48 protein-coding genes and 1 pseudogene (2 of these 49 running past the window's edge) are annotated in these 57,671 nt (G+C 65.0%); 27 read left to right on the top strand and 22 right to left on the bottom strand.

Features of this window, described 5'->3' with window-relative positions:
• Positions 1-754, top strand: the 3' portion of a protein-coding gene (locus AB3L03_RS19010; protein WP_018456595.1) for an efflux RND transporter periplasmic adaptor subunit. It extends 176 nt beyond the left edge of the window; only the last 754 of its 930 coding nucleotides appear in the window; its start codon lies beyond the left edge, outside the window; the stop codon is at positions 752-754.
• A complete protein-coding gene (locus AB3L03_RS19005; protein WP_018456596.1) occupies positions 754-3,903 on the top strand; it encodes an efflux RND transporter permease subunit in 3,150 nt (1,049 codons plus the stop codon). Before AB3L03_RS19010 ends, AB3L03_RS19005 begins: the two co-directional genes overlap by 1 nt.
• Before the next feature lie 201 nt (positions 3,904-4,104).
• Here the strand turns inward: AB3L03_RS19005 and AB3L03_RS19000 are convergent, their stop codons facing one another.
• Positions 4,105-4,779, bottom strand: coding sequence for a Crp/Fnr family transcriptional regulator (locus AB3L03_RS19000; protein WP_018456597.1), 675 nt, complete (start codon positions 4,777-4,779; stop codon positions 4,105-4,107).
• A gap of 235 nt (positions 4,780-5,014) precedes the next feature.
• On the opposite strand from AB3L03_RS19000, the gene AB3L03_RS18995 reads away from it, so the two are divergent.
• The gene (locus AB3L03_RS18995) at positions 5,015-7,084 is read left to right on the top strand and encodes an AsmA family protein (RefSeq protein WP_368506872.1); all 2,070 of its coding nucleotides are present in this window, start codon (positions 5,015-5,017) and stop codon (positions 7,082-7,084) included.
• A 284-nt stretch (positions 7,085-7,368) separates the two neighbouring features.
• The gene (locus AB3L03_RS18990) at positions 7,369-9,816 is read left to right on the top strand and encodes an adenylate/guanylate cyclase domain-containing protein (RefSeq protein WP_085358499.1); all 2,448 of its coding nucleotides are present in this window, start codon (positions 7,369-7,371) and stop codon (positions 9,814-9,816) included.
• Between the two features lie 102 nt (positions 9,817-9,918).
• Here the strand turns inward: AB3L03_RS18990 and AB3L03_RS18985 are convergent, their stop codons facing one another.
• Both AB3L03_RS18985 and AB3L03_RS18980 read right to left on the bottom strand, forming a co-directional pair.
• Complete coding sequence (locus AB3L03_RS18985; RefSeq protein ID WP_051113002.1) at positions 9,919-11,208, bottom strand: Spy/CpxP family protein refolding chaperone; 1,290 nt, start codon at positions 11,206-11,208, stop codon at positions 9,919-9,921.
• Positions 11,209-11,350: 142 nt separating this feature from the next.
• The gene (locus tag AB3L03_RS18980) at positions 11,351-12,379 is read right to left on the bottom strand and encodes a LysM peptidoglycan-binding domain-containing protein (protein WP_018456601.1); all 1,029 of its coding nucleotides are present in this window, start codon (positions 12,377-12,379) and stop codon (positions 11,351-11,353) included.
• 186 nt (positions 12,380-12,565) lie between these two features.
• On the opposite strand from AB3L03_RS18980, the gene AB3L03_RS18975 reads away from it, so the two are divergent.
• The 10 genes from AB3L03_RS18975 (at position 12,566) to AB3L03_RS18930 (ending at position 23,427) form a co-directional block, all read left to right on the top strand.
• Positions 12,566-13,252 carry a hypothetical protein gene (locus AB3L03_RS18975; protein WP_026233205.1) on the top strand — a complete coding sequence of 229 codons (687 nt, stop codon included), beginning with the start codon at positions 12,566-12,568 and terminating at the stop codon, positions 13,250-13,252.
• 137 nt (positions 13,253-13,389) lie between these two features.
• Positions 13,390-16,053: an EAL domain-containing protein gene (locus AB3L03_RS18970; protein ID WP_204512827.1), complete on the top strand. Its 2,664-nt coding sequence runs from the start codon at positions 13,390-13,392 to the stop codon at positions 16,051-16,053.
• Positions 16,054-16,265: 212 nt separating this feature from the next.
• Positions 16,266-17,225, top strand: a complete 960-nt coding sequence (locus AB3L03_RS18965) for a helix-turn-helix domain-containing protein (protein WP_368506871.1) — start codon at positions 16,266-16,268, stop codon at positions 17,223-17,225.
• Positions 17,226-17,323: 98 nt separating this feature from the next.
• Positions 17,324-17,614 (top strand): hypothetical protein, encoded by a 291-nt coding sequence (locus AB3L03_RS18960; RefSeq protein ID WP_085348874.1) that lies wholly within the window; start codon positions 17,324-17,326, stop codon positions 17,612-17,614.
• Positions 17,615-17,717: 103 nt separating this feature from the next.
• Positions 17,718-18,923 carry an NAD(P)/FAD-dependent oxidoreductase gene (locus AB3L03_RS18955; protein WP_368506870.1) on the top strand — a complete coding sequence of 402 codons (1,206 nt, stop codon included), beginning with the start codon at positions 17,718-17,720 and terminating at the stop codon, positions 18,921-18,923.
• Positions 18,924-19,000: 77 nt separating this feature from the next.
• Entirely contained in the window at positions 19,001-19,798 is a 798-nt protein-coding gene (locus tag AB3L03_RS18950; RefSeq protein WP_018456607.1) for an acetoacetate decarboxylase, read from the top strand.
• Positions 19,799-19,830: 32 nt separating this feature from the next.
• Positions 19,831-21,003, top strand: a complete 1,173-nt coding sequence (locus AB3L03_RS18945; RefSeq protein ID WP_204512831.1) for a patatin-like phospholipase family protein — start codon at positions 19,831-19,833, stop codon at positions 21,001-21,003.
• A gap of 34 nt (positions 21,004-21,037) precedes the next feature.
• Positions 21,038-21,820 (top strand): 3-hydroxybutyrate dehydrogenase, encoded by a 783-nt coding sequence (locus AB3L03_RS18940; RefSeq protein WP_368506869.1) that lies wholly within the window; start codon positions 21,038-21,040, stop codon positions 21,818-21,820.
• Between the two features lie 128 nt (positions 21,821-21,948).
• Positions 21,949-22,866 carry an MBL fold metallo-hydrolase gene (locus AB3L03_RS18935; RefSeq protein WP_247820887.1) on the top strand — a complete coding sequence of 306 codons (918 nt, stop codon included), beginning with the start codon at positions 21,949-21,951 and terminating at the stop codon, positions 22,864-22,866.
• A 201-nt stretch (positions 22,867-23,067) separates the two neighbouring features.
• Entirely contained in the window at positions 23,068-23,427 is a 360-nt protein-coding gene (locus AB3L03_RS18930) for a hypothetical protein (protein WP_018456611.1), read from the top strand.
• Positions 23,428-23,494: 67 nt separating this feature from the next.
• On the opposite strand, the gene AB3L03_RS18925 is transcribed toward AB3L03_RS18930, so the two are convergent.
• Together AB3L03_RS18925 and AB3L03_RS18920 are read right to left on the bottom strand one after the other, a co-directional pair.
• The gene (locus AB3L03_RS18925) at positions 23,495-23,617 is read right to left on the bottom strand and encodes a hypothetical protein (RefSeq protein ID WP_018456612.1); all 123 of its coding nucleotides are present in this window, start codon (positions 23,615-23,617) and stop codon (positions 23,495-23,497) included.
• 95 nt (positions 23,618-23,712) lie between these two features.
• Entirely contained in the window at positions 23,713-23,889 is a 177-nt protein-coding gene (locus tag AB3L03_RS18920) for a hypothetical protein (RefSeq protein WP_157642977.1), read from the bottom strand.
• A gap of 118 nt (positions 23,890-24,007) precedes the next feature.
• On the opposite strand from AB3L03_RS18920, the gene AB3L03_RS18915 reads away from it, so the two are divergent.
• The 3 genes from AB3L03_RS18915 (at position 24,008) to AB3L03_RS18905 (ending at position 26,575) form a co-directional block, all read left to right on the top strand.
• Entirely contained in the window at positions 24,008-24,160 is a 153-nt protein-coding gene (locus tag AB3L03_RS18915; RefSeq protein WP_018456614.1) for a hypothetical protein, read from the top strand.
• Between the two features lie 120 nt (positions 24,161-24,280).
• Entirely contained in the window at positions 24,281-25,405 is a 1,125-nt protein-coding gene (locus AB3L03_RS18910) for a lactonase family protein (RefSeq protein WP_368506868.1), read from the top strand.
• A gap of 282 nt (positions 25,406-25,687) precedes the next feature.
• Positions 25,688-26,575, top strand: a complete 888-nt coding sequence (locus AB3L03_RS18905) for an efflux RND transporter periplasmic adaptor subunit (protein ID WP_368506867.1) — start codon at positions 25,688-25,690, stop codon at positions 26,573-26,575.
• 164 nt (positions 26,576-26,739) lie between these two features.
• On the opposite strand, the gene AB3L03_RS18900 is transcribed toward AB3L03_RS18905, so the two are convergent.
• On the bottom strand, positions 26,740-27,588 hold the full coding sequence (locus AB3L03_RS18900) for a caspase family protein (protein ID WP_018456617.1): 849 nt from the start codon (positions 27,586-27,588) through the stop codon (positions 26,740-26,742).
• A 425-nt stretch (positions 27,589-28,013) separates the two neighbouring features.
• Between AB3L03_RS18900 and AB3L03_RS18895 the strand changes: the two genes are divergently transcribed.
• The 3 genes from AB3L03_RS18895 (at position 28,014) to AB3L03_RS18885 (ending at position 31,990) form a co-directional block, all read left to right on the top strand.
• The gene (locus tag AB3L03_RS18895; protein ID WP_204512834.1) at positions 28,014-29,741 is read left to right on the top strand and encodes a hypothetical protein; all 1,728 of its coding nucleotides are present in this window, start codon (positions 28,014-28,016) and stop codon (positions 29,739-29,741) included.
• A gap of 213 nt (positions 29,742-29,954) precedes the next feature.
• Complete coding sequence (locus AB3L03_RS18890) at positions 29,955-30,695, top strand: thermonuclease family protein (protein ID WP_026233211.1); 741 nt, start codon at positions 29,955-29,957, stop codon at positions 30,693-30,695.
• 107 nt (positions 30,696-30,802) lie between these two features.
• Positions 30,803-31,990, top strand: a complete 1,188-nt coding sequence (locus tag AB3L03_RS18885) for an alanine--glyoxylate aminotransferase family protein (protein ID WP_018456620.1) — start codon at positions 30,803-30,805, stop codon at positions 31,988-31,990.
• 104 nt (positions 31,991-32,094) lie between these two features.
• On the opposite strand, the gene AB3L03_RS18880 is transcribed toward AB3L03_RS18885, so the two are convergent.
• Together AB3L03_RS18880 and AB3L03_RS18875 are read right to left on the bottom strand one after the other, a co-directional pair.
• On the bottom strand, positions 32,095-33,207 hold the full coding sequence (locus AB3L03_RS18880) for a hypothetical protein (protein WP_231189630.1): 1,113 nt from the start codon (positions 33,205-33,207) through the stop codon (positions 32,095-32,097).
• On the bottom strand, positions 33,207-34,643 hold the full coding sequence (locus AB3L03_RS18875) for an MBOAT family protein (protein ID WP_231189627.1): 1,437 nt from the start codon (positions 34,641-34,643) through the stop codon (positions 33,207-33,209). The genes AB3L03_RS18880 and AB3L03_RS18875 overlap by 1 nt, the downstream gene beginning before the upstream one ends.
• Positions 34,644-34,791: 148 nt before the next feature.
• Between AB3L03_RS18875 and AB3L03_RS18870 the strand changes: the two genes are divergently transcribed.
• Positions 34,792-36,891, top strand: a complete 2,100-nt coding sequence (locus AB3L03_RS18870; protein ID WP_368506866.1) for a S9 family peptidase — start codon at positions 34,792-34,794, stop codon at positions 36,889-36,891.
• A gap of 110 nt (positions 36,892-37,001) precedes the next feature.
• On the opposite strand, the gene AB3L03_RS18865 is transcribed toward AB3L03_RS18870, so the two are convergent.
• From AB3L03_RS18865 to AB3L03_RS18840, 6 genes are all read right to left on the bottom strand, one after another.
• Positions 37,002-38,093, bottom strand: a complete 1,092-nt coding sequence (locus AB3L03_RS18865; RefSeq protein ID WP_204512838.1) for an SMP-30/gluconolactonase/LRE family protein — start codon at positions 38,091-38,093, stop codon at positions 37,002-37,004.
• A gap of 82 nt (positions 38,094-38,175) precedes the next feature.
• Entirely contained in the window at positions 38,176-38,895 is a 720-nt protein-coding gene (locus AB3L03_RS18860) for a ribonuclease activity regulator RraA (RefSeq protein WP_368506865.1), read from the bottom strand.
• Positions 38,896-38,905: 10 nt separating this feature from the next.
• Complete coding sequence (gene araD, locus AB3L03_RS18855) at positions 38,906-40,645, bottom strand: L-arabinonate dehydratase (protein ID WP_368506864.1); 1,740 nt, start codon at positions 40,643-40,645, stop codon at positions 38,906-38,908.
• Positions 40,642-41,499: an ABC transporter permease gene (locus AB3L03_RS18850; RefSeq protein ID WP_085348860.1), complete on the bottom strand. Its 858-nt coding sequence runs from the start codon at positions 41,497-41,499 to the stop codon at positions 40,642-40,644. Before AB3L03_RS18850 ends, araD begins: the two co-directional genes overlap by 4 nt.
• A gap of 11 nt (positions 41,500-41,510) precedes the next feature.
• Positions 41,511-42,272, bottom strand: a complete 762-nt coding sequence (locus AB3L03_RS18845) for an ABC transporter ATP-binding protein (protein ID WP_018456628.1) — start codon at positions 42,270-42,272, stop codon at positions 41,511-41,513.
• Positions 42,272-43,291, bottom strand: coding sequence for an ABC transporter substrate-binding protein (locus tag AB3L03_RS18840; protein WP_018456629.1), 1,020 nt, complete (start codon positions 43,289-43,291; stop codon positions 42,272-42,274). The genes AB3L03_RS18845 and AB3L03_RS18840 overlap by 1 nt, the downstream gene beginning before the upstream one ends.
• A 94-nt stretch (positions 43,292-43,385) precedes the next feature.
• On the opposite strand from AB3L03_RS18840, the gene AB3L03_RS18835 reads away from it, so the two are divergent.
• The 3 genes from AB3L03_RS18835 to AB3L03_RS18825 all read left to right on the top strand — a co-directional run bounded on the left by AB3L03_RS18835 (position 43,386) and on the right by AB3L03_RS18825 (position 48,306).
• Positions 43,386-44,102: a GntR family transcriptional regulator gene (locus AB3L03_RS18835; protein ID WP_018456630.1), complete on the top strand. Its 717-nt coding sequence runs from the start codon at positions 43,386-43,388 to the stop codon at positions 44,100-44,102.
• Positions 44,103-44,304: 202 nt separating this feature from the next.
• Positions 44,305-44,733, top strand: a complete 429-nt coding sequence (locus AB3L03_RS18830; RefSeq protein WP_018456631.1) for a response regulator — start codon at positions 44,305-44,307, stop codon at positions 44,731-44,733.
• Between the two features lie 66 nt (positions 44,734-44,799).
• Positions 44,800-48,306 carry a PAS domain S-box protein gene (locus AB3L03_RS18825; RefSeq protein ID WP_368506863.1) on the top strand — a complete coding sequence of 1,169 codons (3,507 nt, stop codon included), beginning with the start codon at positions 44,800-44,802 and terminating at the stop codon, positions 48,304-48,306.
• A 117-nt stretch (positions 48,307-48,423) separates the two neighbouring features.
• On the opposite strand, the gene AB3L03_RS18820 is transcribed toward AB3L03_RS18825, so the two are convergent.
• Entirely contained in the window at positions 48,424-49,059 is a 636-nt protein-coding gene (locus AB3L03_RS18820; RefSeq protein WP_007604420.1) for a response regulator transcription factor, read from the bottom strand.
• Positions 49,060-49,243: 184 nt separating this feature from the next.
• Between AB3L03_RS18820 and AB3L03_RS18815 the strand changes: the two genes are divergently transcribed.
• On the top strand, positions 49,244-49,498 hold the full coding sequence (locus AB3L03_RS18815) for a hypothetical protein (protein WP_085348856.1): 255 nt from the start codon (positions 49,244-49,246) through the stop codon (positions 49,496-49,498).
• A 56-nt stretch (positions 49,499-49,554) separates the two neighbouring features.
• Here AB3L03_RS18815 and AB3L03_RS18810 read toward each other — a convergent pair whose 3' ends face one another.
• The 7 genes and pseudogenes from AB3L03_RS18810 to AB3L03_RS18780 form a co-directional block, all read right to left on the bottom strand.
• Complete coding sequence (locus tag AB3L03_RS18810; RefSeq protein WP_368506862.1) at positions 49,555-50,058, bottom strand: response regulator; 504 nt, start codon at positions 50,056-50,058, stop codon at positions 49,555-49,557.
• A gap of 141 nt (positions 50,059-50,199) precedes the next feature.
• Positions 50,200-50,514 (bottom strand): hypothetical protein, encoded by a 315-nt coding sequence (locus AB3L03_RS18805; RefSeq protein ID WP_018456636.1) that lies wholly within the window; start codon positions 50,512-50,514, stop codon positions 50,200-50,202.
• Between the two features lie 2 nt (positions 50,515-50,516).
• Positions 50,517-51,398, bottom strand: a complete 882-nt coding sequence (locus tag AB3L03_RS18800; protein WP_085358468.1) for a protein-glutamate O-methyltransferase CheR — start codon at positions 51,396-51,398, stop codon at positions 50,517-50,519.
• A 59-nt stretch (positions 51,399-51,457) separates the two neighbouring features.
• Positions 51,458-51,844, bottom strand: coding sequence for a PleD family two-component system response regulator (locus tag AB3L03_RS18795; RefSeq protein ID WP_018456638.1), 387 nt, complete (start codon positions 51,842-51,844; stop codon positions 51,458-51,460).
• Positions 51,845-51,875: 31 nt separating this feature from the next.
• Positions 51,876-52,349 carry a chemotaxis protein CheW gene (locus AB3L03_RS18790; RefSeq protein WP_007598954.1) on the bottom strand — a complete coding sequence of 158 codons (474 nt, stop codon included), beginning with the start codon at positions 52,347-52,349 and terminating at the stop codon, positions 51,876-51,878.
• Between the two features lie 31 nt (positions 52,350-52,380).
• A complete protein-coding gene (locus AB3L03_RS18785) occupies positions 52,381-55,170 on the bottom strand; it encodes a chemotaxis protein CheW (RefSeq protein ID WP_368506861.1) in 2,790 nt (929 codons plus the stop codon).
• 424 nt (positions 55,171-55,594) lie between these two features.
• Positions 55,595-56,017: pseudogene (locus AB3L03_RS18780) on the bottom strand (response regulator).
• Positions 56,018-56,468: 451 nt separating this feature from the next.
• On the opposite strand from AB3L03_RS18780, the gene AB3L03_RS18775 reads away from it, so the two are divergent.
• Both AB3L03_RS18775 and AB3L03_RS18770 read left to right on the top strand, forming a co-directional pair.
• Entirely contained in the window at positions 56,469-57,167 is a 699-nt protein-coding gene (locus AB3L03_RS18775; RefSeq protein WP_018459877.1) for a Crp/Fnr family transcriptional regulator, read from the top strand.
• Positions 57,168-57,320: 153 nt separating this feature from the next.
• On the top strand, positions 57,321-57,671 hold the 5' portion of the coding sequence (locus tag AB3L03_RS18770) for an Hpt domain-containing protein (protein ID WP_018459876.1). Its footprint extends 27 nt past the window's final position; 351 of the gene's 378 nt are visible here — the first part of the coding sequence; the start codon lies at positions 57,321-57,323; its stop codon lies beyond the right edge, outside the window.

The raw sequence follows: 57,671 nt of genomic DNA, 5'->3' as shown, positions 1-57,671 counted from the left end.
GACCGGCTTCTTCGTGCCGCGCCGCGAAGCCGTGGTCGTCGCCGACCAGGAGGGATCCAGGGTCACCGACCTCTTCGTCACCGAAGGCACCCTCGTCACCGACAATCAGGAGCTGGCGCGCCTGACCGCACCGCCCCAGATTCCGGGCCAGCCGCCGCGGCCCGGCCCGCAAGGTCCGGTCTCGCTGAAGGCCTCTGCGCCGGGCCTCGTCACCGAGGTCCGCACCATCGTCGGCGCGCCGGCCTCGCCGCAGGCCGGCCCGATGTTCCGTATCGCCGTCAACAACGAGATCGAGCTGGACGCGCAGGTGCCCGCGGTGCACATGGCCAAGCTCAGCTCCGGCGCGACCGTGCGCATCAGCCGCGACGACGCGCCCGATTTGATCGGGCGGGTCAGGCTAGTCGCGCCCGAAATCGATCGCGCCACCCAGCTCGGCCGCGTGCGCATCAGCGTCACCAACAATCCCTCGCTGAAAGTCGGCGTGTTCGCCCGCGCCTCGATCGACGCCAAGCGAAGCTGCGGCGTCGCGGTTCCCAAGACCGCGATCGACCATCTCACCGTGCAGGTCGTCAAGAGCAACATTGTCGAGACGCGCAAGGTACGGGTCGGGCTGTCTTCGGACAGCGCGACGGAAATCCTGGAAGGCCTCAATGTCGGCGAGATCGTCGTCGCCGACGCCGGCTCTTCGCTGCATGACGGCGACCAGATCAAGACCATGTTCGCTGATGAACTCGATCGCACGCGGGTACGCTGATGGCTCTCAATATCTCGGCATGGTCGATCCGCAATCCGCTGCCGTCGGTCGTATTTTCCATCATCCTCCTGATCCTCGGCTGGGTGTCCTTCACCAAGCTCGCGGTGACGCGGCTACCCTCGGCCGACATTCCCGTGATCTCGGTCGCGGTATCGCAGTTCGGCGCGGCACCCGCCGAGCTCGAATCCCAGGTCACCAAGACGGTTGAAGACGCCGTCTCCGGTGTCGAAGGGGTCAGGCACATCACCTCGCAGATCACCGACGGCCTGTCGGTGACGACAATCCAGTTCGCGCTGGAAACCAACACCGACCGCGCGCTCAACGACGTCAAGGACGCGGTGACGCGCGTGCGCTCGAACCTGCCGCAGAACGTCACCGAGCCGCTGATCCAGCGCGTCGATGTCATCGGCCTGCCGATCGTCACCTATGCCGCGATCTCGCCCGGCAAGACGCCGGAGCAGCTCTCCTATTTCGTCGACGACGTGGTCAAGCGCGCGCTGCAAGGCGTGCGCGGCGTCGCCCAGGTCGAGCGCATCGGCGGTGTCGAGCGCGAGATCCTGGTCTCGCTCGATCCCGACCGTCTGCAGTCGATGGGGCTGACGGCCGTCAACGTCAGCCAGAGCCTGCGCGGCACCAATGTCGACGTCGCCGGCGGCCGCGCCGAGATCGGCAAGAACGACCAGGCGATCCGCACCCTCGCCGGCGCCAAGACGCTGAGCGATCTCGCCGGCACCATGATTCCGCTGTTCGGCGGCGGCGAGGTCCGGCTCGACGATCTCGGCACCGTCACCGACACCATCGCAGACCGCCGTACCTTCGCCCGCTTCAACGGCGAGCCGATCGTCGCGCTCGGCATCAAGCGCTCCAAGGGTGCCAGCGACGTGAAGGTCGCCGAGGCCGTGCAGAAGCGCATCGACACGCTCAAGGCCACTTATCCCGACGTCGACCTGAAGGTGATCGACACCTCGGTCGAATATACCAATGGCAATTACCACGCGGCGATCTCGACCCTGTTCGAAGGCGCCATCCTCGCCGTCGTCATCGTGCTGTTGTTCCTGCGCGACCTGCGCGCCACCATCATCGCCGCGATCTCGCTGCCGTTGTCGATCTTCCCGGCATTCTGGGCGATGGACCTGCTCGGCTTCTCGCTCAACCTCGTCAGCTTCCTCGCCATCACGCTGTCGACGGGTATTCTGGTCGACGACGCCATCGTCGAGATCGAGAACATCGTCAGGCACATGAACATGGGCAAGTCGCCCTATCGTGCCGCCCTGGAAGCCGCCGACGAGATCGGCCTCGCGGTGATCGCGATCTCGCTGACGATCATCGCAATCTTCGCGCCCGCGAGCTTCATGTCGGGCATCGCCGGACAGTTCTTCAAGCAGTTCGGCATCACCGTCTCGGTACAGGTGTTCTTCTCGCTGCTCGCGGCGCGCTTCGTCACGCCGGTGCTCGCCGCCTACTTCCTCAAACATAGCAATCACCAAGAGCCGCCGCCCGGCCGCGTGCTGCGGTCCTATCACAGGCTCGTGGCCTGGTCGGTGAAGCACTATTTCATTACGGTGCTGGTCGGCTTCGGCGTCTTCGCCGCCTCGATCTGGAGCATTACGCTGCTGCCGCAGGGTTTCCTGCCGGCGCAGGACAGCTCGCGCTCGTTGGTTGCGCTCGAGCTGCCGCCGGGCACGCAGCTCGCCTACACCGAAAAAGTCACCGAAGACATCGTGGCGCGCCTGCGCAAGCGGCCCGAGGTGAAGAGCATCTTCGTCGACGGCGGCCGCGTTCCACCGGGGACCCAGGAAGTCCGGCGCGCCGCCTTGATCATCAATTACACGCCCAAGGACAGCCGCGACATCACCCAGCGCGAGCTCGAATTCTCGATCAGCCAGGAGCTGGAGAACATTCCAGACATCCGCTTCTGGTTCCTCGACGAGAACGGCCTGCGCGCCATCTCGCTGGTCGTGACCGGCGCAGACGCCAACATCGTCAACAACGTCGCCAGCGAACTCGCGACGCAGATGAAGCGGATTCCCACCATCTCCAACGTGATCTCGGAAACCACGCTGGAGCGGCCCGAGCTGCGCGTCGAACCGCGCGCCGATCTCGCCGCACGGCTCGGCGTCTCGACCGAAAGCCTATCGCAGACCATCCGCGTCGCCACCATCGGCGACGTCGGCCCCGCGCTTGCCAAGTTCGACGTTGGCGACCGTCTGGTGCCGATCCGAGTGCAGCTCGAGGATGCCGCGCGCGGCAATCTGAAGACGCTCGAACAGTTGCGCGTGCCGCTCGGCGAGCACGGCGAGAAGGGCGGCGTGCCGCTGTCCGTCATCGCCGACGTCAAGCTCGACCAGGGTCCGACCAGCATCAACCGTTACGATCGCGAGCGACAGGCGACCGTCGCGGCCGATCTCGTCGGCTCCGCCGCGCTCGGCGACGCCACCAAGAAGATCTACGATCTGCCGGTCATGAAGAGCCGACCGAAGGGCGTGAAGGTCTCCCCCTCCGGCGACGCCGAAAGCCTGAACGAACTGTCCGAAGGCTTTGCCACCGCGATCACGGCGGGCCTGATGATGGTCTACGCCGTTCTGGTGCTGCTGTTCGGCACCTTCCTGCAGCCGATCACCATTCTGTTCTCGCTGCCGCTCTCGATCGGCGGCGCGATCGCGGCCCTGCTGATCACCGGCAAGCAGCTCACGACACCGGTGTGGATCGGCATCCTGATGCTGATGGGTATCGTCACCAAGAACGCGATCATGCTGGTGGAATTCGCCATCGAATCCATTCACGCCGGCACACCGCGCGAAGAAGCCATGATCGACGCAGGCATGAAACGCGCTCGCCCGATCGTGATGACCACGATCGCGATGGCCGCGGGCATGATGCCCAGCGCGCTCGCGGTCGGCGCGGGCGGCGAGTTCCGCTCGCCGATGGCGCTCGCGGTGATCGGTGGCCTGATCTTCTCGACCATCCTGTCGCTGGTGTTCGTGCCCGCGATGTTCATGGTGATGGACGATCTCGGCGCCCTGATCTGGCGCTTCGCCAAGCGGCTGGTCGTGCACAGCGAAGATGCGGAGGGCGCAAGTCATCACGGAGCTGCGCCGGCCGAAGCGAGGCCGCGGCCGAAGAACATCGTGCACCCTGCGGCGGAGTAGATGTGCACCAGCGTCAAGCACACGAGGCAGTTCAGCGAGCGCCATCCGAGAACCCGACATAGCGGAGGATCGTCTTCGCTACCAGGCATTCAGACGTACCGGTCGTGCTGTGCCGATCGAGGTCGTTAAAGCGTGGGTCGCGAGTTGAGACTCTTCTGACGAACTCCTTCGCCCCGATAGCGACCCAGCCTAACGGCCCCCCTACTCGTTGCGCGCGATCGCCGTCAGCTTGGTCATGTTCCGCAGCAGGATGCGGCCGCGCTGGAGATCGAGGATCGCTTCCTTGCGCCAGGCCTGAAGCTGGCGGTTGACGCTCTCGCGGGCGGCGCCGACGAAGACGCCGAGTTGCTCCTGCGAGATGTGCACCTCCGAGCCGAAATCGGCGGCGAGCGCGCAGAGGCGCCGCGCGAGGCGAACCGGCAGCGGCTGGAGCATGGACTCTTCCATGCGCTCGCTCTGCCAGCGGATGCGCTGGCAGAGCAGCGCGATGATCTTGATCCCGACTTTCGGCTCGCGTTCGAGGAAGGCGAGAAAGTCTTCGCGCCGCAGCACGAACAGCTCGCTGGCTTCGCCCGCGGTGGCGTCCGCAGTGCGGCTCTGGCCATCCAGCACCGCAACCTCGCCGAACAGGTCGCCGGGCCCCATGAAGTTCAGCGTCAGGCGGCTGCCGTCGGAGGCGCCGGTCTCGATACGGACCTGGCCTCGGCGCACGCCGAACAGCGCATCGCCTGGGTCGCCCTTCTGGAACAGCACCTCGCCATTCCCCAGATGCTGGGTGTGGCAGAGATTCGCCAGCCGCTGGAGTTCGTCTGCGCCGAGATCGGCGAACATCGCATTCATCTTGAGGATGACCGCAAATTCGGCCTGCTTGCTCATTTCAATATCCTTGTGAATTTCGTTGGCAAATCGCTTGGAACCATCAACATCAAGATCGCGTAAAACCGCGCCCGGGAAGTGTGCCATAAGTCACATAACTTTGCAGCACCCCCAGACTATTTTTACGTGCTTGGAGCCGCTTCCCGTCCCGGGATAAACTCAGGAGCCAAGGACGGGTGCAAATGACGGTCATGTGCCGGATTCGACGCCGATCGTCCGCCGCTGGAAAGTCGATATGAGAGCCGTGAAATTCGCCGGCGCGGCGGTGGCCGCAATCGTCATCGTGATCGCACTCCTGCTGGTGGTCGGGATCCCCTCGGGCTTCCTGAGTTCGACGATTGCCTCGCGTGTCGAGAGCGCGACCGGCTATCGCCTGTCGGTCGACGGCACCACTAGAATCAGTTTGTGGCCGACGCTGAACGTGACGCTGAACGACCTCACGCTTGCCGACCCCAAGGACCGCAGCGGCATCACGCGCCTGTCCATCGACAGCGTGCGGGCCGACATGTCGCTCTCAAGCGTCTGGTCGGGCCGCCCGAAGATCAGCGAGCTCGTCGTCACCCATCCCGTGCTCTACCAGCCGCTGCTGCGTGAGCGCCTGCCGAATGCCGGCGGCACGTCGAAGCCGGTCGCGCTCGATCTCGACGGCGCCGCCATCGATCGCATCAAGGTCACCGATGGCGAGATCGCATTCGCGCGCGTGCGCGATCGCGTCGAGAGCCGCATCAGCGCCGTCAATGCCGATGCGATCGTCGGCCGCGACCGCAAGTTCAACATCACCGGCACCGCACGGGTCGGCGAGCATCCGACCAAATTCGACATCAAGGCGACCACGCCAGCGCCGCCGGCCGACCGACCGACCATTCCGGTGGATTTCGCCATCGACATGCCGGACGTGCTGAAGTCCCGGCTCGCGGGCCATGCCGAGATGCGGCTGAGCGGCGATGTCGTGATGATCAACGGCCTGAATGGCACGCTCGGCGATGGCGCGTTCAATGGCTGGGCCTCGGTCGATATCGCGAGCAAGCCTCTCGTCAAGCTCGATCTCGACTTCCAGCGGCTCGCGATCCCGCTGGCGAAATCGCCGGAAGGCGCGTCCGGGCAGCCCTGGAGCGATGCGCCGATCGACGTCTCCGGGCTCAACTATGTCGATGCGCAGATCAGGATCTCCGCGCATGAGGCGGTGATCGGCGAGGCACGCCTCGCGCCGCTGGCGGTCGATGCAAAACTCGCCGGCGGCGTGCTGAAGGCCGGCACCGCCAATCTCGGCGCCTATGGCGGCCAGGTTACGGGCGAATTGATCCTGGATGCGACCAGCGGCGCGCCGAGCTTTGCCATGCATTCCGACCTCGCCGGCGTGCGCGCGCTGCCGCTGCTGCAGGGCCTCGCCGAATTCGACCGGATCGACGGCAAGCTGCAGGCCAAGCTCGCGCTGCGCAGCGCCGGCAGCAGCCAGCGCGCGCTGATGGCGAACATGCAGGGCACGGCCTTCGTCAATTTCCAGGACGGCGCCATTCGCGGCATCAACGTCGCACAGATGATCCGCTCGCTGACATCGGGCACGCTGTCCGGCTGGCAGGAAAACGGAGACAGCAGTCGGGAGCAGAGCACGGATTTGTCGCAGCTCTCGGCGTCGTTCCGGATCGACAAGGGCCAGGCGGTGACCACCGATCTCAACTTGACCGGACCGCTCGTCCGCGTGACCGGTGCCGGCACGATCGCACTCGACACCAAGATGATGGGCTTTCGCGTCGAGCCGAAACTGGTGATGACGACCGAAGGCCAGGGCCGCGCCGCCGAGCCGGTCGGCTTCGGCATTCCCGTGATGATCCAGGGCACCTGGTCGCAGCCGCGAATCTATCCCGACATGGCCGGCATGCTGGACAATCCGGACGCCGCCTATGCCAAGCTGCGCGAGATGGGCAGGGGGCTGTTCGGCGCTGATGGGGCCGGGCTCGGCAATATTTTGGGCAGCCTTGGTCTCGGGGGAGCCACCGCGCCGGGTGGCGGTAATGCCGCCGGCACTGCCAATCCGCAAAGCCAGCAGCCCGCCGGACAGAACAATTTGCTCAGCGGCCCCCTGGGGGAGGCGCTCGGCAATCTGATCCAGCAGGGACTTTCCGGTGGCGCGGGAAACGGCACCGGGACCGGGACTGCCACCGGCCGCAGCCGCAGCCTGCCTGCAGCGCCATCCGCACTGATGCCGCAAGCCTCGCCGGCGTCCCCCGCCCTGGAGGACCCGCCGGCGGCGCAGCAGGACAGCCAGCCGATGAACGACGTGCTGCGGCAGCTCTTTAATCGATGATTGCAGGACCAAAGCGCTGGACTCCAGCCCTCCCTTGCCAAGGCGATCCCCTTACATCGGCGTCCCCGGCCGCGGCTTCCTCCAAACGGATGAGACTGCGACAATTCACCATGCTTCCGCCTGCCAGCATCCAAGGGAGTAACCGAGGCCGGTAACCACGCCGGGTGCTCGGCCGTCCCTTGACCAGTCCCTTCACAGTCCCCTGGGACCAAATTGTGCTAGAAGGCTCGCAGGGTCCGTGCGGCCCGTAGCGCCGGCGCCGATGGCGGCGCGAGAGGATCGGGATGGCAGGAGCGAACGACAAGACACGGTTTCTGCGCGAGGGTCTGTTCGCCAAATACGTCGTCTCTCTCGTCGGCCTCGTCGTGTTCGTGCTCGCCGTCAACGGCGCGATGGAGAGCTGGATCTCCTACCGCGCCACCAAGACACAGCTGACCGACGGTCTCGAGGACAAGGCGCAGGCTGCCGCGCGGCGGATCGAGCAGTCGATCTCGGAGCTCGAGCGCCAGATCAGCTGGGTAACCCGGGCGAGCCAGGACACACTCGAGAAGCGCCGCGCCGACTACGCCCAACTGCTGCACCAGGTCTCGGTCGTCACTCAGCTGTTCCAGCTCAACGGCGACGGCCGCGAGGTGCTGCGCGTCTCGCGCCAGTCGACCACGACCGGCAGCAATGCCGACCTCTCCCGCGACATGCGCTTCACCGACACCGTCGCCCGCGGCGTCAGCTACGCGCCGGCCTGGTTCTCCGACCGGACGCCGTTCATGTCGATCTCGGTGGCGCATTCCGGTTTCAACGCCGGCGTCACCGTGGCCGAGCTCGACCTCAGCTTTCTCTCCGAGTACCTCACCGACGCCCAGGTCGGCAAAGCCGCCTTCGCCTATGTGGTTGATCCGCGCGGCCGCGTGCTGGCGACGTCCTCGAAAGGCCCCGAGATCGGTAAGGATTTGTCGAAGCTGCCGCAGGTTGCGGCCGCGGTCGCACCGGGCCACGAGCCCGACAATTCGGGCACCGACTTCAACGGCCATGCGGTGATGAGCGCCGCGAGCACCGTGCCGAAGCTCGGCTGGAGCGTGATGTTCGAGCAGCCGGCCACGCAGGCCTTGATGCCGATCCGCGACCAGCTGGTGCGCATTGCGCTTTTGATCGGCATGGGCCTGCTGGTCGCAATCCTTGCCGGCACGCTTCTGGCGCGCCGCATGATCATCCCGATCACGGCGCTACGCGACGGCGCGCACAAGCTCGGCGAGGGCGATTTCAGCCATCGCATCGAGGTGCACACCGCGGACGAGCTGGAAGATCTCGCCGGCCAGTTCAACCGCATGGCCGACCAGATCCAGGAGACCTATTCGGACTTGGAGACCAAGGTCGAGGAGCGCACCCGCGATCTCGCGCAGTCGATCAACGAGCTCAAGGTGCTGGAAGAGGTCGGCCGCGCGGTCGCAGCCTCGCTCGATCTCAACGCCGTGCTGCCGACGATCGCCGCGCGCGCGATCGAGATCACCCATGCCGACGCGGTGCTGATCTACGGCTATGACGCGCAGGCGCGCCGCTTCAATCTGGTCGAGGCCAACGGCATCGACAAATCCGCCGACGGCGCCCATGTCACGATCGACGAAGGCCAGGATATCCTGAGCGATGCGGCCGGGAGCGGCGAACCGATCGCGCTACCCGATCTCGACCAGGCCTCCGAGCAGCCGCTGCGCGACGTCGCGATCGAAGCCGGCTTCCATTCGGTGCTGGTGGTGCCGCTGGTCGACCAGCAGGGCACGCTCGGCTCGCTGGTGGTGCTGCGCCGCGCCAGCGGCGAGTTCGCCGCCAGCATCATCGGCCTGATGCGCACGTTCGCCAACCAGGCCGTGCTGGCGATGCGCAATGCGCGGCTGTTCACCGAGGTCGACCACAAGGGCCGCGAACTCGCGGCTGCGCACGAAACCGTGCAGCAGCAGGCCGCAAAGCTCCAGGAGCAGACCGAGCAGCTGCGCAACTGGAATCGCTCCCTGGAAGAGCGGGTCGAGAAGCAGTTGGGAGAGATCGGCCGCATCAAGCGGCTCGAACGTTTCCTCGCGCCGCAAGTCGCGCAACTGATCGCCTCGTCCGACGGCCACGATGCGCTGCTCGACAGCCATCGCCGCGAGGTCACCGTCGTGTTCTGCGATTTGCGCGGCTTCACCTCGTTCACCGAGGCGACCGAGCCGGAAGAGGCGATGAACGTGCTGCGCGAATATCACGCCGCGCTCGGCGAGCTGATCCACCGCTATGAAGGCACGCTCGACCGCTTTGCCGGCGACGGCGTGATGATCCTGTTCAATGCGCCGATTCAGTTCGCCGACCATACCAAGCGCGCCGTGAAGATGGCGGTCGAGATGCGCGACACGATCGGCAAGCTGACCGAGAAATGGAAGAACCGCGGCCACTCGCTCGGCTTCGGCGTCGGCGTCGCCATGGGCTACGCCACGCTCGGCCAGATCGGCTTCGAGCAGCGGCTGGAATATGCCGCGATCGGCAGCGTCACGAATCTCTCCTCCCGCCTCTGCGACGAAGCCAAGGCCGGCCAGGTCGTCGTCAGCCGCCGCGTCTACGGCATGGTCGAGCCCTGGGTCGAAGCCCGCGCGCTCGACGATCTCGTGCTCAAGGGCTTCAACCACCCCGTGCTCGCGATGGAGATCCTGTCGTGGCGCGAGGAGGTGGAGAGCGTGGTGGATGCCGCCGCGGCAAGGCGAAGAGGGTAGCCACAACAAAAAACTGCGAAAACAACCCCATGCACAGTAGCAGGGGCCTGCAAGATCAATGACTTACGCGGGCACGGAATTGGCTGGAGGCGGTGCGGTTGATCACACCCCGCGCTTCGGCCCGATCGCCTCGAAGCCGGCCTTCTGCTCGTCGCTTAAGTCAGCTTCGAAATCGTCGAGCGCGTCACTGACGCCGTTCACCGCTTGCAGCATCGTCTGCAGCCGCGCCTTCACGGCGGTGAGGCGTGCCTGTGGTGTCGGTGGGGCCTGTGACGGACAGGCGCTGAGCGTTTCCATGGTGCGCAGTGTGGTGTCCTGGAGCACGTCGAGGCGGGCGCGGGCGGTGTCGTCGAGCTTGAGCGTGGAGGCGATCTCGGCCGCGGGCCATTGCTGCTGCACGAGCTGCTCGTATTGGCGCTGCAGCTTCTCGTCGTAGCGGGGATCGCTGTCCGCCTGGCAGGCCGACGCCGCCTCGGGATTCTTTTGCTGGATCGACGCGAGCGCGGCGCGGCGCTCCTTGGCCAGGCCATCGAGCTTGGCCTTCTGGTCGTCGTCGAGGAGGTCGAGGAATTTTGCGAGCGAAGGTGCGACGGCGTCCGTTGCCTTGATCATGGCCTCGATGCGCTCGCGCATCAGGCCGAGGCGCTCGATGGCCATCGCGGGGACCTGCGTCGGACAGGCGGCGCGGATGGTGTCGCGCGCGGATGCCCACGCGGTGGCGAGCTCGTCGAGCGCTGTGCGCTGCAATTCATTCGGCTGCACGGCAGCGGCGATGCGATCGACCGGCAGGCCGCCGGTGTCGCTGGCATCGCAGACAGTCTCTGCGGTCGGGACCCGCCGTCCGCGCCGGCCCTGCGGCGTGGTGTAGGCCGCAAGCTCGGTGGCCGCATAGGGCGCGAAGATCGCGGCATAGATGTCGCCATAGCCGTAGAGCGAGAGGCTGGTCGTATCGCCGAGGATGATCGCGGTGGTGAGATCGTCATGCGCGAATGGCCAGAACACCGGGCCGACCCAGCCGTAGCTGCCGTCGGGATGGCGCCACCAGCCCTGCGGACGACGGCCGCCACGCCAGCCCGACAGCGCAGCTTGCGCGGTCATCGCCGCACGGAGCACGTATGGATTCGCAGGCTGGCCGCGCTCTGCGCCGCGAGGATCTTGCGACCTCAACGCTGCGGAGCGGTATCGGCTGCCCCGCACCGCCATGCGGGCATGGCGCAAGCGAGACATGCCGATCATGTGGCCGACGGCAAAGCGCGCAACACCGAGCGGGCCGCCGCGGAAGCCGAACTGCGCCTCGGCGCGACCTGGCAACAGCACGGCCAGAATCACGAGGGTTACGCCTGATAGCGCCAGCCCCAGCCTTGGCCTGAGTGCCAAGCGTGATCTCGACATGACCACTGACCTGTCCACCTTGGCCCTCCTCCGGCGCCAAGCGCACATCGCGTCGCATCACCATGACGCGCGAGGGAACCAAATGTTCCGGAAGCGTACAGGGCAAAGCGTCGCAACGCGCCCCGGCAGAGCCGATGCGGTGTTACTCCGCCTTTTGCGGCAGCACGAAGGTTTGGCCGGGATAGATCAAATTGGGATTGTGGATCTTGGCGCGGTTGGCGTTGTAGATCACCGCAAAGCGGGCGCCGTCGCCGTAAGCGAGCCGGCTGAGCGCCCACAGGCTGTCGCCGCGAGAGATCACCCGGCTGCCGCCTGTTTCCGCCGCTGCTCCGCTGACGGCGTCCGCCGGCGAGGCCGATGCAACGGTCGTGGCCGCGGGCGCCCGCGCCATGACCCCCGATCCGCCCTTCGGTTTCGGTGCGCCCATCAATCTCGGCCGGGCTGCGGGCCTGTCCGACACCGATGCCACGACATCCGACTTGTCGTCGGGCTTCTCGGCCTTCGCCTCTTGTTTCGCCTCTTGCCGCGCGACCGGTGCAGGGCGAGCGGGCGGCGGTGCGGCTTCGGCGATGACGACCGGCATGCTGCGGCCGGATTGCGTGACGGTGCCGTCAGGCGATTTCGCCCGCAAGGTCAGCTCGTAGGAACCGGCGGGAAGCTGCGGCGGCGTCATCACGAATTGGCCCGACGCATCCGCCACGACTGTGTCGATCGGCTTGCCGTCGCGCAGCAGCTCGACCTTGGCACCCGGCGTCGCCCGGCCCGCGATCACCGCCGCCTCGCCGTGATCGTCGACGCGTGCAACGTCGAAGCGGGGGCCGGTATCCGCAATCGCCGGCGGCGGCTTGACCGGTGCAAGATCGGCAAGCGCGGCCGTGACCTGCTTTTGCGTCTCGGCCAGCGCACCCGCCTTCGTTTCAGCGGGGGACGCGGCCGGCACCGGCGGCGCGCTTGCGGCCAGCTTGGGCTCTTCCGGCTTGAGTTCCGGCTTGAGTTCCGGCTTGGGTTCGACCTTCTGTTCGACCTTGGCCTCCGGCTTGGCGGCGACCACGGAATCGGTCTTGGCCCCGATCGGCAGCATGCGACGCAGCTCGGTGGGGCCGATCACCAGCACGGTGCCGCCCACCGCGAGCAGACAGAATGCAATGAAGGCCTTGGTCGCGGTCACCATCGGAAACGAACCTTGATCAGGAAGAACCTAGCAAATCAATCGAGCCGGCAAGGTGCGCCGTTTTGGCCACGGCAGCAAGACGGTCGATGGGATGATGCGCCGGCACGCCGGGATGAGCCGGCGCACCCCCGCCGGCGTCAAATGATCGAGGCCGCATCGCGGCATTTTTCTTGAGGAATTTTTTCCGTGACCGCATTTTGCCGTCCCGCACAATGGCTGGTGGTTGCCCTCATCCTGGCCGCAACTCCGGCGCTCGCCGCTTCCGGCCCGCCGTCTGGCTTCGCTCTCACTGACGATGCCGATCTAGCCTTCACCTCGCCCGACAAAGCCACCAAGATCGAGCAGTACATGAAGGACAGCGGAGATTTCGACGTCAAATGGCAGGCCTGGGCGAGGCGTGGCGACCAGATGACGGAGCTGAAGCCCGAGCAGGGCTACGGCGCCGGCTTCCGCTTCACCCCCGACTCGCAATGGCTGGTGCGGATGCAGAAGACCGGCTCCGGCGAGCAGGACCTCTATCTCTACCATGTCGACAAAGGCGCCTTCGTCAGCGTGACGAAGACCTCGTTCAGCGATCTGGCCTGGGCCTATTTCCACAGCCGGCCGGACACGGGGAAGATGAAGCTCGACTACCACATCTCGGCCAATCTCGTGAAAGGCACCGAAGAGGCCTATCGCGGGCTTGGCGTGCACTGGCCGGACAACCGTTACCTTGTGATCTCGGGCGAAATGGACAAGCACCCGAAGAACGTCGCCGTGAAGGGATTGGCCGACTGGCGCTGCCGCTATGATCTCAAGACCGGGACCTTCGACGTGCCGGCGATGTTCGCCAAGACCAATGCGGAAGCGTTGCGATGGGAAATCCGACGCTGAGGGAACCATGGCCCCGCACCTTCAGACAAGCGATGGAACCAACCCTCTGATTCCATTCCGATTCATGTTTTCCTAACCCTCACTGGTAACGTGGTCTTGTCGGTTTTGCCGCATCTTGCATCCCACGGGAGGGCTGCATGGGCACATCGATCCGATGGAGCGCGCGCATGCGCGCGTTGCTGCGCCGTTGGCGCGGCGCGCCGCTGACATGGCTGATCGCAGGGGGCTTCGTGCTGATGGCCGCAATGGCGATCGGCACCGCGCTCACCGTCGACCGCTTCCGGCAGAATGCGATCGAAAGCGGCCGCGACAGCGTGGAGAGCGCGGTCCGGTTGCTCGCGCGCCATTTCGACCGCGAGTTCGAGGACTTCGCGGTGCTGCAGAAGAGCATCATCGCCGAGCTCGAAAGCCATGGTATCGACTCCGCCGACGTCTTCCGCAGCGAGATGGGCACGCTCGCTGTGCACGAGGCGCTGCGCGCCAAAGCCAGCGGCTGGTCGGACGTCGCCGGCGCCAACGTGTTCGACGCCAAGGGCGTGCTGATCAACTCGTCGCGGCGCTGGCCGGTCGCCGATGTTTCAGTTGCCGACCGCGGCTATTTCAATCGCCTCAAGAACGATCCGGCGTCGCAGGAAGAGATCGAGGTCGTGCCGGGACGGTTGGGCAGCGGACCGGCGATCGTGTTCGCGCGCCGCGTCTCCGGTCCCCACGGCGAATTCCTTGGGCTGGTCTCGCGCGCGATCACGCCCGACCAGCTCGAATCCTTCTTCGCCTCGAGCGGGCTCGGCGAGGATTCCTCGATCGCGATGCACCACCAGAACGGCCAGCTGCTGGCGCGCATTCCGCATGTGGAGGCGATGATCGGGCAGAATTTCCGCAACGGCACGCGCGAGCAGATGGCGGTGTTCGAGCGCACCTTCGTCACGACCCAGCTCGCAAGCCCGATCGACGGCAAGGATCGCATCGTCGCCGCACGCCTCCTGACCGGCGAGCCGCTGGTGGTGGTTGCGACCAAGTCGCTGGATGCGACGCTGGCAACATGGCACACGCAGACCAAATTCTTCGTGACCGTCGCCGTGCTGTCGATCGGCCTGCTCGTGCTGACGCTTTATTCCATCTTCCGCCAGATGACGCGCCGGCTCGCCGTGGAGAAGCAGCAGCTCGACACCGCGATGAACACGATGACGCAGGGCTTGCTGATGTTCGACCAGGACCAGCGGCTGATCGTCTGCAACCGCCGCTACATCGAGATGTACGGGCTGTCGGCCGAATTGGTGAAGCCCGGCGCGTATTTCCGCGACGTGATTCAGCATCGCCATGACACCGGCTCGTTCGACGGCGACGTCGATTCCTATTGCGACGGCATTCTGGGCAGCGTCGGCCAGACCCACAGCGCGATAGTCGAGACCTCCGATGGCCGCCTGATCGAGATCAAGAACCAGCCCGGCGCCGGCGGCGGCTGGCTCGCGACCCATGACGACGTCACCGAGCGCATCCGCGCCGACGAGCGCATCGCGCATATGGCGCATTACGACGCCCTCACCGACCTGCCCAACCGCGTGCTGATGCGCGGCCATCTGGAGCGGCGCGTCGCCGAGCTTGCCCAGGGCAAGCCGTTCGCGATCCTCTATATCGACGTCGACGAGTTCAAGGGCGTCAACGATTCGCTGGGCCACGAGGTCGGCGACGAGCTGCTGCGCCAGGTCGCGAACCGCCTGCGCGCCTGCGTCAGCGGCAGCGACATGGTCGCACGGCTGGGCGGCGACGAATTCGCCATCGTCAAGGCCGGCAGCCGCGACGAGGCCGAGCTGACGGCTCTCGCCGAGCAGATCCTGAAGGCGCTGCGCGCCCCCGTGGACTGCAACGGCCAGGAAATCCCGACCGATGCCAGCATTGGCATCGCGATCGCCCCCGACCATGGCGACAATCTCGACGATCTGCTCAAGCGCGCGGATCTCGCGATGTATGCGGCGAAATCCGAGGGCCGCCGCACGTTCCGTATCTTCGCGCCCGAATACGACGCCAAGGCGCGGCTGCGCCGCCAGCTCGAGTTCGATCTGCGGCAGGCGCTGGCCCGCGGCGAGTTCGAGGTGCACTACCAGCCGCTGGTCGATCTCGCGGCCAATGTCGTCACCGGCTGCGAAGCGCTTCTGCGCTGGCACCATCCGGAACGCGGCATGGTCTCGCCCGCCGACTTCATCCCGGTTGCGGAAGAGACCGGATTGATCGGCGAGATCGGCGAATGGGTGCTGAGGCAGGCCTGCCTCGAGGCGGCCTCCTGGCCCGGCGACATCCACATCGCGGTCAACGTCTCACCGGTGCAGTTCCGCTCGCGGACGCTGGCGCTGAAGGTCGCAGCCGCACTCGCCGAGTCGGGTCTCGCGCCCGGACGGCTCGAGCTCGAGATCACCGAGACGGTCCTGATCCGCGACGACCAGGAGGCGCTGACGATCCTGCAGCAGCTGCGCGAGCTCGGCGTGCGCATCGCGCTCGACGATTTCGGCACTGGTTATTCGTCGCTGAGCTATTTGCATCGTTTCCCGTTCGACAAGATCAAGATCGACCGCAGCTTCATCAGCGACATCGGTCAGTCGGAAGATTCCTCGCCGATCGTGCAGGCGGTGGTGCACATGGCCGCCGCCCGTCACATGGCGACGACCGCGGAAGGCGTCGAGACCGAAGCGCAGCGCGCGGTGCTGCTCCAGCTCGGATGCAGCCAGATGCAGGGCTGGCTGTTCAGCCCGGCCGTGCCGGCCGCGAAACTGAAGCAGCTGTTGTCGGCGCAGGCGGCCGCGGCCTAGCGGCGCACTGCCGCACGCTTTGTCATCAACATCTCTGTCCACTCCCGCCCGCCGTGCGTTCGCGAAAGCGCCGGCCGGCTTGGAGCAGGATCGGACAAAACATGGCGGGTTCAGGAAATACGCCCGGCAGCCACGGCGCCTAGAACACGCGCCGTTCCGTACAAATACGGACGACTGATCGAAAGCCCGAGCTGATCAGCAGGAGCCACATCATGACCGGGAACACTGCACTCATGCGCAATCCCTCGCACAAGGGCTTGCCGCCCGCACCCGACGTACAGCCTGTCGATCGCTCGACGTCCGAGCGGCGCGCCGCCGACGCGGAGATGGCGCGCGTGCTCAGAACCGAGCCGTTTCGCATGGCCTTGGACTCCTCCGGCGCGGGGATCGCGCATTGGAAACATGATGCGCTGCACGACGTCGTCGAGCCCATGCGCCACCACGTGATCATGGCGCATAAAGGCGTGATGCAGCGCATGGAGCGGCGCTCGGGAAAATCGATCGCGATCGGCACGTTTCGTCCGGGGGTCGTGAACATCGTTCCGGAAGGGTCGAGCTCCCGATGGGACATTCCGAAGCCCGTCGACGTCGTGCAGCTTTACCTTCCCGACGCAACGCTGCAGCGCGTCGCTGGCGAGGCCGGGACCGCCGGGACCGCCGAATTGATTGAGCGAACGGCGCATCCCGACACCATCACGTCCCGACTGCTCCTGAGCGCCGCGGATTCGCTGGAGGGCCATGGCGTCCTTGATGCGCTGTTCCGGCATCAGCTCACGGATCTTCTGGCCACGCGCCTTTTGGCTGCGCATGCAGGCTCGCCAACCACGTTCCAGCCGACCATGGGCGGGCTGGCGCCGAAGGTCCTGCTCCGTGCGATCGAACGATTGCGCTGCGATAGCGAAGCGGACGTCTCGCTCGATGCGCTGGCGTCCGATGCCGGACTGTCGCGCTTCCATTTCTGCCGCTCCTTCAAGGAGAGCACCGGGCTATCGCCGCATGCCTGGCTGCGTCAGCACCGGCTCGAGCAGGCCATGAACATGTTGCGGGAGAGCGACGAATCGATCGTCTCGGTCGCCGCGGCGCTTGGTTACTCCTCGCAAACGGCCTTCGCCGCAGCATTCAAGAAGCTGACGGGCGAGACGCCGAGCGATTGGCGCAGGCGTATGCGTTAGCAGCAATCTCTCGACAGCGACGGCAATCGCGCTGGGGCAACGGCAAATCGGGTCAGCTACATCATCTCCATGTCCAGACCAATCGAGGGAGACCAAAGATGACCTGGAAAAACTTCGTCAGCCGACGGCTGATTGCCTCACGCCGCCGAAGCCTCGCGACCGCAACCCTGTACGGACTCTCGCTGGCCGTTCGCTTCACGTCGGCGACGGGCGAGGAAGTGGAAATTCCGGCTTACACCATGCACCCGGCACAACCGCCCGTTTCCATCATGATCCGAAATGGCGCCGGCCTTCCCTATCAGGACTGGAGTCGAAGTGAGCTTCAGCCCGTCGTCTTAGGTTACGGCCGGCCACCGAATTCGCTGCAGGCACGCTGCATCGCGCCCTGAGGCCAGCCATCCAACCCACCCCACGCGCCGACGCCGGACGCTGTTCTCAACGCAGCAGCGCGGTCGCGCGCGGTCTTTCGAACAGCAACCAAGGAGAAAATTCATGCGACTCGTCATCATCGGGGCCGGCTTCGCCGGCATGTACGCCGCGCTTTCCGCAGCCCGGCTGCGCGACATCCGGGGCGCCTCGCCGCAAGATCTGCAGATCGCGCTCGTTTCACCGGAGCCGACGCTGGTGGTCCGTCCGCGGCTCTACGAGTCGAAGCCGGAAACCGTGACGGCCCCGCTGCTCGACGTCCTCGAGGCGATCGACGTCGACTACATCCAGGGCAGCGCCGAGACGATCAACACCGAGGCCCGAACGGTGCAGATCGCGCCCGCGAAGGGCCCGCGAAAGACGCTGTCCTACGACCGCCTGGTCGTGACCACCGGCAGCCGGCTCTTCCGTCCGAACATTCCGGGCCTCGCCGAGCACGGCTTCAGCGTCGATTCGCTCGACGATGCCGTTGCGCTCGACAAGCATCTGCATGGCCTCGCGGAGCGGCCTGCCGTGAACGGACGCGACACGGTCGTCGTCGCCGGCGGCGGCTTCACCGGGATCGAAGCGGCCACCGAAATACCGACGCGGCTGCGCGAAATCCTAGGCCCCAATGCCAGGACTCGCGTCGTCATCGTCGATCGCAACACTGCGATCGCACCCGACATGGGTGCAGGCGCCCGCCCCGTCATCGAGGAAGCCTTGCGCAAGATTGGCGTCGAGACACGGCTCGGTGCCGGCGTCGCCGCGCTCGACGAGAGCGGCGTCACCCTGTCCAGCGGTGAGCACATCGAAACCGCGACGGTGATCTGGGCGGCGGGCATGCGTGCAGCGCCGCTGACCGGGCAGATTCCCGCCGAGCGCGACAATTTCGGACGGTTGCTGGTCGATCGCTGCTTGCAGGTGCCAGGCGTTCAGGGTGTCTTCGCGGCCGGCGACGCAGCACGCGCCGCCTGCGACGACGAGGGCAATTACGCACTGATGTCGTGCCAGCACGCCACGCGGATGGGCGCCTTTGCCGGCAACAATGCCGCGGCCGAATTGCTCGGCGTTCCGACCAAGCCCTACCACCAGAAGGCCTACGTCACCTGCCTCGACCTCGGCGAAGCCGGCGCGCTGTTCACACGCGGCTGGGAGCGCAAGGTCGAGCTGGTCGGCGATGTCGCCAAGAAGACCAAGCGTGAGATCAACACCGTCTGGATCTATCCGCCGAAGGCGGAGCGCGCCCTGGCGCTCGCGTCGGCCGATCCGGAACGCGTGACCGAAGTCTAGACGCCTCACGTGATGATGGCCGCGCTCCCGCGGGGCGCGCGGCCCGCCACAGCACCGACCATTCAGGAACCCACAGCATGAACCAGCAGATCCGCAACGTCGCCTTCGCGATGCCGCTGACGAATCCGGCTTTCCCGCCCGGCCCGTATCGCTTCATCAACCGCGAATATTTCATCATCCAGTACCGGACCGACCCGGAGGCGTTGCGCCGGATCGTGCCGGAGCCGCTGGAGCTGACCGAGCCTGTGGTGAATTACGAATTCATTCGCATGCCTGATTCCACCGGCTTCGGCGACTACACGGAAAGCGGCCAGATCATCCCGGTGTCCTTCCGCGGCCAGACCGGCAGCTTCGTCCACCAGATGTTCCTCAACGATCATCCGCCGATCGCCGGCGGCCGCGAGCTGTGGGGCTTTCCCAAGAAGCTGGCCCAGCCGAAGCTGGCCGTCGAGACCGATACCCTGGTCGGCACGCTCGACTACGGCTCGGTGCGCATCGCCACCGGCACTATGGGCTACAAGCATCGCGCCCTCGATCTTTCCACCGAAGCACGAAAGCTCATCGCTCCCAATTTTCTGTTGAAGATCATTCCGCATGTCGACGGCACCGCGCGCATTTGCGAACTGGTGCGCTTCCATCTCGAGGACGTGACGGTGAAGGGCGCATGGACGGGGCCCGCCGCGCTCGATCTCTTCTCCCACGCGCTCGCACCGGTCGCCGAGCTGCCGGTTCTTCAGGTGCTCTCGGCCAAGCATATCGTTGCCGATCTGACGCTCGGATTAGGCACCGTGGTGCACGACTATCTGGAGCGGTCCGCGGCGGCGCGATCGCGTGGAGCCGGATCTGAAATCCTGACCGAAACACACGCGGGCTGACCGAACAGGTCGCATTGCAAGGAGTAGTCACCATGTTCAACGTGACACGCGAACAAATCGATTCCGCACGACCGATCAATCCGCTGCCCTACGATGTCGTTGCGCTGGTGCTGCAGGGCGGCGGCGCGCTCGGGGCCTACCAGGCCGGCGTCTACGAAGGCTTGCACGAGGCCGGGATCCGGCCGAACTGGCTGGCGGGCATCTCGATCGGCGCGCTCAACGCCGCGATCATCGCGGGCTCCCCGGAAGACGAGCGCGTGGCACGGCTGCGCGAGTTCTGGGAGACGATCTGCGCAACCCCGGTGGAATGGCCTGCCGGCGAGGGACTGGCCGGTGCGCTACCGTTCGCGTTCGACTTCAACTCACTGCACAACACGCTTGCCGCGATGCGCGCGCTGTTCCAGGGCCAGCCCGGCTTCTTCAGGCCGCGCTTCCCCTCGCCCCTGTGGTCGCCCTTCTCCGGCGACGCGTCGACCAGCTTCTATGACACGGCGCCGTTGCAACGGACGCTGGAACAGCTCGTCGATTTCGACCGGCTGAACTCGGGCGAAGTGCGTGTCAGCGTCGGCGCGGTCAACGTCCGCACCGGCAATCTCACCTATTTCGACACAGCCGAGCGGCGGCTCGGTCCGAAACACTTCATGGCTTCGGGCGCGCTGCCGCCCGGATTTCCCGCCGTCGAAATCGACTCCGAGCACTACTGGGATGGTGGCGTGGTCTCCAACACGCCTCTCTCTCGCGTCCTGTCGGGCGATGCGAAAGACACGCTGACGTTCCAGATCGATCTCTGGTCGGCGCGGGGCCGCGTGCCGCACGACATGATGGAGGTGTCGAGCCGGCAGAAGGACATTCAGTATTCCAGTCGTACCCGCGCCGTCACCGACCAGGCGCTACGGATGCAGGAGATGCGGCAGGCGCTGCAGCGGACGATCGACAGATTGCCGGACGCCGCAAGAAACGATCCCGAAATGCGCGCCATCGCCGAGCTCGCCCGTCACCGGTCCCACAACATCATCCACCTGATCTACCAGTCCAAGCTCCACGAAGGTCACTCCAAGGATTACGAGTTCGGACCGAAAGCGATGCGCGCGCACTGGCAAAGTGGACGGGACGACATCCGCCGCACGTTGGCCGACGGACGGCGCCTCGAGCCGCCGCCTTCCGAACTCGGCATCGTCACCCACGACATTCACCGCCGCGATTGACCTCGCCGGCAACCATCATCGAAAGGAGTTTTTCATGTTGAAAGGCAAAGTAGCGATCGTCACCGGATCGACCAGCGGCATTGGCCTCGGGATCGCAAGAGAGCTGGCCAGGCTCGGCGCCGATATCGTCCTGAACGGTTTTGGAGATCCGGGGGAGATCGAGAAGATCCGCAGCGGCATCGAACGCGAGGACGGCGTCCGCGTCGCGTATGACGGCGCCGACATGTCTGATGGTGAGGCCGTGCGCGGAATGATCGCGGCAACCATCGAGAACTTTGGACGGCTCGACATCCTCGTCAACAATGCCGGCATCCAGTTCACCGCACCGGTCGAGGCGTTTCCGCCCGCCAAGTGGAAGGCCATTCTCGACATCAACCTGTCGGCCGCATTTCACGGCATCGCTTCGGCCGTGCCCCAGATGAAAAAGCAGCGATGGGGTCGCATCGTCAACATCGCTTCCACGCATGGTCTCGTCGCATCCACCCACAAGGCAGCCTATGTCGCGGCCAAGCATGGCCTCGTCGGCCTCACCAAGGTGGTAGGCCTCGAAACCGCCGGCAGCGGCGTCACTTGCAACGCGGTCTGTCCCGGCTGGGTGCGCACGCCGCTCGTGGAGAAACAGATTAGCGACATCGCGGCGGAGAAAGGCATCAGCCAGAAGCAAGCGGCCGAAGAGCTTCTCTCCGAAAAACAGCCATCGCTGGACTTCGCCTCCCCTAAGCAGATCGGTGGCACCGTCGCCTTCTTGTGCTCGGCCGCGGCCGACCAGATCACGGGGACGACGATCTCCGTCGATGGCGGCTGGACCGCGCAATGAGCGCGTGACGAGCCTCTAACTCACCAAGCGATGACGGCCGCGCTCTCGCTGGCGGCGCGGCCTGCTCAACCAGGACCAGCCAGAGTCAACACCAACCAAGTGCCTCAACCTTGAAACAGGAGACCAACATGAATCTGCACAACACCTCATATCCCGTGTCATCGGGACCCGAAGAGCTCGTTCCGTCGCGCTACGCACTGAAGATCGGCGAGATCGACGTGCTGGTGGTCAGCGACGGCGTGCTGCCGCTGCCGACCAAGATGCTCGCGCACAACGCCGACCCGGCGGTGCGGGCGACCTGGCTGCACGACATGTTCCTGCCGCAGGACGCTTTCGACTGGGCGCTGAACGCCGTCATGGTTCGCAGCGGCGGCAAGACCATCCTCATCGACGCCGGACTGGGTTCGGATCCGAACCTGAACTTGCCGCGCGCCGGGCAGTTGATCAGGCGACTGGCGGCCGCCGGCATCGATCTTTCGGCGGTGACCGATCTGGTGCTGACTCATCTGCACATGGACCACATTGGCGGCCTGCTGGTCGACGGCGTGAAGCAGCAGCTGCGCAAGGACCTGCGGATCCACGTCGCGGCCGCCGAGGTCAAGTTCTGGGAAAAGCCGGATTTCTCCCGCACTGCCATGCCGGAAGGCTTTCCGGACGCGCTTCGATCGACCGCCAAGCAGTTCCTGAAGGAGTACGGCAATAAGCTGAGGCTGTTCGATGACGAGCACGAGATTGCACCTGGCGTCATCGCCCGTCGCACCGGCGGTCACACCCCCGGACATAGCGTGGTTCGCATGGCGTCCGGCGATGACGCGCTGACATTCGCCGGCGACGCCGTGTTTGCCGTCGGGTTCGAGCAACCCGACTGGTTTAACGGGTTCGAACACGACCCCGAGGAGGCCGCGCGCGTTCGCATCCGTCTGTTGCGACAGCTTGCCGAGACCGGGGAAATGCTGGTGGCCACGCACCTGCCGTTCCCGTCCGTGGGCCGGGTGGCAGCCGACGGCGACGCCTTCCGTTGGGTGCCGGTGTTCTGGGACTACTGACCGCTTGCCGGGTTGGAGCTGAAGCAGGGCGCGGACTCGATAAGTCCGCGCCCTTGAAAATAGGATCAAACATCGACCCTCGCGGTTATCGCCCCGCTGAGACGGCTGGAACCGGTCGGCGGCGCCAGCCAGCATTGCGTCCGTGCAGCGCAGGCGGCTCCTCGTCTGCGTTCGTGCGCGCGCGAGATCGAGCGAGGCGACATGGCGATCGCGGCATTCAGGATGATCACTCTCGTGGCGGTTGCCGCCATGATCGGCCCATCCGTGCAGGCCCGCGACGACGGTCGCTACGCGAACTCGCCCCTCAAGGGCTGGTTCGAGAGCCTGCGCAGCAAGGGCGGCGGTCCCTGCTGTGCCGATGCCGATGGCACGGCGCTGGACGATGTCGACTGGGACACCAGCAACGGACATTATCGCGTGAGACTCCTGGGCGACTGGATCGAGGTGCCCGACGACGCCGTGATCACCGAGCCAAACCGCGTCGGCCGCACCATGGTCTGGCCGTATTACGTCAACGGCCGCGCCATGATCCGCTGCTTCATGCCCGGCAGCATGATTTGAGGTCTCAACCTTCGTCCCGTCTCGGCGCAGCATGCGATGATGCGCCGTCAAACCGGCCGGCGCGGGCTCACTTGACCTGCTTGGCCGCGTGGATCTCGACGAACTCGGAGTCGGGATGGGCGACGATGGTGGCGAACATGATGCCGCTGATGATGAGCGACCAGGCGGTGTCCCAATAAATCCAAAACACGTGCCAGCCTCCGTTTCGATCTGCTCCGCCGCGGGATCAGGGTAACGGCAAGACGAGGCTGCCGTTCCCGGTGCGAGTGCAGCGCGGGCGAGATGCTATTTTGGTTTGGTCGGCGCGGAGTTGGGATCGGTTTGGCCGGTGTGGCGCTTTGCCACGACGTCCTCATCGCGCTCGCCCTGACGCGGGCGCGGCGGCGACTTGGGCTGGCCGGCCTGACCGCCATGCTTGCCGCCCATGTCGGGCTTACCTTCGAGATCGTTTTCACGGGGCATGCCGGTTCAATGCGCTCGCGCGGCATTGGTTCGGTTCGCCTGTGAACGAGTTCATAGGATCGCCGCGGATTTGCAGTGCACGATCGCCAAGCCCGCTCCCCGGGAGCATTCTCTTCATATGACTGACGGATTCGGCCTGATGCGGAAACGACTCGTCGCCTGGACGATCCTGACCTGCGCGCTGCTCGCGGTCACCGTGTGGACCGTGCTCGGGCCGCCCCACACCCGGCCCGGGCTCCATCTGCCCTCGCGCACAGCGGCGATACGGTAGACCTCCACCGATACCATTTCGGCATCGATCGATCCCCATTGGAGTTTGGCGCGGCGGGGCGGCTGCCGCTATCCTCGCCGGCAAAACGACAAATGCCGCATCGGCATCCAGGAGGACCCCATGTTGAGATCGACCCGACGCATCAGATCCGGCGTACCCCGCGCCGCGATCGCCACCACGCTTGCTTTCCTCACTCTCATTTCTGGAGTCCGCGCCGGCATGGCCGAGACGTTCGCCTATGTCGGCAATGCCGACAGTAACGACATCAGCGTGTTCAAGATGGCCGAGAGCGGCGAGATGACGCCCGTGCAGACGGCCGGCTTCACCGGCGTCGAAAAGCCCGGCTCCTCGACGCCGCTCGCGATCACGCCCGACCATCGCGTGCTGATCGCCGGTGTCCGCTCGCAGCCGTTTCTCGCGGTGAGCTTTGCGATCGATCCGAAGACCGGCCAGCTCAGCCATCTCGGCAACGGCCCGCTCGCCGACAGCATGGCCTACATCGCCATCGACCGCGGCGGCAAATTCCTGTTCAGCGCCTCCTATGGCGGCAACAAGGTCGCGCTGAATCCGCTGCTCGCCAACGGCGTCGCAGGCGAACCGAAGCAGGTGATCCCGACCGGGCTGAACGCGCACGCCTTCCTGCCCTCGCCCGACAACCGCTTCGCGTTCGCGACCAATCTCGGCTCCGACCAGATCCTGGCCTTCACGTTCGATGCCACGACCGGCACGCTCACGCCGAGCGATCCGCCGGCCCACAAGGTGCCGGAGAAATCGGGACCCCGGCATTTCGTGTTCCACCCCAACGGCAAGTTCGTCTATCTCCTGCACGAGCTAAACGGCGACGTCGCGGCGTTCGCCTATGAGGCCAAGGGCGGCGCATGGGACGAGATCCAGCGCACCAGCGCGCTGCCCGAAGGATTTACCGGAAAGCCCTGGGCAGCCGACATCCAAATCACCCCCGACGGCCGTTTCCTCTACGCCTCCGAGCGCACCACCAGCACGCTCACCGCCTACAAGGTCGATGCAACCACCGGCAAGCTGACCACCATCGGCAGCGTGCCGACCGAGAAGCAGCCACGCGGCTTCCATATCGATCCCGGCGGGCGCTACCTTGCCGCCGTGGGCGAGCTCTCCGACAGCATGACGGTCTATGCCATCGACCAGAGCAGCGGGGTGCTGACCAAGCTGAAATCCTACGCCACCGGCAAGAAGCCGAACTGGGTGGAGTTTTTGAGCCTGCCGTGAGCGGGCGCTGGTACCTCCTCGTCGTCATGGCCGGGCTTGTCCCGGCCATCCACGCCTAGCTACGCGGCACAAAGAACGTGGATGCCCGGACAAGCCCGGGCATGACGCGTTTGTTGGGCGGCCGACGAACCTCTTTGCTTGTGCGGCGACTAATTCAACGGGCGGCATCGCGCCGCCCGTGCTGCTGCGGCATTCTCATCCGGCCGGCCCTGACGTGCCCTTGGCTCGCAGCGATCGCTTCTGCTAACGATGAGGCCGTCAAGGCCCCAACCGGAATGACCCATGCGATCATTGCCTGCGCGTTCTGTTTCCAGACATCTCGTTGCGCTCGCCGGACTGCTGTTGCTGTCGGCCCAGCCCGCTGCCGCCGCCGATGACGACGCGCCCAAGGGGCCGGCGGTCACGGTGCTGAAGGTCGCAAAATCCTGTTTCTCCGACATCGTCGAGGGCACCGGCACCATCATCGCGCGCGAGGCAAGCTCGGTGCGGCCGGAGCGGCCCGGCCTGAAGGTGACAGAGGTGCTGGCGGAAGCCGGCGACACCACCACCGCAGGCCGGGTGCTGGCGCGGCTGGCACTGCCCGAGGGCGGCACGCTTCAGGTCACCGCCCCCGTGGCAGGCGTGATCGCGACGTCGACCGCGCAGATCGGCAACCTCGCCTCCGCCAAGGGCGAGGCGCTGTTCACGATCGTGGCGCGCAGCGAGTACGATCTCGTCGCCCTCGTCGCGACCAGCGATATGCGCAAGCTCGCGGTCAACCAGGTGGCGACCGTGCGCATCGCCGGCGCCGGCGATATCGACGGCAAGGTGCGCCGCATCGGCCCGACGGTCGAGCCGAACATCCAGCAGGGCATGGTCTATATCGGCATCTCCTCGCAGAAGCGGCTGTTGCTGAATGCGAGCGGGCGCGCACTGATCAAGTCGGGCCAGAGCTGCAACGTCGCGGTGCCGCTGACCTCGGTGCAGTATTCCTCCGCCGGCACCGTCGTGCAGGTGATCCGCCGCAACCGCGTCGAGACCAAGCGCGTCGAGGTCGGACTGATGTCGGGCGGCAATATCGAGATTCGCGACGGCCTCAACGAGGGCGATATCGTCGTCGCCCGCGCCGGCGCGCTGCTGCGCGAAGGAGATCCGGTGCGCACGGTGATGGCCACGGAAGCGGCGAAGTAGGATTGCTCGTGTCCCGGACGCGCCGCAGCGTGTGACCTGCCGCGCAGAGCCGGACCCATCTCTCGTCCAAGCGATAAGCTTAAAAACTAAGCCCCGGCTCTGCGTCGCATCATTGCATGATGCGCCGCGTCCGGGGCACGAGACTTCGCAGAACCTAAGAAAAACTAGCCGCCGGCTTCGCCGAAATGGACGTCCTCGAGCAGCGAGGAGGAGACGGTCGGGACCTGGTCGCCTTCGCTGGCGCGGGAGATGGCAAGGCGGGTCTTGTTGAAGACGCTCTCGGCGCTGCCCTGCGTATTGAGGTTGTTGAGGAACTCGCTGACCAGCACGCTGTGCTCGCCCTTGCCGTCGTCGACGACCTTGCCCGGCGAAGCCGAGGAGAGGATCAGCGCATTGTCCGTCGCGCTGATCGGCGCGAGGCCGTGGCTGTAGGAGCGGAAGCGGCGCTCATAGGGATTGCGGCGGGAGGCGTCGACCACGACGAGCTTGGCCTTGGCGCCCTGCTCCTTCATCATGTCGAGCACGCCCTCGATGGAGACGCCGTGACGGCGGACATCGCTTTCCTTCCAGATCACGGCATCGACCGGCAGCATGTAGCTCTCGCGGCCGGCCTGCACGCCGTAGCCGCCGAAGAACAGCATGACGACGGTGTCGGGCTTGATCCGGGACTTCAGGCGATTGACGGCGCGGACCATGTCGTCCTTGGTCGCGTCTTCCACCATGTCGACGTCAAAACCGTTCTTGCGCAGCGACGAGGACAGCGCGCGGGCGTCGTTGATCGACTGCGTCAGCGGCGCGCTGGCGTCGGGGTAGTGCCCATTGCCGATGACGAGGGCGAGACGCGAGGCTTGGCCGATCGAGCCGGTGACCTGGTCGGTCGAGACGGCCTTGGCGGCATCGAGCGCCCGCATGTTGAGGGCAGCATGGGCGCCGATCACGAGCGAGACCGTGCCGATGAGGGCTGCGGCCACCGCGATCGTGCGTCGGGAAATGTCGAGCTGCGTTACATTCATCTCGCGTCATTCCTGTCAGTGCCAAAGACCAGCCAAACACGCGCACACTGTTTGAGTAGCGCGATAGCGTCTTTGGGTTTGAGGGATTGGCCGGGGGTGTGCCCCCGAATTGCGCGCAATTTGCGGCGCCGCACCAAACAAAGCCTTAACCGGATATCGCCTCCCCGGCAATAGATCGCCGAAAATTTGAGCTAAGCCTCTGGAAACATGAACTAATTTGTGCTGCCCAATGTGTGATTTTTTTGCGTCCCCGTAGCCTTCCGGAGCCTGATTATGCAGGCTTCGTGCCGGCTTTTTCTGTGACCCTCATCACATTTGTATTTCCTGCGAATCCGGGTAGCTTTTTCAACGACTTGCAGGGGGTGGCGCGCGGCTGGGAGCGCGCCGGCCGGCCCCCCGGCCAATTCCCGCGACCAGGTTATTTCATGAGCTTTCAATATTTTGCCGGCGCCGCCTGCCGGGCGCTGACCGCGCGGAAGGACGGCCCCTCGCTTTACGACGTCTGCGATCCAGTACTGTCTGTTGCGGCCAGCGGCGATCCGCATCTGCCCAAGTTCTACAAGACCGCGCTCGGCAATCCCGCACTGCGGGTACTGCTCCGCCGGGCCGGGCTGCCCGAGCTGCGCGACGAAGGCAAACTGGCCCGGCTGCGCCAGGCCCTGGTGCGCGCCCGCGACGAGGCCGAGCCCAATTGGGCGGCGGTCGGCCAGCCCGTCGCCGATCTCGTCGACAGCATCGCGCTGGATCATCCCAAGCCGCCGCCGGCCATGTTCACCGGCGCCATGCCGCAACAATCGCAGATCGACGGCGTGATCCGCGACTGCGCGCAGCATCTGCTGGGCTCGTACCGCAAAAATGGCTTTCTGCCGACCTACGCCGCGTTCAACCTGATCGGCGATCCCGATTTCCGCGGCCGAGAGCTGACCATGGCGCTCACGGGTCTCAACGCGCGCGGCTACAAGAACTCCTCGCTGCTGTTCAACCTCGCCCGTGTCTTCATCGCGCGATCGCCGGCGCGCGCGGTCGTCAATCCGCCCTGGCGAGGGGTTGCCGAACCGATGTGGGAGCCGGTGCAGATCCGCCACCGCTCGGCCTATTACGACGCGTTCTTCATCGAGGCGCTGTTGAGCTACGTTGAGACCGGTCTCGCCTCGCTCTCCGACAAGATGGCGGCGGAGCGCGCGGTTGCCGACATGGTCGATTTCTGCGTCAACATCAGCCGCGAAGAGGTCGAGGGCATCGACGGGGCGCGGTTCAACGTCATCACCGCGCTCGCGCCGGCACCGCATCCGCGCTTCTCACGCTACTTCGCCCAGATCAAGCAGGACCTCGGCTTCGGCGTCTACGTGCCGGATTGCGACACCACGGCGTGCTCGATCTCCGCGGCGACGCAGGCCGGCTGCACCGATCCGATCCTCGACCAGCCGCTGCTGGATTTCTATGCCGGCTATCAGGTGCGCGCCGGCGTCAACGAGCCGCGCGTGACCGTGCCGATCAACGACAATATCGATTACGAGGGCGGGGTTGCGACCTGGATCGACAATCTCAAGGGCGAGCGGCCCTATGGCAATGATCTCGATCCGACGCTCAATCTCGACATTCTCGAGGTCAGCTTTCGCAACCTCGCGCGCTGGAAAGTATTGGAGACGCCGGCGCGGCTCGCCACCGTGCATCGCATCCTCGGCTTCCAGAAGCGGCTGGCGGCGAGCGGCGCCTTCGCCAATCCGCGCTCGCATATCTACTATTTGCCTGAGCTTTACAGCGCCTATTTCGGTCGCTGCTATGCTGCCTTCCTGGCGCTGCCGCTGGCGGCGCAGGCGATCATCGATCCCGACGGCGATTTCGATTTCATCCGCCACCGCGTGCTCTCCTACGTCAAGGGCGAGTTGATGGCCGCCGAAATGAACGTGTTCGACGCAGCGCTCGCCCTGATCGCGCTCGGCCATCTCGGCGCCGACCCGCGCGCCTTTGCGCCGGCGCTGAACGTGATCGTCGCGAGCGTCGGCGAAGGCAGCCGCCGCGGCCCGTTCCGCGCCTATGAGTGGAACAAGATGAAGACGCCGACGCGGATCCTGGTGGGCGGTCCGGAGGTCACGTCGGCGTTCGTGCTGATGGCGCTGGCGGTGGCCAAGCGGGCGATGGCGCGGGGATGAGGTTGCGCAGGGTGGGTTAGCGAAGCGTAACCCACCACTTCTGCCGCCGTGGAGACGAAAGAGGTGGGTTACGCCTTCGGCTAACCCACCCTACTAAACTTCGCCCGATGACAGGAAGTTGAAAGCCCAATTGCCAGGCATATGCTGGCCGAGCGGACAAAAGCCGACCACAATTGCGAGGTCTATCGCAGTTTTCATCACACGCGGGCCGGCATGTTGCGAAAACCCCTGATTGCGCTGTCATTGCTTGGCTTCTCCTTGTCCGGCTTGCCATCGCCGGCGCGGGCCGCCGACATCACCGGCACAGCGAAGGTCCGCGCCGGCGACGCGGTGGTGATCGGCAACACGCGGATCAGGCTCGGCGGCATCGACGCCCCCGCGGTCGACCAGCTCTGCCTCAACAACAAGGGCGAGCGCTGGACCTGCGGCATAGCGGCCCGCGACGAGCTCGCCAAATACGCCGACGGCAAGACCTGGGTCTGCCATGCGCGGTCGATCGACCGGCGCGGCCGCACCGTGGCGCGCTGCGACGTCGGCGGCGAGGATATCCAGAAATGGCTGGTGCGCGCAGGCTGGGCGCTGGCCTACACCCGCGTCTCGCGCGACTACGAAGCCGATGATGCCGCCGCGCGGGAGGCAAAAGCCGGCATGTGGCAAGGCGCCTTCATCGCGCCCTGGGACTGGCGCGAGCGCAACAAGAAGACCACCATCCTCGGCGCCACCAAGCCGCCCGATGGCGCACATGCGATCCTGCTCGCTTCGGCTTCGGGCCCGGTCGCGCCCTCGCCGGACTGCACCATCAAGGGCAACGTCAACAGCGCCGGCGAGTGCATCTATCACCGGCCGACCAGCCGCTGGTATGCGCAGATCAAGATGAAGATCAGCAAGGGCACGCGCTGGTTCTGCTCGGTGGAGGAAGCCGAAGATGCGGGCTGCCGCGAGACTAAGAGATAACCCACGTCAGACCTGCGTTTTCCGGCCTTTTCTTGCACCGCGGCGCCGCGTAAAAGTGTGAATCAGCGACCTACCATCCTATTCTCAGGCAACAAGGACCAACAGCAATGACCGTTCGCGCGGGCCGGGAATTTCTGGCCATCCCCGGGCCCACCAATATGCCCGACGAGGTGCTGCGGGCGATGCATCGTCCGGCGATCGACATCTACTCCAAACAGATGACCGATCTGACCGAGAGCCTGCTCAGTGACATCTCGAAACTGTTTGCCACCAAGGGCAAGTCCTACATCTACATCGCCAACGGTCACGGCGCCTGGGAAGCAGCATTGAGCAACGTGCTGTCGCGCGGCGACAAGGTGCTGGTGCTCGAAAGCGGACGGTTCGCGATCGGCTGGGGCCATGCCGCGGCGCTGATGGGTGCCGAGGTCGAGGTGCTCAAGGGCGACTGGCGACGCGCGGTGCGGCCGCACGAGGTCGAGGAGCGCCTGCGCCGCGACAAGGAGCACACCATCAAGGCCGTCGTCGTCGTCCAGGTCGACACCGCCTCAGGCGTGCAGAACGACATCGAGGCGATTGGCAAGGCGATCAAGGCCAGCGGCCATCCGGCGCTGTACATGGTCGACACTGTGGCCTCGCTCGGCTGCATGCCGTTCGAGATGGACAAATGGGGCATCGACGTCGCGATGTCGGGCTCGCAAAAGGGCCTGATGACGCCGCCCGGCCTCGGCTTCGTCGCGGCCAACGCGCGCGCGCGCGAGGTGCAGAAGACCGCCAACATGAGCACGCCCTATTGGAGCTGGAGCGAGCGCGAGGGCAGCGAGCACTATCGCAAATATGCCGGCACCGCGCCGGTGCATCTGCTGTTCGCGCTGCGCCAGGCCATTGACCTGCTGCACGAGGAAGGACTGGAGAACGCCTTCCGACGTCACAGCCTGCTCGGCGAGGCCGCACGCCGCGCGGTCGGCGCGTGGTCGGAAGGCCAGGTGCTCGGCTTCAACGTCGCCGAAGCCAGCGAACGCTCCAACACCGTGACCACGGTGACCATGAGCAACGGCCACGATCCGGCAATCCTGCAACGCTATTGCAAGGAGAAGTGCGGCGTCGTGCTCGGCACCGGCATCGGCGATCTCTCGGGACAAGCCTTCCGCATCGCCCATATGGGCCACGTCAACGCCCCGATGCTGCTCGGCACGTTGGGCGTGATCGAGATCGGGCTGAACGCGCTGAAGATCCCGCACGGCAAAGGCGGGCTTGAGGCAGCGGTCGCGTATCTCGGCGAAGAGGTGGCGGTGTAGACGCCTTTTTCCTTCTCTTGTGGGAGCAATCTTGTAGCCCGGGTGAGCGAAGCGACACCCGGGATTCTTGCGCGAGTCCCCGCATGTCGCTTCGCTCATGCGGGCTACGGCAGCGGCGGCAAGCGATACGCCTCGACCTGCGCCTTCAACGCCTCCAGCGAGGCAAGTGGCGCCGTCGGATCGACCCGATACTCCCCACGCGCCAGCCACGACAGCACCTTCGCATCGATCACCGGCGAATGGTGGATGACGTCGCCGTAATTGTCGAGGTCGTGCGTCACGTCCTTGATCGCCCGGAAATCGTACAGACGCACATTGGGAAGCTGCGTCAGGCACTGCGCAATGACGGCCGTGAGGTCGGTGACGATTTTCAGCGTCGCAGGCGAAGCGTCGCGCATCGCGACGAATTGCAGGATCGAATAGGGCGGGAAGTAGATGTCGAAGGTCACGTCCGGATGGCGCGCGATCAGGCCGACGGCGTCACGCTCGAAATGCCGGACCATCGCATCGTAACGATAGCCTTCGCCGAGAAAACGGCTGCGCACGGGATCGGTGATATAGGCGAAAGCCGCGAGCGTCCTTTTCGCATTATAGGCGCGCGCGACGTCGATATCGCGCGGCAACGCATAAATGTCGTCGACGTCTTCAAGCGCAAACTTGACGGGCAGAAAAGGCGCCGCCCGGGTCAGCGGCTCCCGCAGCGGCGGAACCGACCGCAGCAATGCGAACAGGGATTCCTTCGCCATCGCCGCACTGAACAGATAGGACGCGATCCCCTTTGCCGTCCCGCGATAGAGATCGGCAGCGAGATAAGGATCGGTCTCGATGTCGGCAGCATCGACAAAGATAAAATCGTCCATCGCCCAGATCACGCGCTTCGCGCCGCGGTCGATGGCCTGCTCGAGTACAAAGCCCTGCTGACGCGAATTGGAGCCGGTCATCGCCAGCTTGAGCGAGTGCACGCCGAGGGCATGGTCGATGTCGCTCTGGCGGAAATGGATCGCGAGCGAGGTGCCCATGAACGCGGTATCGAACGATTGGCTGCGGATCAGCCCGGCATTCTGCACGCGCGTGTCATCGGAATAGAACGGCGCGACGAGACGCGAGGGCCGAAACAGTTGCAGGGGATCGATGACATAGGTGAGCGCAGCCGCGCCCAGCACGCACGCGATGCTCGCGAGGAGAAGACGCCCTGGATATGTGAACGCGCCGCGCATCAGAACCGGAAATAGATGAATTCGCTGTGGCTCTGGATACCCAAAATCCCGAACGCAAGCACCAGCGACGCACCATAGAGGACCAGCGGCCGCATCCGTCCGGACATCAGGCCGTCGCCGACCCTGCGATTGGCGTGGTCGTACCCCATGAGTCCTTGCGTGTTCGGCGCCAGCCACACCAGCGCGGCATAGATCGTGACCATCACCGACGCCGCAATCTCCTCGCGGCCGAACACGATGTTGGAGGGATCGGCCATCGCATTCACAATCCGCATTGCCCAATCGACCCGTTCGGCACGGAAGAAGACCCAGGCGACAACGACGGCGAGGAATGTCAGCACGGCTCCGGCGACGCGCGTCGTGTGCGCGAGCCACTTCGGAACATTCGGCACCAGCGCGTTGAAAGCGTGATTGATACAGAGATAGGCGCCATGCAGGGCGCCCCAAATGACAAAAGTCCAGGCCGCGCCATGCCAGAGCCCGCCGAGCAGCATCGTGAGCAGCAAGTTGATGTAGCGCAGCACGCGCCCGCGCCTGTTGCCCCCGAGCGGGATGTAGAGATAGTCGCGCAGGAAGTGCGACAGCGTCATGTGCCAGCGGCGCCAGAACTCGACGATGCTGGTGGCCTTGTAGGGCGAGTTGAAATTGACCGGCAGGAAGATTCCGAACATCAGCGATATCCCGATCGCCATGTCGGAATAGCCGGAAAAGTCGAAATAGAGCTGGAACGTGTAGGCGAGTGCACCGAGCCAGGCCTGATCAAAACTCGGCGCGCGCGCATCGAAGGCGAGCGCGACCAGCGGCTGGATGCCATCGGCAAGGCAGGTCTTCTTGAACAGGCCGATTGCGAAGATGATGAGGCCGCACAGGATCAGATGCGCATGCGGATGCTTGGTTTCCTCCCGCTCGAATTGCGGGATCATGTCCTTGTGGTGAAGGATTGGCCCCGCGATCAGATGCGGAAAGTAGGTCACGAACAGCGCATAGTGTGGCAGCGCGTAGGCCGCGACCTGCCCGCGCCAGGCGTCAACCAGGAACGCGATCTGGGTGAACGTGTAGAAGGAGATGCCGACCGGCAGCAGGATGTGGACCGCAAAGTGCGTGCCGGCCAGCGCGTTGACGTTCTCGGTGACGAAGCCGGCATATTTGAAGATGCCAAGTACGAGAAGATCGCCGGCGACGCCGAGGGCCAGTGCCACCTTTCGTTGCGACGAAGTAAGCTTGGCCACGATGAGGAGGTGGCCTATGCCGTAGTTGAAGGCGATCGATAGCAGCAACAGGGCCACGAACTGCCAGTTGCCAATGGCATAGAAGGTGAGCGAGGCCGCCGCCAGCCAGATCACCGGGGCCAGATTGCTGCGCCGCCCGAGCCAGAAATAGCCAGCCAGCGCGACGGGCAGGAACAGCAGGATGAACGGGTAGGAATTGAACAACATCAGGCTGGACCGGCGGCAGGACTAAAGACCCGGCCCCTAAAGCATACAAGCGGCCCGTCAACAACCCGGCGACGACGCCCGCAGCGACGCTGGCAATTCACGGAAGCGGGACGATATAAGGTGAAACACGCATCTGAATGAGGATCGAGTGACACAAGCCAAAACACCTTCCCTGCCCCCCCTCGCGCCGCGCCGGCCGCATTCCTTCACGCGACACGGGATCACCGTGACCGACGACTATGCCTGGTTGAAGGACGAGAAATGGCAGGAGGTGCTGCGCGACCCCGCGGTGCTCGATCCCGACATCCGCAAATATCTCGACGCAGAAAATGGCTACACCGAGAGCCTGCTCGGCCATACCGCGGCGCTCCAGAAAACGCTGGTGCGCGAGATGCGGGGGCGGATCAAGGAGGACGATTCCAGCGTGCCGTCGCCGGATGGTCCTTTCGCCTATTTCCGCAAATTCCGCGAGGGCGGTCAGCACGAGCTGTTCGGCCGTATGCCGCGCGACGGCGGCGAGGGCCACATCGTGCTCGACGGCGATGCGCTCGCCAAGGACCATGAATACTTCAAGTTCGGCGGCAGCCGGCACTCGAACGACCACAGGCTGCAGGCCTGGAGCGCCGACACCAAGGGCTCGGAGTATTTCTCCATCCGCGTGCGCGACTGGGCGACCGGCAAGGACCTCGACGACGTCGTCGAGGAGACCGACGGCGGCGTGGTCTGGAGCAAGGATGCGACGTCGTTCTTCTACGTGAAGCTCGACGACAACCACCGCCCGATGCAGGTGTGGCGGCATAAGCTCGGCACTGGGCAAGCCGACGACACGCTGGTCTACGAGGAGCAGGATTCCGGCTGGTTCACCCATCTGCAAGAGAGCACCAGTGGCCGCTTCTGCGTGATCGCGGGCGGCGACCACGAGACCTCCGAGCAGCGGCTGATCGACCTCGCCCACCCCGACGCACCGCCGCGCCTGGTCGCGGCACGCAAGGAAGGCGTGCAATATTCGCTGGCCGACCGTGGCGACGAACTCTTCATCCTAACCAACGCCGACCATGCCATCGACTTCAAGATCGTCACCGCGCCGCTCGCCTCACCCGAGCGCAAGAACTGGCGCGATCTGATCCCGTATCGCCCGGGCATCTACATCATCGACCTCGATCTCTATGCCGGCCACATGGTGCGGCTGGAGCGCGCCAACGCGCTGCCGTCCATCGTGATCCGCGACCTCGCCTCGAACGAGGAGCACGCGATCGCGTTCGACGAAGCGGCCTATTCGCTGGATACGATGGGCTCCTACGAATTCGAGACGACCAATTTGCGCTTCGCCTATTCGTCGATGACGACGCCGTCGGAAGTCTACGATTACGACATGGTCAAGCGCACGCGCACCCTTCGCAAGCGGCAGGAGATCCCGTCCGGCCACAATGCGAGCGACTACGTCACCACCCGCATCATGGCGAAAGCGCATGACGGCGCCGAGGTGCCGGTCTCGATCCTCCATCGCCGCGGACTCACGCTCGACGGCGCGGCGCCGCTGCTGCTCTACGGCTACGGCTCCTACGGCATGGCGATGCCGGCTTCGTTCAGCGCCAACCGCCTGTCGCTGGTCGACCGTGGCTTCGTCTATGCCATCGCCCATATCCGCGGCGGCGCCGACAAGGGCTGGGGCTGGTACCTCGACGGCAAGCGCGAGAAGAAGACCAATTCGTTCGACGATTTTGCCGCCAGCGCACGCGCGCTGATCGATGCGAAGTACACCAGTGCAAAGCGCATTGTCGGCCACGGCGGTTCGGCCGGCGGCATGCTGATGGGCGCGGTGGCGAACCGCGCCGGCGAATTGTTCGCCGGCGTCGTCGCCGAAGTGCCGTTCGTCGACGTGCTCAACACGATGCTCGACGACACGCTGCCGCTGACGCCGCCGGAATGGCCGGAATGGGGCAACCCGATCGAGAGCGAGAAGGATTTCCGCACCATCCTGTCCTATTCGCCCTACGACAATGTCGCGGCGAAAGACTATCCCGCGATCCTGGCGATGGGCGGGTTGACCGATCCGCGCGTCACCTATTGGGAGCCCGCCAAATGGATCGCGCGCCTGCGCGCGACCATGAGCGGCGGCGGCCCGGTCCTGCTCCGCACCAACATGGGCGCCGGCCACGGCGGCGCATCGGGACGCTTCAACCGGCTCGATGAAGTCGCGATCGTCTATGCGTTCGCGCTGTGGGCGGCGGGGATGGCGGAGGCGTGACTTCGTAGCCCGGATGGAGCGCAGCGAAATCCGGGATTAGTGCAGACGACATCACAGCCCCGGATTGCGCTGCGCTCCATCCGGGCTACGGCCTCGAGAGAGGCGAAGCCTCACACGGCCCCATGCGCCTCCACATACAGCGCATACACCGAGTGGCTGCTTGCCATATACAGGCGATTGTTCTTCGGCCCGCCGAAGCAGAGATTGGCGCAGCGTTCGGGCAGCTTGATGAAGGCGAGCGGCTTGCCCTCTGCGTTGAACACCATCACGCCGTCGAGATCCTCCGACTTGGCCTTGAGCTGATAAACCTTGCGGCCGGCGATGTCGGTCGGCTCGGATTGCAGCGCACCGTTGGAGCCCCAGCCGCACCAGAGATTGCCGTCGCGGTCGACGCGAAAACCGTCGAGCGAGGCCTGGTCAGCCGCGTCGATCAGCTTGGTCTTGCCGCTGAGCGAACCGTCGTCACCGACATTATAGCTCCAGATGCTGCGGTTGGGCGTACCTTTCCACTCGACCACGTAGAGCTTCTTCTCGTCAGGCGAAAAGGCGAGGCCGTTCGGATTGACGAGGTCGGTCAGCATAGCGCTGAGCTTGCCGTCCTTAGCGATGCGGTAGACGTTGGTGGTGGCTTGCTCGGCCTTTTCCTTCTTGCCCTCCCACTCGCCGTTGATGCCGAACAGCGGGTCGGTGAACCAGATGCTGTCGTCGGACTTCACCACGATGTCGTTCGGCGCGTTCAGCCGCTTGCCCTCGAACTTCTCGGCCAGCACGGTGATCTTGCCGTCCTTCTCGGTGCGGGTGATGCGGCGGGTCACCGAGTGCTCGCAGCTGACGAGGCGACCCTGGCGGTCGCGCGCGTTGCCGTTGGCGTAGTTCGCGTTGGCGCGGAACACGCTGGTCTGCCCGGTCTTCTCGTCGAACTTCATGATCCGGTTGTTGGGAATGTCCGAGAACAGCAGATAGCCGCCTTCGGGAAAATAGGCGGGGCCTTCCGCCCAGCGCATGCCGGTCGCGACCTGCTCGAGCGTCGAGGAATAAAGCCGGTACTTTCCAAAACTGGGATCGAGGATTTGAACGGCGGGATCGGGGTAGCGCTGGTTCGGCGCGAACGGAAACGACTGGGCACCGGCGGCGTGGGCGAGGAGCGCGGAAGTGGCCGCAGCGCCGGCGCCGGCCAAGAGGTTGCGTCGCGTGAAATTCATGGAGTCCTCCCTGGGTGATTTAAGGCCGGCGCTTGCTGCGGCCGGCCTGTTTCTTGATATGCTTGGTGTCGGCGCGCGGCCTTTACCTTCCGTTCGCCTTCCGCCATGCGGCGAAGTCGGTCAGCGTCTGTGGGTCCGTTGCCGGATAGAGACCGAAAATGCCGCGGCCCTTGTTGACTTCCTCGGTGACGAAGTCCTCGAACGCGGTCATCTCGAAGGTCTCGTTGGCGATCTCCTCAGCGAGATGCGCAGGGATCACGATCACGCCGTCCCTGTCGCCGAGAATGACGTCGCCGGGAAACACCGGCGCATCCCCGCAGCCGATCGGCACGTTGATCTCGATGGCGTGATGCAGCGTCAGATTGGTCGGCGCGCTTGGGCGGTGGTGGTAGGCGGGGATACCGAGCTTGGCGATCTCGGCCGAGTCGCGAAAACCGCCATCGGTGACGACCCCGGCGACACCGCGCTTCATCAAGCGCGTGACCAGGATCGCACCGGCGGACGCGGCGCGCGCGTCCTTGCGGCTGTCCATCACCAGCACGCTGCCCGCCGGGCAATCCTCGACTGCCTTGCGCTGCGGATGGGAGCGGTCCTTGAAGACCTCGATGGTGTTGAGATCCTCGCGCGCCGGCATATAGCGCAGCGTGAAGGCTTCACCGACCATGGTCGGCTGGTCGGCACTGAGCGGGTGCACATCCTGGATCATCTGGATGCGCAGGCCCCGCTTGAACAACGCGGTTGCGACGGTGGCGGTGGAGACGGATTTGAGCTTGTTGCGGGTGGCTTCGGCAAGTTTGGTCATGTCACGCTCTCTAGTAAATCGAGGGCTCGCCGATCGGCGCGCCGAAATCGGTCTCGAGGAAGTCGAAGTCGCAGCCGTCATTGGCCTGCTTGATGTGCTTGGTGAACATCCAGCCATAGCCGCGCTCGAAGCGGCGCTCGGGCTGCTTCCAGGCGGCGCGGCGCTTGTCGAGCTCGGCTTCCGACACGTCGAGATTGATGGTGCGGGCGCCGACGTCGAGCGTGATGCGGTCGCCGTTCCGCACCAGCGCGAGCGGTCCGCCGACATAGGATTCGGGAGCGACATGCAAAATGCAGGCGCCGTAGCTGGTGCCGCTCATGCGCGCATCGGAGATCCGCACCATGTCGCGGACGCCCTGCTTCACGAGCTTGGTCGGGATCGGCAGCATGCCCCATTCCGGCATGCCCGGCCCGCCCTGCGGCCCTGCATTGCGCAAAATGAGAATGTGGTCTTCGGTGACGTCGAGATCGGGATCGTCGACCGCCTTCTTCATCGAAGGGTAGTCGTCGAACACCAGCGCCGGCCCGGTGTGCTTGAGGAAGCGCGGCGCGCAGGCCGACGGCTTGATGACGCAGCCGTCGGGTGCGAGATTGCCCTTGAGCACCGCGAGGGCGCCTTCCTTGTAGATGGGATTGTCGATCGAGCGGATCACATCGTCATTGTGGACCTCGGCATGCGCGATATTCTCGCCCAGCGTCAGGCCGGTGACGGTGATGCAGTCGAGATGCAGATGCGGCTTGATCTGCCCCATCAGCGCCGGCAGGCCGCCGGCATAGAAGAAGTCCTCCATCAGATAGGCATCGCCGCTCGGCCGCACATTGGCGATGACGGGCACCTTGCGGCTCGCAATCTCGAAATCGTCGAGGCCGATGTCGAGACCGGCGCGGCGGGCCTGCGCGATCAGATGGATGATCGCATTGGTCGAACAGCCCATGGCCATCGCCACCGCGATCGCGTTCTCGAACGCCTTGCGGGTCTGGATCGTCTTCGGCGTCAGATCTTCCCAGACCATCTCGACGATACGGCGCCCGCATTCCGAGGCCATGCGGATATGGTTGGCATCAGCGGCGGGAATCGAGGACGCGCCCGGCAGCGTCATGCCGATCGCCTCTGCAATCGCGGTCATGGTGGAAGCCGTGCCCATGGTCATGCAGGTGCCGTAGCTGCGCGCAATGCCGGCCTCGATGTCGAGCCAGTCCTTGTCGGAGATTTTTCCGGCGCGCCGCTCGTCCCAGTATTTCCAGCCGTCCGAGCCCGAGCCGAGCGTCTTGCCCTTCCAATTGCCGCGCAGCATCGGACCTGCCGGCAGATAGATCGCCGGGATGTTCATCGAGGTCGCACCCAGCAGCAGCGCCGGCGTGGTCTTGTCGCAGCCGCCCATCAGCACCACGCCGTCGACGGGATGGCTGCGCAACAGCTCCTCGGCGTCCATCGCCAGCAGATTGCGATAGAGCATGGTGGTCGGCTTGAGCAGCGATTCCGACAGCGACAGTGCCGGCAGCTCCAGCGGCAGGCCGCCGGCCATCAGGATGCCGCGCTTGACGTCGTCAACGCGCGACTTGAAGTGCATGTGGCAGGGCTGCGCGTCCGACCAGGTGTTGAGGATCGCGATGATCGGGCGGTCCTTCCACTCCTCCGGCGCGTAGCCCATCTGCATGGTGCGGGAGCGATGGCCGAACGAGCGGAGATCGTCGGGTGCGAACCAGCGCGCGCTGCGGAGCTGGTCGGGCGTTAGTTTCTTCTTGGTCATGATTGGGTGCCCCATTTCTGCACGGTGTTCCGCTCGATGGCGCGGAAGATCAGGTTTTCGACAAAAAGCCCGATGATGATCACCGTCAAGAGGCCGGCGAAGACCGCAGGTATGTCGAGCAGGTTGCGGTTTTCGAAGATGAACCAGCCGAGCCCGCCCTGCCCCGACGACACGCCGAACACCAGCTCGGCCGCGATCAGCGTGCGCCAGGCAAAGGCCCAGCCGATCTTGAGGCCGGTCAGGATCGAGCCGAACGCGGCGGGGATGAGGATTTTCGCCACGTACGGCAATCCCCGAAGGCCGTAATTGCGGCCGACCATGCGCAGCGTGTTGGACACGCTCTTGAAGCCCGAATGGGTGTTGAGCGCGACCGGCCACAGCACCGAATGGATCAGCACAAACACCAGACTGCCGTTGCCGAGACCGAACCAGATCAAAGCGAGCGGCAACAGCGCGATCGCCGGCAGCGGATTGAACATCGCCGTGACCGTCTCAAGGAAATCGGTGCCGATGCGGGTGGAGATCGCGAGCACGGTGAAGATCGCGGCGAGCGCGATGCCGGCTGAATAGCCCATGAACAGCACTTTTAGCGAAGCCCAGGCCCGCATGGGAATCGTGCCGTCCTTGACGCGATCGTAGAGCGTGAGGATCGTGTCGTGCAGCGTCGGAAACAGCAGGGGATTGTCGAGGGCGAGGCCGTAGGCCTCCCAGACCGCCGCGAGGAACAGGATGATGACGGTCTTGCGGACAAAGCCGTCGTTCCACAACAGCTCGGGCACGCTCAGCTTGCGCTCGACCTCGGCTGCGCTGCCGACGACCGGCGCGTCACGCAGCATTATTCTCGCTTCGCCCATGAGAGGCTCCCTCAATGCGCCGTTGCTTCGGAGGCGAACAGGAGATCGTGAATCTCCTTCTCCAGCCGGCCGGCACTGCCATCGTCATTGGAGACCTTGTCGACGTCGACCACCTCGGCCTTGACGCGGCCGGGATGCGGCGACAACAGCAGGATGCGGTTGCCGATGCGGATCGCTTCCGCGATCGAGTGGGTCACGAACAGCACGGTGAATTTGGTCTCGCTCCAGAGCTGGAGCAGCTCGTCCTGGCAGGTTCGCCGCGTCAGCGCGTCGAGCGCGGCGAACGGCTCGTCCATCAGTAGGATGTCGGGCTCCATTGCCATGCCGCGCGCGATCGCGACGCGCTGCTTCATGCCGCCGGAGAGCGTGTGCGGATAAGCGTCGACCACGCGGGTGAGGCCCACTTTCTCGATATAGGCCCGCGCCCGCGCATCGGCATCCTTGCGCGACAATTTTCGCGCGGTCAGCAGCGGAAACATCACGTTGGCCAGCACGCTTTTCCAAGGCAGCAGCTGGTCGAACTCTTGGAAGATCATCATGCGATCGGCGCCGGGACCGCGAATCTCGCGGTCGTTGATGGTCATGCGGCCTTCGCTCGGCGCCATGTAGCCGCCGACGGCCTTGAGCAGGGTCGACTTGCCGCAGCCGGACGGCCCGAGCAGCACGAAGCGGTCGGACCTGTCGACTGTGAAGCTGACCCGTTCGGTCGCCGTGACGACGGCGCTGGAGGTCTTGTAGCGCAGCGTCACGGAGCTGACGTCGAGCAGCGCCATCAGTTGCCCTTCAGATCGTGGGCGACGGGCAGATAATAATCAGTCCAGGCCTTGGGCTGAGTCTTCAGCGTGCCGGTCTTGAACAGATGGGCGGCGAATTTCATCGTGCCCTGCGGTTCGAGATTCCACTCCATCATGCCGGGCTCCTGGAGGAGATCGAGCAGCTCTTCCACCGAGGTCTTGTCGCCGGTGATCTCCTTGTAGATCTCGACCGCCTGTCTGGTGTCGCTGCGGATCAGATCCTGAGCTTCCTTGGTCGCATCGCGCACGGCCTGGATGATTTTCGGGTTGGCATCAGCGAACTTCGTGGTGGTGAAGAACTGCGCCTGGCTGAGCGGGCCGCCCATCACGTCAGGCGACGACAGCACGACATGCGCGCCCGGCACGTTCTTCAGCTCGAGGAAGGTGAACGGCGGAATCGAGAAATGGGTGTGCACCTCGTGCTTGGCGTTGGACAGCGCCGCATAGGCGTCGGGATGACCGAGCTGCACCGTGTTGACGTCCAGCTTCGACCATTGGTCGGGACCAAAGGCTTCGGCGGCGGCGATCTGGAGCACGATGGCCTGGGTCGAGACTTTTACGGTCGGCACGGCGATCTTGTCGTTGGGGCCGAAATCCTTGATCGACTTGATGTTGGCGTCGCGGCTGATCAGCGTCATCGGCTGCGCCGAGGTCGCGACGATGCCCTTGACGCCGCCGCGGGTGCGGTCCCACAGCAGCAGCAGATTGCCGGTGCCGGTGTTGAGGATGTCGACCCCGCCCGCGAGCAGCGCATCGGTCTGCGCACCGCCGCCGGAGAAGGTGACCCATTTGGTGGTGACGCCGGCCACCCCGAGCTGAGCGGCGTGCTTCTCGATCAGCTTCTGCTTTTCCATGATGTGGCTCGGCATGTAGAAAATGCCGGGCTGGCGAGACAGCGAGATCTCGGACTTCTGCTGCGCCTTTGCTGGCGAAGCCGTCAGCGCCGCTGCGGCGATCAGGGCGACGGCCGTGAGGCCACACTGAAATTGCTTGATCATTGTTGTTCGTTTCCTCCGGCCGCCATTGACGAGCGATCTTGCTAATGCACTAATGCATTAGTGTATCAAAGGCAAGCTGGCCGGAGCGCTTCGCATGGAACCAGCCGAACCCGCGCCCCGCGTAGCCCCCCGCCCCGGCGCGCGGCTCGACCGGGCCCGGCAGGCCGCACCGCAAGTATTCGAGCGGCTGCGCAATGCCATTCTCGCGCTCGAATTGCCGCCGGGCTCGCCGCTGTCGCGCACGGATCTCGCCGCACAATTCGGCGTCAGCTCGACGCCGATCCGCGACGCCTTGATGCGGCTCGAGGAAGAAGGGCTGGTCGACGTGTTTCCGCAGCACGCCACCGTCGTCAGCCGCGTCGACGTCGGTCGGGCCGAGCAGGCCCATTTCCTGCGCCAGGCGCTGGAGCTCGAAATCGTCCGGCTGCTCGCGCAGCAGCACGGCGAAGCCCTGGTCATACGCCTCGACCACACGATCGCGCTCCAGCAGCAATTCGCCAAGGCCGGAGACTTCGAGAGCTTCATCGCTGGCGACAATGATTTTCACGCGCAGCTTTATGCCGCGGCCGGCAAGCAGGAACTCTGGACGCTGGTGCGCAGCCGTAGCGGACATATCGACCGGCTGCGCCGGATGCATCTGCCCTCACCCGGCAAGGCCCAGAACATCGTCCGCCACCACAAGCTGATCACGCGCGCGATCGAGGCCGGCGACGCCGATGCTGCGCAACAGCATCTGCGCAAGCACCTGTCGGGCACGTTGAGCGAGCTCGACACGATCCGAAGCCACTATCCGGAATATTTGACCGACTAGGCATATGGCGCGCGGTTGTCGCGAGCGCTTGTGCACGTCACCGTGCATAAATTGACGCAACCGAGTTCGCCTTTTGCGAGCAATCTTGGGATCGAATGGCGAAGTGCTTGCAGGCCAGATGCAATCCGCGCAACAATTTCAGAGTTGATGGTTTGATTTGCGGTCGCTGGGACACCCCATCCGGCCCGGGAGGATACCAGACGTGGCCAACATCCTGATCGTGGATGACGATCCGGCCGTGCAGATGACGATTCGGCTGCTCCTGGAGAGGGCCGGTCATCAAATCACCGTCGCCGGAGACGGCCGCAAGGGACTTGCGCTGTTCGAGGCCGGCCAGTTCGACCTTCTCTTTCTCGACATCTTCATGCCCGGCATGGACGGCCTGGAGACGATGCGCCACATCCGGGCGCTGCAGCCGGCGATTCCGATCGTCGTCATTTCCGGCCGTTCGTTCACGCCGGACGCCCATGCGGAGCCGGACTTCCTCAAGATGGCGACCAAGCTCGGCGCGGTGGCGAGCTTGCAGAAGCCGTTCCGGGCCGACGCGCTGCTCGCCGCGGTCGCTGGCTGCCTGGACGCGGCGCGGACGGCATCGGTGAGGAATCCGGATGTCAGCACCGGCCGCCGATGACAAGAACCTTCATTCTGTTCCAACCGAGCGCGGGCACGGCCATTCAGGAAGCGGTGCAGATTCCCCATGACACTCGCTACGCGGCTCGCCATCGCGATGATCCTGCTGGTGGCGGTCACCGTGGCCGCAGTCGGCTGGCTCGGCTATCGCAATATCACCCAGGCCGTCATTCCGCGGGTCCTGGAACGGATTGAAGCCCAGTCGAGCCTGCTGGCCACCCATCTTGAATCCTACGTTGCCGGCGCGCGCGGCGATCTGCTCGGTTATCGCTCCGCCGCGGCCATCAACGGCCTGATCCGTGCCCACATCGGTGGAGGCCTCGACGATGTCGACGGCGTTTCCGAGCAAACCTGGCGCGAGCGCATCGCAGCCCGGCTCGCAGCCGAGATCGACGCGAAACCGAGCTACGGGCAATTTCGAATCATCGGCCTTGACGACGACCAGCGCGAGCTGGTCCGCGTCGATCGCGCCGGCCCGAACGGAACAGCACGGATCGTCCCCGACGGCGAACTGGAACGCAAGAGCGACCGAACCTACTTCCAGGAGACGATTCGATTGGCGCCGGGCGACATCTATGTTTCGCCCGTCGATCTCGCCACGCGGCAGGGAGGAACCACGGACCCTCACATTCCGACGTTGCGCGTCGCGACTCCGCTGTTCACGCCTGATAGCAAGCCGTTCGGCATCGTCATCGCCAATATCGACATGCGTCCTGCGCTCGACCGCGTCCGCTCGACCACGAGCGCAGGAGGAGAAATCTATGTCGTGAATTCGCGTGGCGACTATCTTGTCCACCCTGATCGTGCGCGGGAATTCGGTGCATTGCTTGGCAACGCCAACGATTGGCGCCGGGACTTTCCTTTCTTTGCAGCCCGGGCCGGCCTGCCGCAAGGATCCACGCAGCTTACGAGCGACCAAGCGGGCCGGCCGAGTGGAGCGGCGCTCGCACCGGCACTGCTGGCCGGCAAGGAGTGGTTGGCAGTCATCGAGACGGCCCCACCATCCGTGTTCAGTAGCGTTCCGGCGGCCATTCAAAAAGCCTCCTCACTGGTCGGCCTGCTTGCTGTCCTTGCCGCAGCTTTGCTTGCGGTACTGCTGGCGCGCTCATTGACGCGGCCGATCGGGCGTCTGACCGCGGCGGTGGAAGCGATCGGCAGCGGACGGCGCGCCGAGATTCCCGTCGATGCGAGCGGAGAGACAGGCGTGCTGGCGCGGGCATTCGCGCAAATGGTCGAAGAAACGAGAGCGAAGACGACCGCGCTTGAACGCGAGATCGAGGAGCATCGCCGCACCGAGGCCGCGCGAAGCCATCATGAAGCGCGCGAGCGCTTGTTCAGCGCCGCCGTCGAATCCTCCGACGAAGCGATCGTGATGCAATCGCTCGACGCCATCATCACCGGCTGGAATGCCGCCGCCGAGCGCCTCTACGGCTATTCGGCGAATGAGGCGATCGGGAAATCCACCTCGATCATCGTCCCACCCGACCGACGCGAGCAAGGCAAGGACTATTTGCGGCGGATCGCCGGAGGTGAACCGATGGAACGGTTCGAGACGGTGCGCCTGCGCAAGGATGGCACGCCGGTCGAACTCTCACTCAGCCTGTCGCCGATCAGGGGCCCATCGGGCGAGATCGTGGGCGCCTCCGGCACCGCGCGCAGCCTGACCGAGGCGCGACGGGCCGAGCGGGCGCTGCAGCAGCAGCTCGAGGAACGGCGACAGATCTTCGAGACCTCCCAGGATCTGATCATGGTGATGGACGCGCGCGGCCACATCGCGCAGATCAGTCCGAGCAGCGAGGCCATTCTCGGCTACCGGCCGGAGGAGATGATCGGCCGCAGCGGCGCCGATTTCATTCATTCCGGCCATCTCGACCCGTCGCGCGACGAGATGCGCGCGCTCAGGCGCGGCGAGCGGCTGAAGCTCGCGGACACCCGCTGCTTCCACAAGGACGGTCGTGAGGTCTGGCTGTCCTGGCTCGGCAGCTGGTCCGACCACGCCCAGCGCTACTTCTTTGTCGGGCGCGACATGACAGAAGCGAGGCTTGCACAGGAGTCCTTGCGGGAGAGCGAACAGCTTGCGCGCAACATCGTCGAGACCTCGCTCGATGCTTTCACCCAGACGGACCACACCGGGGCCATCCTGAGTTGGAACTCGCAGGCCGAGAAGCTCTTCGGATGGACCCGTGAGGAGGCGATCGGCAAGAATGCGATTGAGCTTTTCGTCGCCCCCAGTGAGCGCGAAAGCGTCAGGGCCAGACTGAAGCTCTTTCTCGAATCCGAGCAACAATCGCTGGCTAATCCACGGCGCGAACTTTTGGTGCGGCGACGCGACGGTAAGGAGTTCAGGGCCGAGCTCAGCGTCACGGCGCTCCAGCGACGCGAAGGCGTTCTCTTCAATTCGTTCTACCGCGACCTGACCGACAAGATCGCGGCCGACGAGCGCATCCGCCAGGCCGAGAAAATGGAGGCGGTCGGCCAGCTCACCGGCGGCGTGGCGCACGACTTCAACAACATTCTCACCGTCATCACCGGAACGATCGAGATCCTGGCCGACGCGGTGGCCAACGAGCCGGAGCTCGCGGCGATCACGAAGATGATCGACGAGGCCGCCGGGCGTGGCGCCGAGCTGACGCAGCACCTGCTGGCGTTTGCGCGCAAGCAGCCGCTCCAGCCGCGCGAGATCGACGTCAACGCGCTGATCATCGACACGGCGAAATTATTGCGGCCGACGCTGGGCGAGCAGATCCATATCGAATCGGTGTTCGAGGACGAGAACTGCGTCGCGATCGTCGATCCCAGCCAGCTCACCACCGCGATCCTCAACCTCGCGCTCAATGCCCGCGATGCCATGCCGGGCGGCGGCAAGCTGATCGTGGAGACGGGCGCGGCCTATCTCGACGAGGTCTATGCCAGCGTCAACGACGTCCCGCCGGGACACTACGTGCTGATCGCCGTGAGCGACACCGGCAGCGGAATTCCCGCCAACATGCTGGCCAGGGTGTTCGACCCCTTCTTCACCTCGAAGGGACCGGGCAAGGGCACCGGACTCGGGCTTTCGATGGTCTACGGCTTCATCAAGCAGTCGGCGGGCCATATCAAGATCTACAGCGAGGAAGGCCACGGCACCACGATCAAGATGTACCTGCCGCCCGGCAAGACGCCGACGGCGGTCGGCGAGGGCGTGACGCCGGCGACCATCGAGGGCGGACACGAGACGATCCTTGTGGTCGAGGACGACCGGCTGGTGCGCGACTACGTGCTGGCACAGCTGCATTCGCTCGGCTACGTCACCTTGCAGGCTGCGAACGCCGCGGAGGCGCTCGCAATCGTCGCCGCCGGAAAACCGTTCGACCTCCTGTTCACCGACGTCATCATGCCCGGCAAGATGAACGGAAGGCAGCTCGCCGACGAACTGCAGAGAACGCGTCCCGATCTCCGGGTGCTCTACACGTCCGGCTATACCGAGAACGCGATCATCCATCACGGCCGGCTGGATTCGGGCGTTCTGCTGCTGGCGAAGCCCTATCGCAAATCGGATCTGGCGCGGGCCATCCGCAAGGCGTTGAACAGTTGATGGCGCGTCGGGTGAGAGCCCGCAGCCCGGGTGAGCGAAGCGATACCCGGGAACACCACGAGCCACGTCCCGGAAGTCGCTTCGCTCATCCGGGCTACGAAATGTCGCCCACGGAATTTACGACGCGCGCTGCGCCGCGGTCATCACGATCCGGATCAGATCGGCGGCATTGCGCGCACCGAGCTTCTTCATGATGTTGGCGCGATGGTCCTCGATGGTGCGCGGGCTGATGCCGAGCGTGCGGCCGGCCTCCTTGTTGGAAGCGCCGGCGGCGAACTGCTCAAGCACCTCGCGCTCCCTGCGCGTCAACGGCTCGCGCCCGGGGAAATGCAGCGAGCCGAACTTCGGCGCTGCGTTCTCCGACTGCCTGCGGGCATAGGCGCCGATCGCCTCGTCGAGCCGGCCGACGATCTCGCTGCCGCGGAACGGCTTCTCGATGAAGTCGAGCGCGCCGCTCTTGATGGCCCCGACCGCCATCGCGATATCGCCCTGTCCGGAGATCATGAAGATCGGTGCCGGATAGTCCTCGCCGTGCAGCTCATTGAGAATATCGAGCCCGGACTTGCCGGGAATGTGCACGTCGAGCAGGACCGCTGCAGGTGTGCGGCTTCGCGCGACGGAGAGCAATGCTGCGCCGTCCGCAAAACAGATCACCTCATAGCCCGCCGCCTTCAACACCATCGACAAGGTGTCGCGAACGGCAGCGTCGTCGTCGACCACGAAGATTTCACCGCGAGAGCTTTGTTCGGCCATGTGCCACACATCCGGTTGGCATGAAGGACTCGCGTCCGCCCCAACCGTTATGGCGTTCGGCGCGGATTCGGCCCACCGTATTTGTACGGGACATGAACTTGACGCACAAGTAGCGGCGAGGCGCCTAATTGCAGAGGACGGAGAATATCCATGCTAATTTTGGCCGCTACCGCCTTTCGTGGCAATGCCCGAAGTCGAGAGCCGTGAGCTGATTGCGGCCGACCTTCGCGTGCTGATCTCGCAGATCGAGAGCAGCATGCGCCGGACCGCCACAGCCATGGATCAAGAACACGGGAGCGATCCGGAAAGTTCCGCCGACGTCTTCGTGCTCGACGATGTCACACCCCGGTATGCCAGGGCGATCGCCGCGCTCGACGCCTGCCGGGCGGGCCTTGGCCACGCCCTGGAATGCCTGTCGGAGGCCAGCGGTACGCTGTAGATCGCGATCGCTGCGACGCGGCGACCGCATTCTTTCATCGCATGGCCGGCCGCGGATCAGGCGCGGTGCCGCTCCACGATCGCGTCGGTGGCAACACCGCCCCAGGTGTGGATCGCCGGCAGGCCCATCGCGGTCTTGCCGAGATTGGCGAGGCTGATGCGCAACGCGGCCAGATCCAGCGGCTTGGGCAGGCTCTGGAGCTCGATCCCGACGGAACGGGCGAAGCTGCGGGCGGCGCTGCGGCGCTTGCCGTCCATGCCGCTGACGACGATCAGGGCGCCGCCAAATTTCGCCTTGGCCATCTCGCCCAGCACGTCCATTCCGTCGCCATCCTCGAGCACGAGATCGAGTGTCACGCAGTCGAAGCGCGCGGTGCGGAGTTTCTCGATCGCTTCGGCCACGGACGGCGCCACGGTGACTTCGTGGCCGGCCTGCTTGGCCGCGACCGTGATCAGGCTGCGCTGTGTGCCGTCATCATCGACCACCAGAAGCTGAAGCGCGCGCCGCTCGGCGCCGTCGGGCAGGTTTGACGGGAGAGAGGAGAAAGAGCTTCTGGGCATTGCCGTATCCTGAGATTGAGACCGGCAATGGATACACCGTTCGCGCTTAGGCGACGTAAAGCCGCGACGGCAAATTCAGTCGGATGTTTCAGCAAATGCGAACCAACGTCGCGGAAAACGGCGACGCGACGCACGTGAAGATCACGCCGCCTCGTCACGGCCACCGACGGCGCGCTTCTTCCGGTTCTTGCCCCGCAGGAATTGAATGTCCATTTCGACGCCGTTGACGCGCACCAATTCGCAGCGGCGGTAGGCAAGGCCGGTGGACGACAGCAGCAGGAAGAACTCTTTGAGGTTCAGGCCCTGAATCGAGCCTTCCACCGTCAGGATAGCGTCGGTGTCGGAGATCGCGTTGAGCTTGCAGTCGCGGCGCCAAGTGCCGTCGATGGCCATGATGCAGACATCATAGCCGCGACTGAACGTCACGCGTTCCGCGCCTTTGCCATCCTCGGCCATGCCTATCGTCCCGCCATGACCGCTAGGCGCGGCGCTGCGCCGGCAAGAACCGGCTTGGCGGCCGCCGCGCGCGGGTCGTTCGGCTTGTAGAGACCGCGCTTCTCCGGAATCGGCCTGAACGTGTCGGTCAGTCCGACCACCGTTTCGGCCGCGCCCAGCACCAGGAAGCCGTCTCCCTCGATCTGGCGAGCCAGCCGGTTGAAGATGTTGATCTTGGTGTCCTGATCGAAATAGATCAGCACGTTGCGGCAGAAGATGACGTCGAAGGTGCCGAGCTGAGCGAAATCGTGCAGCAGATTGAGCTGCCGGTGCTGGATCATCGCCCGCAGCTCGGGATTGATCTGCCAGGTCTCGCCGATCTGCTTGAAATATTTCATCAGCATCTGGATCGGCAGTCCGCGCTGCACTTCGAACTGGCTGTAGATGCCGGCCTTGGCCTTCTCGAGCACCTCCTGCGACAGGTCGGTCGCGATGATCTCGACGCGCCAGCCGGTTAGGGCCGCACCCATCTCCTTTAGGCTCATCGCGAGCGAATAGGGCTCCTGCCCCGTGGAGCCGGCGGCGCACCAGATGCGGACGCTGCGGCGGCCCGCGCGGGCCTTGATGATCTCCGGCATGATGGTGTCGCGGAAATGATCGAACGGGACCTTGTCGCGAAAGAAGAAGGTCTCGTTGGTGGTCATCGCCTCGACCACGCTGGTGACGAGCGCGCCCGAGCCAGCGCCTTGCAGCTTCTGCACGAGCTCGCCGATGCCGGAGATCCCGGCCTTGCGCGCCAGCGGCAACAGCCGGCTTTCAATCAGATATTGCTTGTCTGCGGACAGATCGAGCCCGGAATGATCCCTCAGGAACTTACGCAGATACTCATACTCGGTCGGGGTCACGGATAGGCCTCTCGGAAGCTGTACTGGGAACACTCTGGCTGGAACACTCCGCCAGACACTCAGACCATGGCTTGTCCGACCGGAATCAAGCCGACTTCTGCGAATTTGTCGGCGATGATGTCTTTATCGAAGGGCTTCATGATGTACTCGTTGGCGCCGCCGCTGAGCGCCTGAGCGATATGAGCCACGTTATTTTCGGTGGTGCAGAATACAACCTTGGGCTGGTCGCCGCCCGGCAGGCGGCGCATGTGGCCCATGAACTCGAAGCCGTCCATCACCGGCATGTTCCAGTCCAGCAGCACCGCGTCGGGCAGCTTGCGCTGACAGACCTCGAGCGCCTTGGAGCCGTCCTCGGCCTCCGTGACTTCGAATTGCAGGCCTTCCAGGATCCGGCGTGCGATCTTGCGCACGACGCTGGAATCATCGACCACCAAGCACGTCTTCATTTGGGTTCTCCGGCTTCGATGTTTTTGGGGCTCACGCAGCCATTTGCACTTCGGTTTTGAGTTCGAGGACGCGATCGACGTCGAGGACGACCATGAGCTGGCCGTCGAGACGGTGGACACCGCCGGCGAGCTTGGCCATGCGGGGGTCGAGATTGACGGGGTTTTCTTCCATGCCGTCCTCGGCGAGCCGCAGCACTTCGCCGATCTGGTCGATCAGGAGGCCGTAGGATTCACCGCGCAGATCGACGCCGACCGCCATCGGGATCTTGCCGTCCTCGGGCTTGGGCAGGCCGAGCCGGGCGCGCATGTCGACCACGGTGACGATGCGGCCGCGCAGGTTCAGCACGCCCGCAATCTCGCGCGAGGACAGCGGCACGCGGGTGACGCGCTCGGGCATGAACACGTCCTGGACGCGGGAGATCGGCAGGCCGAACAGCTGGCCGCCGATCATCGCGGTGACGTATTCGACCATGGCGCCTTCGCCGGACTGGGTCTTCTTGGTCATGTGCGTATCTCCTGATCCATCCCGCTGGGGTTTAGGCGGCTGCGCGGCTCAGCTCGGAGGCGCCGGCGGCGCTCGCGGTCTGTTCCTTCAGCGCCGCGATCAGACCGGGACGGTCGAACTTGGCGACATAGTCGTGGAAGCCGGCCTGGCGGCCGCGCTCGATCGCCGCCGGCGACACCAGCGCGGAGAGGCCGATGATCGGCATCGCGCCCAGATTGCTGTCGGAGCGAATGGTCTCGGCAAACTCGAACCCGTTCATGTCGGGCATCTCGATGTCGGTCAGGACCACGTCGAAGCTCTGCGCGCGCAGCGCCGCCAGGCCCTCCTGCGCGGTCGGCGCGGTGCGGACGCGGTAGCCGGCGGCCTTGAGCACCGGGGCCAGCATGTTGCGGAAGAACGCCGAATCGTCGACCAGCAGCACCGATTGCGAGTGCAGCGACGGCTTCATCTCCTTGCGGGTGAACCAGTCGGAGAACGCCATCGGCAGGAAGTGGCCGACGTCGATCACTTCGGTGGCCTGGCCCTTGATCACGGCCGAGCCGAGAATGCCGGAGGAGGATCCGCCGACCTCGATGTTGAGCCGTTCCTCGACGATGTCGATGATCTCGTCGACGACGAGGCCCATGGAGCGGCCGTCGTCGGAGAACACCAGGATCGGCTGGGCGCCCTGGCTCGCGATGGTGACGCTCTCCATGGCAACGAGCGGCATCAGCTGCTCGCGGTACTGCACCATGTAGCGGCCGTTCGAGAACTCGATCTTGTCGGCCGGGAGCTCTTCCAGGCGCGTGACGAGCCCGAGCGGGACCGCCTTGGGCTGGGCCGAGCCGGCGCGGAACACCAGCAGTGAGGTGGTCTGCTCGCCCGATCCGATGCTGTGCGTCCCGTTCTCGTTGTTCATGTCATGGGCCGAGGAGCCGGCGGCGCCGAGCGCCTTGGCAATGCCGTTGGGGTCGATGATCATGATGACCGCGCCGTCGCCCAGGATGGTATTGCCCGAGAACATGTCGATGTGGCGCAGCTTCGTCGACATCGGCTTGACCACGATTTCTTCGGTGTGGAACACGCCGTCGACGACGATGCCGAAGGTCTGGCTGCCGACCTGCGTCACCACGATGAAGCCGTTCTCGGGATCGGAGACGGCGCCGTCGTCGATCTTGAGCAGCTTCTTGAGATGGATCAGCGGCAGCAGCTTGTTGCGCAGCCTGAGAACCGCGGTGTCCTTGATGCGCTCGATGCGGTGCTCCGAGTTGGCGCGGGCCCGCACCAGCTCGACCACGGAGAGCTGCGGGATCGCAAAGCGGTCGCCGGCGGCTTCCACGATCAGCGCGGAGACGATGGCGAGCGTCAGCGGGATCTTGATGGTGACGGAGGAGCCTTCACCGGCGACCGACTTGATGTCGATGGTGCCGCCGATCTGGTCGATATTGGTGCGCACCACGTCCATGCCGACGCCGCGCCCCGACACCGAGGTGATGGCGGCCGCGGTCGAGAAGCCCGGCGCGAAGATGAACTTGTGGATCTGGGCTTCGCTCATCTTCTCGAGCTCGGCCTCGGTGACCAGACCTGAGGAGATCGCCTTGGCCTTGATCCTGTCGGTGTTCAGGCCACGGCCGTTGTCGGCGATGCAGATGATGATGTGGCCGCCCTCGTGATAGGCGGACAGGCGAATGGTGCCCTGCTCGCCCTTGCCGCCGGCGAGACGCTCGGCCGGGGTCTCCAGGCCATGGTCGGCGGAGTTGCGCACCATGTGGGTGAGCGGGTCCTTGATCAGGTCGAGCACCTGGCGGTCGAGCTCGGTGTCGGCGCCGTGCATCTCCAGCTCGATCTGCTTGCCGAGTTCGCTCGAGAGGTCGCGAACGATGCGGGGCAGCTTCTGCCAGGCATTGCCGATCGGCTGCATGCGCGTCTTCATGACGCCTTCCTGCAGCTCGGCGGTGACGTTGGACAGCCGCTGCAACGGCACCTTGAACTCGGTGTCCTCGTTGCGGCGGGAGATCTCCAACAGCTGGTTGCGGGTCAGCACCAGCTCCGAGACCATGGTCATCAGATGCTCAAGCGTATCCACGTTGACGCGGATCGACTGGTTGGCGATGCTGGCTCCCTCGGCGGCGCCCTCGTCGGCGATCGACTTCTTCGGCGCGGCCTTGTCCTTCGCCTTGGTCTCCTTCGCGGCTTCCTTGGCAACAGGCACCGGGGCTTCAGCGGCAGGCGGAGGCTCCGCCTTGACTTCGGCCTTGGCAACCGGGACCGGCACTTCGATCGCGGTCTCGCGGAAGGCACGCTCGAGCTCGTCGAGCGAGACTTCGCCCGGACGCAGCGGACGCTCCAGGCTCTGGTCGGCCAGCACGCCGGAGGTCGGCGCGGCTTCAACGGCGACAGGCGCGTCCGGCACCAGCGGCGGCGCTTCGGCAACGGCAGCAGCAGCGCCGGCCGCCATGGCGGCCATGCCCTGCTCGACCATCGCTTCCAGCTTGTCGATGAGATCGCGGTCGGTGCCCTCGGGCTCGGCTTCGGTCGCCTCCAGCCCGGCCAGAATTTCCTTGATGCGGTCGATCGAGGACAGGATCACCGTCACCGCCTGCCCCGTCACCGGCATGCCGTCACGGAATTTGCCCATCAGCGTCTCGCCGGCATGCGCCAGCGCTTCCAGTCGCGGCAATCCGAGGAAGCCGCACGTGCCCTTGATGGTGTGGACCAGCCGGAAAATGTTATCCAGGATCTTGGCGTTGTTCGGCTCCTGCTCGAACTTCACCAGCTGATTGTCCACGGTGTCCAGGCTCTCGCTGGTTTCCGTCAAAAACTCCCGCAACAGATCATCCATGAGCTACGCCTTACAGACCTGGATCTGGACCTCGACGCCCGAGCCGCGCTGGCATGAACGGAAGTCCCCACCTTGGATCGTTAGACATCCCCTTTCACGGTCCCGTTAATTTCATCCTCCGTGCTAATACGGATATTGAAGACAAGTTTGCCGTTCGACTGCATGGGACAGCGTTTTTCGGCAAAACCGGCCCCACGCCGCAGCGGCGAGACGCGTTAGGTGAACGTGCCGATAACGGCGGGACCAGGCGCGCGGGAAAGCCCTGCTTGTGAAGGACGATATGCGCGGTCTTCGCGCAAATTGTATCGAGCCGCCTGCAATCCGGGGCGGTCTCGCCACGTCGCCTGGTGCTCTGCCGGGATATGCATGACCCGCATTTGCGGTAAACGAACCGTTACCCGCGTCCGCTGCGGCCGGTGCCGCGCTAACCCAGGCGCGCGGCCGGGGCAAGCTCGCCCTGGGGACGGTGCTCCGCCAGGCAATCGTTGATGGCGGCGAGCAGCGCGTGCGGCGTGAACGGCTTGCGCAGACAGCGCGCCGCACCGAGCTCCAGCGCCATCCGGAGGAAATCCGGGGCCGGCGAATTCAGATTGCGAACGCGTAGCCGGACATCGCTATCAGCGGAACGGCCGGCGCGCGCTCGTGAAAGATTCTGACCGATTCGAACCCGCGCATGTGCGGCATGAAGATATCGATGATCATCAGATCGAACTGTTCGTGTTCGAGCGCACGAAGTCCGGCTTCCCCTCCTTCGGCGATCGTCACCCGAAAAATTGTTGCGCTGGAGATAGACCTCGATGGCCATGCAGACCATCGGGTCGTCATCGACGACGAGAATATGGCGCAGATCTTCTGTCCCCGTTTGAGCTTCCCGATTTGGCGATTCAATAATTGAACCGTGGCGCACGCCATGCTCCTTTGCTCGAGAAATGGACTGTTGAGAGCGTCCTTCGGAGCCGGAAAGACGATTGACGCAGAATCTGCGGCCGCGCGGCGCCAAGGCAACTCCATGACGACGACGCGGCGCGGATGACCTCGAAACGCGCCGGATCAACCATGACCGCGAACAAGCTCCAAACCGATTCTCCAGCCGCACCATCTGGATCTGCTGGTTCCCAGCTCGGTAGGAATTGGGTCAGGGAATCTGTCTTGGCGAGGCCGACGTGCAGCGGCACTGACTGCGATCGGACGTCTTGTCCCAATTGCCAATATATCCCGACGGGAACATGATGGAACGTGGCCGAACGACAAGCAGTTTCCCGTGCTGGTCCGGGAGACGGGAGGCTACTTTGGAAACAATGGTACGTTCCTCCAACGGTTTCCTGTCCGCGCTGTCGGCGGACGATTATGAATTGATCCGCCCCCACCTGCGGACGGGCGATCTGCCGCACGACGCGGTGCTGGTCGCGACCGGCGAAACGCTCAAGCGCGCCTACTTTCCCCATCGCGGCGTCATCTCGCTGGTGGTGGAGCTCGCCAGGGGCGAGCACGTGCAAGTCGCCATGATCGGCCGCGACAGCCTGCTCGGAACGCTCTCTATCATGGGCGATGCCTGCGCGCTGAACACGGCCATCGTGCTGGTTCCAGGCTCCGCCTCGATGATGGACCTCGACCGGCTGCGCGTCGCGGCCGACCAGAGCTGCACCCTGCGGACGCTGCTCACGCGTCACGGACTGGCGGTCTACGCGCAGGTGCAGCAGACCGCGGGCTGCAACGCCGCTCATCCGGTGGAGTCGCGGCTGTCGCGCTGCCTGCTCCACACCCATGACCTCTCCGGCGACTACCGGCTGCTGCTGACCCAGGAGGCGATGGCGCAGATGATCGGCGCTCGGCGCAACAGCGTGTCGCTGGTCGCCAACACCTTGCAGCAGGCGAATTTCATTAACTACAGCCGCGGACACATCCAGATCCTTAACCTGGACGGCCTGCGCCAGACGGCGTGCGAATGCTACGCCACCGTGAAGGCGCAGTATGACCGGCTGCTCGGCCCGCGCTGACTGGCGCTGCGGCGTGGTAAACCGGCCGCTAATTCCGGCCCGCAAACACGGAATGTCCTGCTACCGGAACTGAAATCCAGATGCCGTAGACACGGATGTGCCGCGCGCGCCTGTACGGGCCGGCGGCAAACCGTGATCAAGGCAGGCCAAACCATGTTCGAAGTCACCGTCGCGCCTGCGCAAACAGTGCTTGATGCCGAACCCGCGCGCGAGCCGGGCGCGTACCAGGCGCTGGTGCGCGAGATCGGCGAGGATGGTGCTTGCGAAGTGCGCGACGTGTTCTGGAGCGAAACCTGCGCGCGTCTGCAATCGTTCCGCACGCTCTCGCTCGCGCAGCACCACGGCAGGATCGCCCGCGAAGCGCATTCGCTGAAGGGCGCGGCCGGAACGTTCGGCTATGTCAGGCTCGCGGTGCTGGCGCTGCGGCTGGAGAAGACCGCGGAGAGGCTCGGCGACGCCGGATTTTGCGACCTCCTGGACCTGATGGACGCCGCCTACGCTGCC

Origin of the sequence: Bradyrhizobium lupini (assembly GCF_040939785.1) — a bacterium.
In the GTDB taxonomy this organism is placed as follows: domain Bacteria; phylum Pseudomonadota; class Alphaproteobacteria; order Rhizobiales; family Xanthobacteraceae; genus Bradyrhizobium; species Bradyrhizobium canariense_D.
The sequence above is the reverse complement of the archived record's forward strand: the minus strand, read 5'-3'. Positions and strand labels throughout refer to the sequence as shown.

Coding starts and splice junctions, on each gene's coding strand:
- AB3L03_RS18900 (WP_018456617.1), bottom strand. CDS start 27,588: ATGAATGTAACGCAGCTCGACATTTCCCGACGCACGATCGCGGTGGCC.
- AB3L03_RS18905 (WP_368506867.1), top strand. CDS start 25,688: ATGCGATCATTGCCTGCGCGTTCTGTTTCCAGACATCTCGTTGCGCTC.
- AB3L03_RS18950 (WP_018456607.1), top strand. CDS start 19,001: ATGAACCAGCAGATCCGCAACGTCGCCTTCGCGATGCCGCTGACGAAT.
- AB3L03_RS19000 (WP_018456597.1), bottom strand. CDS start 4,779: ATGAGCAAGCAGGCCGAATTTGCGGTCATCCTCAAGATGAATGCGATG.
- AB3L03_RS18880 (WP_231189630.1), bottom strand. CDS start 33,207: ATGCGCGGCGCGTTCACATATCCAGGGCGTCTTCTCCTCGCGAGCATC.
- AB3L03_RS18875 (WP_231189627.1), bottom strand. CDS start 34,643: ATGTTGTTCAATTCCTACCCGTTCATCCTGCTGTTCCTGCCCGTCGCG.
- AB3L03_RS18885 (WP_018456620.1), top strand. CDS start 30,803: ATGACCGTTCGCGCGGGCCGGGAATTTCTGGCCATCCCCGGGCCCACC.
- AB3L03_RS18940 (WP_368506869.1), top strand. CDS start 21,038: ATGTTGAAAGGCAAAGTAGCGATCGTCACCGGATCGACCAGCGGCATT.
- AB3L03_RS18860 (WP_368506865.1), bottom strand. CDS start 38,895: ATGACCAAACTTGCCGAAGCCACCCGCAACAAGCTCAAATCCGTCTCC.
- AB3L03_RS18955 (WP_368506870.1), top strand. CDS start 17,718: ATGCGACTCGTCATCATCGGGGCCGGCTTCGCCGGCATGTACGCCGCG.
- AB3L03_RS18820 (WP_007604420.1), bottom strand. CDS start 49,059: ATGGCCGAACAAAGCTCTCGCGGTGAAATCTTCGTGGTCGACGACGAC.
- AB3L03_RS18945 (WP_204512831.1), top strand. CDS start 19,831: ATGTTCAACGTGACACGCGAACAAATCGATTCCGCACGACCGATCAAT.
- AB3L03_RS18795 (WP_018456638.1), bottom strand. CDS start 51,844: ATGAAGACGTGCTTGGTGGTCGATGATTCCAGCGTCGTGCGCAAGATC.
- AB3L03_RS18775 (WP_018459877.1), top strand. CDS start 56,469: ATGGTACGTTCCTCCAACGGTTTCCTGTCCGCGCTGTCGGCGGACGAT.
- AB3L03_RS18960 (WP_085348874.1), top strand. CDS start 17,324: ATGACCTGGAAAAACTTCGTCAGCCGACGGCTGATTGCCTCACGCCGC.
- AB3L03_RS18890 (WP_026233211.1), top strand. CDS start 29,955: ATGTTGCGAAAACCCCTGATTGCGCTGTCATTGCTTGGCTTCTCCTTG.
- AB3L03_RS18850 (WP_085348860.1), bottom strand. CDS start 41,499: ATGGGCGAAGCGAGAATAATGCTGCGTGACGCGCCGGTCGTCGGCAGC.
- AB3L03_RS18845 (WP_018456628.1), bottom strand. CDS start 42,272: ATGGCGCTGCTCGACGTCAGCTCCGTGACGCTGCGCTACAAGACCTCC.
- AB3L03_RS19005 (WP_018456596.1), top strand. CDS start 754: ATGGCTCTCAATATCTCGGCATGGTCGATCCGCAATCCGCTGCCGTCG.
- AB3L03_RS18990 (WP_085358499.1), top strand. CDS start 7,369: ATGGCAGGAGCGAACGACAAGACACGGTTTCTGCGCGAGGGTCTGTTC.
- AB3L03_RS18920 (WP_157642977.1), bottom strand. CDS start 23,889: ATGCCCCGTGAAAACGATCTCGAAGGTAAGCCCGACATGGGCGGCAAG.
- AB3L03_RS18785 (WP_368506861.1), bottom strand. CDS start 55,170: ATGGATGATCTGTTGCGGGAGTTTTTGACGGAAACCAGCGAGAGCCTG.
- AB3L03_RS18935 (WP_247820887.1), top strand. CDS start 21,949: ATGAATCTGCACAACACCTCATATCCCGTGTCATCGGGACCCGAAGAG.
- AB3L03_RS18825 (WP_368506863.1), top strand. CDS start 44,800: ATGACACTCGCTACGCGGCTCGCCATCGCGATGATCCTGCTGGTGGCG.
- AB3L03_RS18970 (WP_204512827.1), top strand. CDS start 13,390: ATGGGCACATCGATCCGATGGAGCGCGCGCATGCGCGCGTTGCTGCGC.
- AB3L03_RS18835 (WP_018456630.1), top strand. CDS start 43,386: ATGGAACCAGCCGAACCCGCGCCCCGCGTAGCCCCCCGCCCCGGCGCG.
- AB3L03_RS18910 (WP_368506868.1), top strand. CDS start 24,281: ATGTTGAGATCGACCCGACGCATCAGATCCGGCGTACCCCGCGCCGCG.
- AB3L03_RS18915 (WP_018456614.1), top strand. CDS start 24,008: ATGACTGACGGATTCGGCCTGATGCGGAAACGACTCGTCGCCTGGACG.
- AB3L03_RS18985 (WP_051113002.1), bottom strand. CDS start 11,208: ATGTCGAGATCACGCTTGGCACTCAGGCCAAGGCTGGGGCTGGCGCTA.
- AB3L03_RS18805 (WP_018456636.1), bottom strand. CDS start 50,514: ATGGCCGAGGATGGCAAAGGCGCGGAACGCGTGACGTTCAGTCGCGGC.
- AB3L03_RS18790 (WP_007598954.1), bottom strand. CDS start 52,349: ATGACCAAGAAGACCCAGTCCGGCGAAGGCGCCATGGTCGAATACGTC.
- AB3L03_RS18980 (WP_018456601.1), bottom strand. CDS start 12,379: ATGGTGACCGCGACCAAGGCCTTCATTGCATTCTGTCTGCTCGCGGTG.
- AB3L03_RS18930 (WP_018456611.1), top strand. CDS start 23,068: ATGGCGATCGCGGCATTCAGGATGATCACTCTCGTGGCGGTTGCCGCC.
- AB3L03_RS18810 (WP_368506862.1), bottom strand. CDS start 50,058: ATGCCCAGAAGCTCTTTCTCCTCTCTCCCGTCAAACCTGCCCGACGGC.
- AB3L03_RS18895 (WP_204512834.1), top strand. CDS start 28,014: ATGAGCTTTCAATATTTTGCCGGCGCCGCCTGCCGGGCGCTGACCGCG.
- AB3L03_RS18865 (WP_204512838.1), bottom strand. CDS start 38,093: ATGAATTTCACGCGACGCAACCTCTTGGCCGGCGCCGGCGCTGCGGCC.
- AB3L03_RS18815 (WP_085348856.1), top strand. CDS start 49,244: ATGCCCGAAGTCGAGAGCCGTGAGCTGATTGCGGCCGACCTTCGCGTG.
- AB3L03_RS18965 (WP_368506871.1), top strand. CDS start 16,266: ATGACCGGGAACACTGCACTCATGCGCAATCCCTCGCACAAGGGCTTG.
- AB3L03_RS18840 (WP_018456629.1), bottom strand. CDS start 43,291: ATGATCAAGCAATTTCAGTGTGGCCTCACGGCCGTCGCCCTGATCGCC.
- AB3L03_RS18995 (WP_368506872.1), top strand. CDS start 5,015: ATGAGAGCCGTGAAATTCGCCGGCGCGGCGGTGGCCGCAATCGTCATC.
- araD (WP_368506864.1), bottom strand. CDS start 40,645: ATGACCAAGAAGAAACTAACGCCCGACCAGCTCCGCAGCGCGCGCTGG.